This window comes from Rhodococcus sp. NPDC054953, assembly GCF_053609225.1.
This window is the reverse complement of the sequence record NZ_JBSGXD010000007.1, coordinates 6,226-57,462: the sequence shown is the minus strand read 5'-3', so window position 1 is coordinate 57,462 and position 51,237 is coordinate 6,226. Positions and strand designations below refer to the sequence as shown.

The window sequence follows — 51,237 nt, the reverse complement described above, 5'->3', positions numbered from 1 at the left end:
CCTCGCCCCCACGCCTAGCCAGCCAACACCACAACAGAGAGCCGTGCCACCCCCCCCCCCGAAACACACACCCGCATCCCCCGCCCCAGCGCCCCCCCCCCCCACTGCCGGGGAGCTCGAGAAATCAGCCGCGGTTGAGCAGCTTGCGCATCGCGACGGCGGCACCCTTGACCATCTTGTCGCGGGGGAAGCCGCTGCGCTTCTGCGCGGCCTCGTAGTTGCCGCCCGCCACCCACACCGGGCCGTCGGCAAGGTGCTCAAGACCCTCACGGGCCGCGTCCTCCGGCTCCTGCACGATCATGCCGGGGATGTCGAAGTTCAGCCCGGCGCGGACCATCGCCGGGGTCCGGGTGACGCCGAGGATGAACTCGACGACGTGCACGCCGTGCGGCTCAAGCTCGAGCCACAGCGACTCGGCGAACACCCGGCTGAAGGCCTTCGACGCCGCGTAGATGCTCTGGTGCTCGGAGCCCATGTAGCCGGCCAGCGAGCCGAGCAGCATGATGCCGCCGCGACCGCGCTCGCGCATCAGGCCACCGAAGTGGTGCGAGAGTTCGAGCTGCTTGAGAATGTTCAGCTCGATCACGCCGCGGAAGCCGTCCAGCTCGCCGGTGACGAACTCGTGGCCGTAGGAGTTCGCGCCCGCGTTGAAGATCAGCAGCCCGACCTCGACGTCGTCGGTGACGGCGCGGATCTGCGCGAGCGCGTCGCCCGCCAGCAGGTCCAGCGACAGGGTCCGGACCTCGACGCCGTGGGAGCGGACCTTCTCCGCGGTCTCCTCGAGCGGGCCCGGCTTGCGGGCGATCAGCACGAGATTGAAGCCGTCGGCGGCCAGCTGGTCCGCGAACGCCGCGCCGACGCCCTCGGAGCCGCCTGCGATGACGGCCCACGGGCCGTACTGGTTGATGTCGACCATGGAAGATCCTCTCGGACGGGCGCCGACGATGCGCCCGCGGTTGTCGGTGTGCCGGACGGTCAGTCCACGACCTGCGGCGCGGGGACCGGGTCCTCGTTGGTGATGGGCAGCCGGCCGTCGTTCGCGGCCTTGTCGATCGTCGCGGTCAGCGCCTCGCAGCGCATCACGGGAGCCCCGGGGCGGCCCTCACGCCCGGTCCACTCGTGGATCTCCCGGCAGGCGTCCTGCGCGGCCTCGTCCCACTGAATGGCAGTGTGCTCCCAGCTGTGCTTGAGGACCCGCACGCGGGCCCCGCACGCCTCACACGCCAGCGGCTGCATTCTCCAGCGCCTTCTTCTCGAGGTTCGCGTCGACCTCCTTGCGCCACGCGGCGACCGCCTTCGTGGTGTCCATCTCGTGCTCGAACCGCTCGACCATCTCCGGCTGCACGTCGGCGCGGTCCACGTAGAACTGCTCGTACCAGCGGCGCAGCTGGTAGACGGGGCCGTCCTCCTCGCACAGCAGCGGGTTCTCGATCCGGGTCTTGTTCTTCCAGATCGCGATGTCCTGCTCGAAGCCCTTCGCGATGAACGTGCCGAAGTTCTTCGCCATGTCGGTGGCGGCGGTGCCCTGGAACTTGTCGGACTTCTTGACGATGATGCCGTACATCAGCACGAACTTGTCCGGGGTGACCGGGTAGTGGCAGTTCAGCAGGACCGACTCGACGTTGTGGTCCTCGTACTCGTAGACCAGGTCATCGATCATGAACGACGGGCCGAAGTACGACGCCGCCGAGTTGCTGCCCTTCATCCGCGGGGTGCCTGCGGCGTGCGGGCGCTCGTCCTCACGCGCGGTGCCGCGCATGAACTGGCTCGCGACCTGGCCCTCGAAGACGTTCTTGAAGAACGTCGGGAACGAGTAGTGCACGTAGAAGAAGTGCGCCATGTCGACGATGTTGTCGACGATCTCGCGGCAGTTGATGTCGACCTCGGTGGTGAACCAGACCCAGTCCGACCACTCGTCGGACAGCGCGCCCTCGATGCGCGGGATGTACATGTCCTCGTCGGTCGGGGCCTTGCCCTCCGGGTCGTGCCAGACGAAGAGCATCCCGTCCTGGTCGAGGGTGTGCCACGACCGGGTGCGGGCCAGCGGGGGAACGCGGCGGGCGTAGGGGATCGAGGTGCACTTGCCCTTGCCGCCCCAGCGCCAGTCGTGGAACGGGCAGGCCACCGAGTCGCCCTTGATGGTGCCCTGGCTCAGGTCGCCGCCCATGTGCCTGCAGTATGCGTCGAGGATGCTGAGCTTGCCCTCGCTGTCGGCGAAGACGACGAGCTTGGTGCCGAACGCATGGACGCTGTGCGGCTTGCCGTCACGGAAGTCCTCGGCGAGTCCGAGGCAGTGCCAGCCCCGCGCGAACCTCGTAGGTGCGGCGCCCGCTTCGATCACGCGAACTTCGTCGGCAGACTGCGTGCTGGTCACGGTTCATCCTTCCGGTCGAGGTACCGCACGTGGCGGCACGATTCATGACCTCGGACGCTAACGACGCGGGTCACCGGGTTCGCCGAGTATCTCACTGGCCGGGACCTCCCGCAGTGCGCGACCATCGGCGCGCGAACGGCGAGCCGATAACATCGAACGAATGGACAACGAGGTACTCGGTCGGGTGCGGGAGTTGCTCCCCGCCATCGCGGAACGGGCACGCGGAACGGAGGAGTCTCGTCGGGTACCCGACGAGACGATCCGGGCGCTGGTCGACGCCGGGGTGTTCCGGATGCTTCAGCCGACCCGATACGGGGGACTCGAGTCCGATCCGGTGCACTTCTACGAGGCCGTGCGGGCGATCGCGGGGGCGTGCGGATCCACCGGGTGGGTCACCGGCGTCCTCGGGGTGCACCCGTGGCACCTCGCGCTGTTCGACGATGCCGCGCAGTCCGACGTGTGGGGCGCCGACCCCGACGTCCTCATCGCGTCGTCGTACGCCCCGGTCGGCACGATGGTCCGGGTCGACGGCGGCTACGAGATCATGGGGTGCTGGCGGTTCTCGTCCGGCGTCGATCACTGCGGGTGGGCGCTGCTCGGCGGGATGCTCGTCGACGACCGCGGCGACCCGATCGACAACACCACGATGCTGGTTCCGCGATCGGACTATCAGATCCGGGACGTCTGGGAGTCCGTCGGGTTGCGCGGCACCGGAAGCAACGAGATCTTCGTCGAGCGGGCGTTCGTTCCCGATCACCGGGTGATGCGCAACTACGAGTTCTCCCAGCTGCGCGGTCCGGGCCAGAAGGTGAACACCGGGCCGCTGTATCGAATCCCGTTCGCGACGGTGTTCTCGTCGGCGATCGCGGCCCCCGTCCTCGGCGTCGTCGCGGGCTGCTACGAGGAGTTCCTGGCCCGGATGCGGGACCGGGTGCGGCTCAGTCTCGGCGGCGGCCGGTTCGCGGAGGACGTGTTCGCGCAGGTGACCGTCGGGCGGGCGTCGTCGGACATCGACGCGTCGATCCTGCAGATGGACCGCAACGTGCGGGCCCTGATGGAGGTGGCTGCCGCGGGCGACCAGATCCAGATGCAACTGCGGCTGCGGGCCCGGCGCGACCAGGTGCGCGGCACCGAGCGGGCGCTCGCCGCCATCGACAAGCTGTTCAAGATGTCCGGCGGCAACTCGCTCGACACCGGCAACCCGCTCGAACGGGGCTGGCGGGACGCGCACGCGGGCGGGGTGCATGTCGCGAACGACACCGAACGCGCCCTCGCCCTCTACGGGCGCGGCGCGTTCGGGCTGCCGGTCGAGGACAACATGGTCTGACGCCCGGCGTCACCCCGGTCCCGCGCCGTCGGGGTCGGTGCGGAACCGCCGGGCCAGGTTCGGCTCGGTGGACGGCCCCGGCGACCAGGAGGCGATCCACGGCCCGGTGCCCTCACTCTGGTCGAGGACACCCGATTCGAGCCAGGCGTACTCGCCGCCGAGAACATTCGACGCGATCCGGTGGTCGAGGTCGTCGGTGTTCTCCCACAGTCCGGCGAACAGGCGGTCGATGCGCAGCCTCGCCTGCTGGCAGAACACGTCGGCCAGGTCGGCGGCGCCGGTGCCCGGGTCCCGCGCCCGCTCGGAGTCCGCGCGCACGCACGCCGCGGCCATCGCGAACAGCTCGGCGCCGATGTCGACGATCCGGCCGAGGAACACCTGATGCTTCTCCATGCCCGCCTGCCAGCGGGCCATCCCATAGAACGTTGACCTGGCCAGCTTGCGTGCGTTGCGTTCGACGAACCGCAGGTGCGTCGCCAGGGAATCGAAGTCGCCGTACGACGCGGGGAGCTGCCCCTTGCCGGACACCAGGTGCGGCAACCACTTGGCGTAGAAGCCGCTCGCCCCGAGGGCAGCCTTGGCCTTGTGCTGCAGGTCGGCCCCCGGATCGGCGAGGTCACCCGCCGCGGTCAGGTGCGCGTCGACGGCCTCCCGCGCGATCAGCAGCCGCATGATCTCGCTCGACCCCTCGAAGATCCGGTTGATCCGCAGGTCCCGCAGCAACTGCTCGGCCGGGACCGCCCGTTCACCGCGGGCGGCGAGGGACTCCGCGGTCTCGTAGCCGCGGCCGCCCCGGATCTGGATCAGTTCGTCGGCGATCCGGCACGCCATCTCGCTGGCCCACAGCTTCGCCAGCGCCGCCTCGATCCGAATGTCGTTGCGGCCCTCGTCGGCCATCTGACCCGACAGTTCCAGCGTCGCCTCCAACGCATACGTGGTGGCCGCGATGAACGAGATCTTGCCGGCGACCGCGCCGTGCTCACCGACCGGTCTGCCCCACTGCACCCGCTCCGCGGACCACTCCCGTGCGATCTTGAGCGACCACTTCCCGGCCGCCGTGCACATCGCGGGCAGCGCGAGGCGCCCGGCGTTCAGTGTGGTCAGGGCAATCTTCAGGCCGTCACCCTCGCGGCCGATCAGGTTCTCGGCTGGTACCCGCACCCGGTGCATCCGGGTGACCCCGTTCTCGATGCCGCGCAGCCCCATGAACGCGTTGCGGCGTTCGACGGTGATGCCGGGGGCGTCGGCCTCGACGACGAACGCGCTGATGCCGCCGGGGTGCCGCCCCTCGGTTCGCGGTACCCGCGCCATCACCACCAGCAGTTCGGCGACCACACCGTTCGTGGTCCACAGCTTCACGCCGTCGAGGAGGTAGGCGGTGCCGTCCTCGGTGGGGGTGGCCGTCGACGCCATCCGCGCCGGGTCCGACCCGACATCCGGTTCGGTGAGCAGGAACGCGGAGACCGCGCCTTTCGCGCAGCGCGGCAGGAACTTTCGCTTCTGCTCGTCGGTGCCTGCCAGCTTGAGTGGCTCGGGGACGCCGATCGACTGGTGCGCGGACAGCAGCGCGCCGAGGCTGGGATGCACCGACCCGACGAGCATCAGCACCCGGTTATAGGCGACCTGCGACAGGCCTAGTCCGCCGTACTCCTCCGGGATCTTCAGCCCGAAGCAGCCGAGGTCGGCGAGCCCGCGCACGTACTCGTCGGGGATCGCCGCGTCGCGTTCGATCACGCTGCCGTCCAGCCCGGCGCAGTAGTCGCGCAGTGTCCCGAGAAACCGCTCGGTCCGCGCCGCGTCCTCGGGTGTGGGGCGGGGAAACGGGTGCACCAGGTCGAGCCGGAACCGGCCGAGGAACAGTTCCTTCGCGAACGAGGGCTTCTCCCAGCCGCTTTCGCGGGCCTCCTCGGCGACCGCGCGTGCCTGTTCCTCGCTGACCTGGGTCGGTGACACCATGATCCGCCTCCTCGACGAGAGCGATCGGCAACCTACTGGCGAGTATCCGCCTCGATCCGGGTTTTCGGAACCCATGCCGGAACGACGCGGGGGTGTCCGGTCGGCCGCGCCGGGGGCTACAGCTTCGAGTAGTCCGTGCTCAACCACCGCTGCGGACGCATGCGGACCAGGATCGACCGCGGGGTGAGGTTCTGTGCGGCGTACGCGGTGCCCTCCTCCTCGCCGAGATACCGCACCGCGATCGCGGTGGCCTGATCCGCGGTGATCGGCGCAATCGAGGTGATCGGGCCCTCGGCGCTGACGTACTTGTACGGCACCTGCTCGAGCTGCGCGGTGAGGGTGAACCGCCCGGCCGCCCGAAACAGCGGCTCCTTGATCGTGTCGGTCTCGGTCCAAATCAGGACCTCCCCGCCCGGCTCGTACCCGTACCAGACCGGCACGGCCAACGGTGCCCGGTCCGGCCGCTCGACCGCGACCACCCCGACATGAATGTCCGCGAGGAACGCCTCGCGCTCGGCACTGCTCATCGTCGGCATCGATCGATCCTCTCGGGTCGGAACCTCCGGTGTCACCAACAGTAGGGGATCCGGCGGGGGCGGACGGGCTCGACGATCGGGCCGGTGGGCCCGGCGCCGCCGCGCGTGTCGACAAGCGGGTCGGGAGCGGTCACAGTGGAGACCGGGAGCGCGCTACACCGAGGAGGCCGGTCATGGCGTTCTATCGACGGCTCGGCAGCATTCCCCCGAAGCGGCACACCCAGCACCGCGGCGAGGACGGCAGTCTGCGCTTCGAGGAACTGATGGGCGAGGAGGGCTTCGCCTCCGACTCGGCGCTGCTGTATCACCGCGCGGTCCCGTCGGCGATCGTGGATGCGACCGTGTGGGGGCTGCCCGACCAGGCAACGACGCCGAATCATCCGCTCAGGCCGCGCCATCTCAGGCTGCACGAGCTGTTCCCCGAGCGGGGGTGGGCCGAGACCGATACCGTCACCGGTCGGAGGCTGATCCTCGGCAACGCCGATGTCCGGCTCTCGTACGCCGTCGCGGCGGCCGAATCGCCGCTGTACCGCAACACGATCGGCGACGAGTTGGTGTACGTCGAGGCGGGGGAGGCGCTCGTCGAGACCGCCTTCGGTGCGCTGCCCGCACGCCAGGGCGACTACGTGCTGCTGCCGATGTCGACCACCCACCGCTGGCGGCCGGTGGGGGCGGAACCGTTGCGGGTGTATGCGATCGAGGCCAACGGCCACATTGCGCCGCCGAAGCGGTACCTGTCGCGATTCGGGCAGTTCCTGGAGACCGCCCCCTACTGCGAACGCGACCTGCACGGTCCCAGCGCGCCGCTGCTCGTCGAGGGCACCGACGTCGAGGTCCTCGTCAAGCACCGGACCTCCCGCGGCATTGTCGGCACCCGGATGGTGCACGCGACGCACCCGTTCGATGTCGTCGGCTGGGACGGCTGCCTCTACCCGTACACCTTCAACATCGCCGACCACGAACCCGTCACCGGTCGCGTGCACCAGCCGCCGCCCGCGCATCAGGCGTTCGAGGGTGCCGGCTTCGTGATCTGCAACTTTGTTCCCCGCAAGGTCGACTACCACCCGCTGTCGATCCCGGTGCCGTACTACCACTCGAACGTGGACTCCGACGAGGTCCTGTTCTACTGCGGTGGCGACTACGAGGCGAGGAAGGGCTCCGGCATCGGGCCGGGCTCGGTCTCCGTGCACCCCGGCGGGCACACCCACGGACCCCAGCCGGGCGCGTACGAACGCAGCATCGGCGTCGACTTCTTCGACGAGCTCGCCGTCATGGTCGACACCTTCCGGCCACTCGAACTCGGTGCGGGGGCGCTGGCCTGCGAGGACCCGGGGTACGCCTGGTCCTGGGCCGGACGGGGTCCGGCGTCGCCGCCGTCGTCGGGCAGGGGGCAGGCGCGATGAGGATGATCCCGCCGCTGCTGGCCGGGCTGTGCGACGACGCCGCGCTGTTTCCGCCCGGCGCCGTGCCCCTCGCCGTTGCGGTGCCCGCCCACTTCGCCCACACCGACAGCGCGTACGCGGATCTGGTGGGGCCGTTTGTCCTTCCGGCGACCAGGCTCGCCGAACTGGCCGCCGTGCTCGGCGGCCGGGTCCTGCCGGTGAGCCTGACCGTCCCCGGTGGCACCGACGCCGCCGCGGCGGCACTGGGTCGGCTGCGCGCGATCGACGCCGTGCACCTGGTTGGCCTCGAGATCGCCGTGCCGGACGGGCAGCTCGTCCCCGCACTTCTCCGTGCGGTGAGCAAAATCTGCGGTGCCGCACCGGGAGTGGCGGTCCATGTTGAGGTGCCCCGGGACCGGCGCCGCGACGAGGTGCTCACCGGTCTCGCCGACCTCGGGGCCCGCGCGAAGGTCCGCACCGGAGGTGTCGTGGCCGACGCGTATCCGGACGAGGCCGAGCTCGCGGCGGTGATCGCGGCCGCCGGGTCCCTCGGGGTGCCGTTCAAGGCGACCGCGGGTCTGCATCGCGCGGTCCGGAACACCGACGCCGACACCGGATTCGAGCAGCACGGGTTCCTGAACCTGATGCTCGCCACCCGCCTCGCCGCGGACGGTGCGGACCCGGACACCGTCGCCGCGGCGCTCGCGGACCGCGACGGACCCGGCATGGCGGACACCCTCGCCGGGTTGACGGAGGCGGAGTCCGCCGCGGTGCGCCGCCGATTCGTCTCGTTCGGCACCTGCAGCATCGCGGCTCCGCTCGCCGACCTCACCGCGCTCGGCCTGGTGCATCCCCTCGGCCTCCCGGCCGCCGACGAACGAGCCCCGGCATGACCGTCATCCCGATCCCCGACGGCTCCCCGTTCGGCGTCGACAACCTGCCCTACGGAGTCTTCTCGACCGCGGGGACGGAGCCGCGGGTCGGCGTGCGGGTGGGTGACCACGTTGTCGACCTGGCGGCGGTGCTCGGCGACGCGGTGTTCGCCAACCCGACGCTCAACCCGTTCATGGCCCAGGGGAGTGCCCGGTGGGCCGAGGTCCGGGACACGATTGCCGTCCTGGTCTGCGGTGAGGTCGCGGACGATGCGGTGCTGCCCGTCGGCGACGTGACGATGCACCTGCCGATCGCGGTCGCCGACTACGTCGACTTCTACGCATCCGAACAGCACGCGACCAACCTCGGGCGACTGTTCCGCCCGGACAGCCCCGACCCGCTGATGCCGAACTGGAAGCACCTCCCGGTCGGCTACCACGGCCGGGCGTCCACCGTCGTCGTGTCGGGTACCGACATCGTCCGGCCACGCGGCCAGCGCAAGGCGCCAGCCGACAACGCGCCGACGTTCGGCCCCTCGCTGAGCCTCGACATCGAGGCCGAGGTGGGGTTCCTGGTGGGGGTCGGCTCCCCGATGGGGGCCTCGATCACGCCGGATCGGTTCGCCGAACACTGCTTCGGCGCGGTGATCCTCGACGACTGGTCGGCCCGCGACATCCAGGCGTGGGAGTACGTGCCGCTCGGCCCGAATCTGGGCAAGAGCTTCGCCACCTCGATCTCCGCATGGGTGGTTCCGCTGGCGGCTCTCGAGGCCGCCAGGGTCGCCACCCCGGTGCAGGATCCGGTGCCGCTCCCGTACCTGCGGGGCGGTGAGAAGTGGGGACTGGGCATCGATCTGGTGGTCGAGTGGAACGGTGACGTGGTCAGCCGCCCGCCGTACGCGCAGATGTACTGGTCGCCCGCGCAGATGCTGGCGCACCTCACGGCGAACGGTGCCGCCGCCAGCACCGGCGACCTGGTCGGCTCCGGCACCGTCTCCGGCGCGGAGCGGAACCAGTGCGGTTCCTTCATCGAATTGACCTGGGGCGGAACAGAACCCGTGACGGTGTCCGGCGAGAAGCGCACCTATCTGCTGGACGGCGACGAGGTGACGATCACCGCGACCGCGCCGGGCGCGAGCGGCGGACGCATCGGCTTCGGTGAGGTGCGCGGCCGGATCCTGCCCGCACGCTGATCAACCCCACCCCCGCCACCCCGAGTAAACGGACGCATTCGGTCGATCCGATCTGATTCGACCGAATGATCCGTTCGCTCGGGCCGGGCGGCGGGGAGGGGCTCGACGAGCGCGGCGTCCTACGCCATGTGATTGGCGGCGCGGTAGCCGAACACCATTGCGGTGCCGAGCGGAACACCCGGGCCCGGGTACACCTTGCCCGCGACCGAGGCGGCGGTGTTGCCCGCCGCGTACAGGCCGGCGACGGCGGTGCCGTCGGCGCGCAGCACGCGACCGTCGATGTCGGTGACCAGGCCGCCCTTGCAGCCGAGGTCGGACAACACGATCCGGGCCGCATAGAACGGGCCGGTCTCGACCGCGGTCAGTGCCCGGTTCGGGTTGCCGTTCGGGCCGCAGAAGAACAGGTCGTAGGGGTCCTCGCCGCGGTGGAACGACTCGTCGACGCCGCGCTTGGCGTAATCGTTGAACTCCTCGACGCTCGCGCGCACGGCGTCCGCGGGCAGCCCGGCCTTGGCGGCGAGCTCCTCCAGGGTGTCCGCCTGCACCCAGGTGCCCGCCTCGAGGTGCTGTGCCGGCGGGGTGTTCGGGATGGAGATGCCGGGCAGTCCGCCGCCCTCCCTCGAGTCGAAGATCATCCACGACGGGATGGCGTGACCGGCGTCGTTGTGGGCGAGCATGGCCCGACCGAAGCGGTCGTAGGGCAGCGACTCGTTCAGGTACCGGTTGCCGTTCGCGTCGACGACGATGCCGCCGCGGATGCCGACCAGGAAGGCTGCGGTGCCGTCCGGCTGTTCGACACCCGGGCAGAACCAGGCCTGATCCATCAGCGAGGTCGCGCCGCCCGCGGCAGCCCCGGCGGCGATCGCGTCACCGGTGTTCGCCCCGATCGGGCCCATCGACCATTCCGCCTTGCCGGGGGTGCCGTGTTCGGCGCGGGCCTGCGCGTTGCCCTCGATGCCGCCGGCGGCCATCAGCACACCGCGGGTGGCCTTGATGCGGACCTCCGCGTCGCCGGACCGGGCGACGACGCCGACGACGCGGCCGTCCTCGACGACCAGCTCGGTCAGCGCGGTGCCGGTGCGCAGGTCCGCGTTGCCGGTGCCGTCGATCGCGGCGAGCAGGCGCCCGATCAGGGCGCGGCCACCGATCATCTTGCCGGGGGCGTGGCCCTTGCCAGCCCGGTCCGGGTTCAGCTCGGGGCGCACCTTGGCGGCCAGTTCGCCGATGTCCGCCGGGTCGAGGTCGAGCGGGTTGATCGAGCGGCCGGTGTCGAGGCGGCCCTCGGCCCGGTAGTAGTCCGGGAACGCGCGGAACTCGAACTCGATGTTGGGGTCGCGTTCGAGCAGCTCGACGACGGCGGGCGCGGTGTCGACGTACGCGTCCTGTCGCTCGGCCTCGGCGACGCCGAGCAGGGTGCGCAGGAAGGTCCGGGCGTTCTCGGTGGAGTCCTCGAGCCCCGCGCGCTCCTGAACCTGGGTGCCGGGCAGCCAGATGGCCGCGCCGGAGTAGGAGGAGGTGCCGCCGAACAGGTCGGTCTTCTCCAGCACCACGGTGCGCAGGCCACGCGCGGCCGCGGTGTATGCCCCGGTCAGGGCGCCGCCACCGGACCCGACCACCACCACGTCGTATTCGTCCGTCCAGTCCTGCATGTCTCCTGCTTCCTCCATCGCATCGGGTGTGGTCACAGGCAATCGCAGCGGGCCGAGCGGGGGTGCGGCGGCTCCCACTGAGCGGAACGGGAGTCCGGCAACCCGCGACAGCTGCCAGGATCTACCCTCAGATCGTCGGAAGTGGAAGAAGTGGGGGACGAGGATGCCGAGGCTTGCGGAGGCACGCGACGCGGCTGAGCCGAGCTCGGTGGAACAGCGGGCGCGACACGGCCGGATCCTGAAGGTCGCCGCCCAGTTGGGTGCCGAGAAGGACCTCGAGCGGGTGCAGATGCAGGAGGTCGCGAAGCTCGCAGGCGTCGCGATCGGCACCCTGTACCGCTACTTCCCCTCGAAGACGCACCTGTTCGTCGCCGTCATGGTCGACCAGATCCAGCGGATGGGTGATCAGCTGTCCCGGCGGTCGCGCGCCCACCTGGCGGCGCCCGACGCCGTCTACGACGCGCTGCTGCACGCGACGCGGGCGCTGCTGCGCACCCCGCTCCTCGCGACCGCGATGATCCAGTCCGCCGCGACCTCGAACGCCGCGACCATTCCCGACGTCGCGAAGATCGACCAGCACTTCGACCGGCTGCTGCTCGACGCCGCCGGGATCGAGGAACAGACCATCCGGGACGCGACCGTGCTGCGGCTGGTGGTCGCGCTGTGGTTCGGGCTGATCCAGGCCGCGCTCAACAGCCGCACCTCGATCCCCGAGATCGAATCGGACCTGCGGACCGCGTGTGACCTGCTGCTCGCGGACCTGTCCGGTCGGATGGTCTGAGCCCGATCCCGTTCGGTGGGACTCTCACCGCCCCGCCCCCCGACGAGAAATAGAATACGTTTCAGAAATCGTATTCGTCAGGGAGCACACATGAGCAACGTCGTCATCGTCGAGGCCGCGCGGACGCCGATCGGCCGGCGTCGCGGGCAGCTGGCCGGGGTGCACCCCACGGTTCTGCTCGGGGCAGCACAGAAGGCGGTCCTCGACCGCGCCGGACTGCCCGCCGAGCAGGTCGGCCAGGTCGTCGGTGGCCTCGTCACGCAGGTCGGTGAGCAGTCCAACAACGTCACTCGCAACGCCTGGCTGCACGCGGGACTGCCCTATGCCACGGCTGCGACCACCATCGACTGCGCCTGCGGGTCCTCCCAGCAGGCCGTGCACATCATCGCCGGCCTGATCGCGTCCGGTCAGATCGATGCCGGCATCGGGTGCGGCGTCGAGGTGATGAGCCGGGTGTTCCTTGGGCAGGCGCTCGCCCCCGGCACCGGGATGCCTTACCCGGACGACTGGTCCCTCGACCTGCCCGACCAGTTCGTCGCGGCCGAACGGATCGCCGACAAGCGGGGCATCACGCGCGGCGACGTCGACGCGCTCGGTCTGCGTTCGCAGCAGCGCGCCGCGCAGGCGTGGGCGGAGGGCCGCTTCGACCGCGAGATCGTGCCCGTCGAGGCGCCGCAGGTGACCAAGGAGGGCGAGCCGACCGGTGAGACCCTCACCGTCACCCGCGACGGCGGCCTGCGGGAGACCACCGCCGAGGCCCTCGCTGGCCTCAAGCCCGTCGCCGAGGGTGGCATCCACACCGCGGGCAACTCGTCGCAGATCAGCGACGGTGCCGCGGCGGTGCTGCTGATGAGCGAGGAGAAGGCGTCCGCGCTCGGCCTGCGTCCGCGCGCCCGCATCGTGTCCTCGGGCATGGTCGGCTCCGATCCGTACTACCACCTCGACGGCCCCATCGACTCCACCCGCCACGTGCTCGCCAAGTCCGGGATGTCGCTCGCCGACATCGACCTGGTCGAGATCAACGAGGCGTTCGCGTCGGTCGTGCTGTCCTGGGCGCAGACCCTCGACGCCGACATGGACAAGGTCAACGTCAACGGCGGCGCCATCGCCCTCGGACACCCGGTCGGCTCCACCGGCGCCCGGCTGATCACCACCGCGCTGCACGAGCTGGAGCGGTCCGACAAGTCCACCGCGCTGATCACCATGTGCGCCGGCGGCGCGCTCTCCACCGCCACCATCATCGAGCGCATCTAGGCGCCTCCGGCGCCCGTGAGTCCTTTTGGCCCTCATCCGGGCCAAAAGGACTCACGGGCGCGAAGCGCCACTCCTAACTTCTGAAACCCGAGGACGACTTTCATGACCATTGGACTGAGTGACGAGGACCGCGAGCTCCGCGACTCCGTGCGCGGCTGGGCCGCCCGATACGCCACCCCGGCCGTGATCCGCGAGGCCGATGAGGCGAAGGCGGAGGCCCGTCCGGAGTACTGGGCCTCGCTCGCCGAGCTCGGCATGCTGGGCCTGCACCTGCCGGAGGAGGTTGGCGGCGCCGGGTTCACCCTGCTCGAAACCGCAATCGTCGCTGAGGAACTCGGCCGCGCGATGGTGCCCGGCCCGTTCCTGCCGACCGTCGTCGTCTCCGCGGTCCTGAACGCGGCAGGTCACACCGCCGAACTCGAGGGTCTGGTCGACGGCTCCACGTTCGGTGCCGTCGCGCTCCAGCCCGGAACCCTCGCGCTGGCCCAGGCGGAGGGCGCGACCACCCTGTCGGGCACGTCGAGCCTGGTTCTCGGCGGTCAGGTTGGCGACCTGTTCCTGCTCGCCGCGACCGACGCCGCCGGTGACCGCGTGTTCGTCGTCGTCCCGCGAGACCGGCTCACCGTCACCGACCTGCCCAGCCACGACGTGATCCGCCGCAACGCCGAGGTCACGGTCGACGGCCTTGCGCTGGCCGACGGCGAGGTGCTGGCGCTCGATGCGCAGCGCGTCCTGGACATCGCGGCGACCCTGTTCGCGGCCGAGGCATCCGGGCTTGCCGACTGGGCCACCACCACCGCGGCCGACTACGCCCGCGTGCGTAAGCAGTTCGGTCGGGTCATCGGCCAGTTCCAGGGCGTCAAGCACAAGGTCGCGCGGATGTTCGGTCGAACCGAGCAGGCCCGTGTCACCGCGTGGGACGCCGCCCGAGCGCTCGGCGAGGAGGTTCCCGCCGAGGAGGCGTCGCTCGCGGCGGCGGTCACCGCATCGGTCGCCCTCGACGCCGCCTTCCAGGTGTCGAAGGACTGCATCCAGGTACTCGGCGGCATCGGCTACACCTGGGAGCACGACGCGCACCTGTACCTGCGCCGCGCCCAGTCCCTGCGAATCCTGCTCGGCTCCACCGGATCCTGGCAGCAGCGGGTCGCGGAGCTGACCCTTGCCGGGGCGCGCCGGGTGCTCACCGTCGAGCTGCCCGCCGAGGCCGAGCGGATCCGCGCCGACGTCCGGGCCGAGCTCGAGCCCGCGAAGGCCAAGACCGGCGCCGACCGCACCACCTACCTGGCCGAGAAGGGCTACACGTCCCCGCACCTGCCCGCACCGTGGGGCAAGAGCGCGGATGCCGTCACCCAACTCGTGATCGCCGAGGAGCTGGCGGCGGCCGACGTGAAGCCGCACGACATGATCATCGGCAACTGGGTGATCCCGACGCTGATCGCGCACGGCAACGCCGAGCAGCTCGACCGGTTTGTGCCGGGATCGCTGCGCGGCGACATCGTCTGGTGCCAGCTGTTCTCCGAGCCCGGCGCAGGCTCCGACCTGGCCAGCCTGTCCACCAAGGCCACCAAGGTCGAGGGCGGCTGGAAGCTCAACGGCCAGAAGGTGTGGACGTCGATGGCACGCGACGCGCACTGGGGCATCTGCCTGGCCCGCACCGACGCCGACGTCCCCAAGCACAAGGGCCTGTCGTACTTCCTGGTCGACATCCGGAACTCGGAAGGCCTCGACATCCGCCCGCTGCGGGAGATCACCGGCGAGGCGCTGTTCAACGAGGTGTTCATCGACGACCTGTTCGTCCCCGACGACTGCCTGGTCGGTGAGCCCGGTGACGGCTGGAAGCTGGCTCGTACCACCCTCGCCAACGAGCGGGTGTCGATGACCGGTGGGTCCTCGCTCGGCGACGGCGGCGAGGCGCTCGTCGCGCTGGCCGACACCCTGCCCGGAGGCATCGACGCCCATCAGCTCACCGTGCTCGGTCAGATCCTCTGCGACGCGCAGTCCGGTGGGATCATGGGTCTGCGGACGACGCTCCGGTCGCTGGCGGGATCGCAGCCCGGCGCCGAGTCGTCCGTCGCGAAGCTCCTCGGCGTCGAGCACATCCAGCAGACGTGGGAGGTCGCGATGGAGTGGGCGGGGCCGTCGTCCCTGCTCGGTGATCAGGAACGCACCTCGGCCACGCAGATGTTCCTCAATTCCCAGTGCATGTCCATCGCCGGTGGTACGACGAATGTTCAGTTGAACATCATCGGCGAGCGGATCCTCGGACTGCCTCGCGATCCCGAACCAGGAAAGTAGGCACTGCAGCCCCATGAACCGCACCTTCGTCGTCGGCGTCGGCATGACCAAGTTCGAGAAGATCGAGTCCCGTGACTGGGAGTACCCGGACATGGTCACCGAGGCCGTGAGCAAGGCGCTCACGGACGCGGGCATCGACTACTCGCAGGTCCAGCGCGCCGCGGCGGGGTACGTGTTCGGCCCGTCGGCGGCGGGGCAGCGGGCGCTGTACGAGACGGGGCTGACCGGTATCCCGGTCGTCAACGTCAACAACAACTGCGCGACGGGGTCGACGGCCCTGCTGATGGCCCGCGAGTGGGTCCAGGCGGGGTTCGTCGACTGCGCGCTGGCCGTCGGCTTCGAGAAGATGACGAAGTCGTCGATGGCGGGCACCGGCGAGCTGCCGAAGGTCACCACCCTCGATGACCATCTGAGGGTGATGACCACTAAGCACGGCTGGGGCAAGGGCCCGATGACCGCGCAGCTGTTCGGCAACGCCGCACTCGAGCATATGGAGCGCTACGGCACCACCGCCGAGCAGATCGCGGCCGTCGCGGTCAAGAACCACAAGCACTCGGTGAACAACCCGTACGCGCAGTTCCAGGACGAGTACACCCTTGAGCAGGTGCTGGGCGACAAGATGATTCACGCCCCGCTGACCCGGTCGCAGTGCTCGCCCACCTCCGACGGGGCCGGTGCCGCGATCGTCGTCAGCGAGAAGTTCGTCCGCGAACACGGCCTCGAGGGCCAGGCAGTGGAGATCGTCGCGCAGGCGCTCACCACGGATACCGCCGAGGCGTTCGCGGACCAGTCGATGATCGACGTCGTCGGCGCGCCGATGACCCGGGCCGCGGCCGAGCAGGTGTTCGCCGAGTCCGGGCTGAGCATCGACGACGTCGACGTCATCGAACTGCACGACTGCTTCGCGATCAACGAGATCATCACCTACGAGGGCCTCGGCCTGTGCGCACCCGGTGAGGGCGGCAAGCTCGTCGAGTCCGGCGCCACCACCTACGGCGGCCGCTGGGTCGTCAACCCGTCCGGTGGGCTGATCTCCAAGGGTCACCCGCTCGGCGCCACCGGTCTCGCACAGTGCGCGGAACTGAACTGGCAGCTGCGCGGGCAGGCCGATGCACGTCAGGTGGACGGTGCTTCCGTTGCCCTGCAACACAATCTGGGTCTCGGTGGCGCGTGCGTCGTCACGCTCTACCGGTCCGGAACCATTTCCAAGGAGTCATAGACACATGCCGATCGACGTGAGCGCCGCCCTGGCGGCCGCCCCCACCGTCCGCGAGGCCAGCTGGACCGAGCGCGACGTGATCCTGTACCACCTGGGTCTCGGGGCGGGCGTCAACTCGCTGGACCCGGCCGAACTGGGTTGGGTGTACGAGAAGGGTCTGAAGGTGCTGCCGACCTTCGCGATGGTCGCCGGGCAGGGCGTCTCGGCGGGCACCCTGAAGCCGGCCGGGATGAACCTGCCCGGCATCGACATCGACCTGCGCAAAATCCTGCATGCGGGGCAGGCGCTCACGTTGCACGCCCCGATTCCGACGTCGGGGACCGCGACCATCTCGTCGCGTGTTGCCGACGTCTGGGACAAGGGCAAGGCCGCCGTCATCGTGCTCGAGCAGGCGGCCGCCGACTCGGACGGAAACCCGTTGTGGACCACCGCGATGCAGATCTGGGCCCGTGGTGAGGGTGGCTTCGGCGGCGAGGCCGGACCCGAGCTGGCCGCGGGCGTGCCGGAGCGGGCTGCGGACACGGTGCTGGTCTCGCCGACGAGCACCGCGCAGGCGCTGGTGTACCGGCTCAGCGGAGACCTGAACCCGCTGCACGCGGACCCCGAGTTCGCGAAGATGGCCGGATTCGATCAGCCGATTCTGCACGGCCTCGCGTCGTACGGTGTCGTGTGCAAGGCCGTCGTCGACGGTGTCCTCGACGGGGATCCGGCACGGGTGCAGTCGTTCTCGGTGCGGTTCGCCGGATCCCTGTACCCGGGGGAGACCATCGAAACCGCCGTCTGGCGGGACGGTGACACACTCACCCTGCAGGCCACCTGCCCCGAACGGGACGGGCAGCCGGTGCTCACCCACGCCACGATGGAGGTTCGCTCGTGATGGAATCCGGGGACCACCCCACCGCTGCGACCCATCCGCACCGGACGGTGCTGACGTCGGCGCCGCAGGACGCGCCGGTGGACCGCGCGACCGCCGCGGCCCGCCGCGTCATCGACGCGATGATCCGCACGGACCGCGGCAACGCGAACCTGGACCGGGTCGCGGAGGAACTGAACAGCATCGCCGACCATCTCGAGGAGCACGCCCCCGAGGTCGCCGACCGGATGGTCGACATGTGGAGCGGTGAGGGCGTCACCCGCCACGACCCGATCACCGGTCCGGAGAACGCAATTGCGCCGCCACTGGTGATCGAGGGACTCGAGGACGGGTCGGTGCAGGGCGTCGTGACGCTGACGCTGCCCTACCAGGGGCCTCCCGGATGCGTGCACGGCGGCGTCTCCGCGATGCTCCTCGACCACGTCCTCGGCGTCGCGAACGCGTGGGGCGGCACGGCGGGGATGACCGCGCAGCTGAACACGCGGTACCACAAGCCGACACCCCTGTTCGAGCCGCTGACCATCACCGGCAAGCAGATCTCGATGGAGGGACGCAAGATTCGTACCATCGGTGACATCAAGAACGCGGCCGGAGAGGTCTGCGTCTCCGTCGACGCACTGTTCATCCACGCGGGCGTCCCGCGCCCGCGGTAGCGGGTTCACGTATTCACGGGGTGAGGGGAACCTTCGGCCGGTCCAACCGGCTGAAGGTTCCCCTCACCCGTATCTGGAGGTCGAGAGATGGGAGCAGGAATGGGCAAGCTGGACGGGCGCGTGGCGATCGTCACCGGAGCGGGGATGGGTATCGGTCGCGGGGTCGCGGGCGCACTCGCGCGTGAGGGCGCGAGCATTGTCGTCGCCGAGATCGACGAGACCGCGGGCGCGGACACCGCGCGATGGCTGACCGAGGAGTGGGGTGTCGGGGCGAGTTTCGTCCGCACCGACGTCACCGATCGCGAGCAGGTGCACGCGATGGTCGACGTCGCCACCGAGCAGTTTGGCCGGCTCGACATCCTCGTCAACAATGCCTGGCGCCCACTCGGTTACGCGCGGTTCGAGAAGACCGCGGACGAGAACATGCGCGCCGGGTTCGATATGGGTGTCATGTCGGCGTTCTGGGCGATGCAGCACGCCTACCCGGCGCTGGCCGAGCACGGCACCGGACGCGTCGTGAACATGTGCAGCCTCAATGGCGTCAACGCCCACATGTACTCCGTGTACTACAACGCCGCGAAGGAGGCGTTGCGCAGCATGACCCGCACCGCCGCACGCGAGTGGGCGCCGAAACAGATCTGCTGCAACGTCATCTGCCCGGGCGCGCAGAGCGCAGCCTACAAGAGGGTCGCCGAGGCCAACCCGCAGATGGCCGCCGCGCAGGAAGCAGCCAACCCGATGGGACGCATCGGCGATCCACTCGACGACATCGGCACCGTCGCCGCGTTCCTGGCGAGCGACGACTCCCGCTATCTCACCGGCAACACCCTGTTCGTCGACGGCGGCAGCCACATCAACGGCGTTCAGTGGGCGCCCAACGTGGATTGACGGCGGCTGCGCCACCTGTGCGCGCGGCGGCATTCCCGCCGGATCCCTCGTTGCTTTCGCCATCGAATCGAATCCAACTGTTAGACACAATGTTTCCGCGGCGACGACAGATTTCGCGAATCGCTGCTCAGGGCGTGCGAGGCGTGCATGATGGCTGCGGTCTCGTGCGGAGATCGGCACGGGCCGCCCCGACACCCTTGAGGAACGGACACGCTGTGGACACGTCACGCAAGAACATCGCCCGAGTGGCCGTGATCGCCGGAATGGCGACCGCGGCATTGGTCGCCACCCCCGCCGTCGGCTCCGCCGCGGTCACCGGGAACGCGGCCGTCACGACCGGCGGCAACACCATCACCGTCAAGTTCACCGACATCGCCTCGCCGAGCCTGGTCGGGTGCGTGGTGCGGGCGGACAACGCGAGCGGCACCGAGATCACCGTCAACCCCGTCCTGATCGTGGGAAATCCGGGTACCGGCCTGTACGTCTCGCAGCCGCTGTCCAGCGGCGACTACACCGTCCACGCCTCCTGCCTCGACGCCGACGGGGCGACGACGCTCACCCCGGAGGGCGGGGTACCCGTGTCGCTGGGGATCAGCTTCGGCAGCCTCACTCTCGACACCGGCAGCCTGGGGGCACTCTTCAGCAGCTGACGCCGCGGTGCTGCCCGTCGTCCGGGACGGGCAGCACCGTCACGTCGACCTCTCCACTCGGGCGCGCAGCGCATCGAGCAGGTCGCGGCCCCCGCGGGCCCCGCGCGGGCCGGCCGCCTCCGGTGCGATCATCCGGCCCGCATCCGAGCGGGTCCACTCCCGCACCGCCCAGCGCTCCGCGATGGCCCAGCGGGCGCCGCGCCGCTCCATCAGGTCCACGAACCGGGCGCCGCTGGTGAAGTCACCGCGCGTCGCGTGCCCCCAGTGCACGTTCGTCGCGTACGCCTCGCTGAGTGCGGTGTCGCCGTACAGTTCCACCAGGTGATTGCCAACGTGGTGCATCGTGCCGCCGAGCTGCGTCAGCTTCGGCTGCACCCAGGCGATGTACTCGTCGACCGTGCCGTCGAATCCGGTGTGGTGGTCGATGCCGTCCGGGTGGTAGCAACTGCGGACCAGGTCGAAGTCGAGGCGGTCGATGCCGCGGCAGTACCGCAGGACCACCTCGCGAATCTCTTGCTTGTCGCACATTTCCCGCAGAGCGCGCGCCGTGTCCGTCACCGGGTTCCCTCCTTCACTCCGACCATCCAGTCGAGCAGGCTCGCGAGGCCGTCGGTCGCGGTGCCGAACGACGCCGGCCGGAACACGGCGACCGTTGCCCCGGCCCGGTGCCAGCCCCGGACCTGTTCAGCCGTGGCGTCGAGGTCGACGGCCCCGGCCGCGGTCCGTACCGGAGCCACCGACACCTGGACCCGTGCCGTACCCGGATCCCGGCCATGGTCCGCGAAGCATTCCCGCAGCTGGGCAACGGATTCGGGGAACGATTCCATGTCGGTGGGGTTGACGGTCCAGCCGTCCGCCACTCGGGCGATCCGGTCGAAGTTCCGCCTACTGGGACCGAACCCAAACAGCACCGGGACCCGGGCCTGCACCGGGACCGGGTACGCGTGGAAATCCTCGAACGAGTAGTCGCGCCCGGTGAAGGTCGCGGGCGGCGCCCACAGTGCCCGGCACGCGGCGACAGTCTCCTCCAGCCTGCCGAATCGGGCGTTGAACGGCACACCGACAGCGGCGTACTCGGCCTCCTGCCACCCGACCCCGAGTCCGATCGTGACCCGGCCTTCCGACAGGCCGTCGAGCGTGGCGAGCTGCTTGGCCAGCAGCACAGGTGGGCGGACGGTGCCGACGAGCACGGACACCCCGAGCCGGGTCCGCCGGGTCACCGCCGCGACGGCCGACAGCAGCGCGAGGGGCTCGGGCCACGGGTGGTCGAGGGCGAACGGGAATCCGTGGCCGGTGACCCGCTCGGCGTGCGCGGCCCCGTTGAACCCGAGATGGTCTCCGGTGGAGATCAGATCGATTCCGGCTCGATCCGCATCCGCGGCCAGGTCCACCACCGGTCGGACCCGACCGTCGTAGAACGCCTCGGCACCGAGCAGGTTGAGGCCGATCTCCAGCGGTGCCACGTGTGTCCGTCCTTGTCGAGCGGTCGAGGGGTCGGCCCGCGGATCAGGTCAGGGTACGCCGGGCGTGCTCGGTCAGGTTTCCCGTGTGGTCGATGCAGCACAGCCGCTGGGTGAATCGCCAGCCGCCGTCCACGCACTCGAACCGATCGAAGTAGCGTCCGGTAAGGATCGGCTGCAGCGGAAGGTCCGTGGTGCCCTGCAGCACCGTCACATACGACACGGCGGACGCCTCGGAGTTGTTCTCCGCCACGGTGACCCGGACGTTGGTGGTGACGTGTTTGGTGCGCGGCGACGGCGGCGCACCGTGCATCCGGACGAACGACTCGATCGCGTGGTGCACTGCGGCCCGGTCCCGCTCGATGGGATCACCGGCCGGGACGCCGTCGCCGTCGCACCGGCCGTAGCGCGCGTCGGCGAACAGGGCGGCCACCGACTCGAGCTCCCCGCGGTCGATCAGATGCGAGTAGGCGAAGATCAGGTCCCGCACCGCCTCGGTCGCCGCGAGACGCTCGATCGTGTGCCGCAGGTCCACCGCTAGAACTTCACCTGCGCGCGGGACACCTTCCCGGTCGCGTTGCGCGGCAACGGTTCCGTGGTGAGCCGCCACCGCGTCGGCACCTTGAAGTAGGACAGGCGATCGGCGACGAACTGGCGCAGCTCCTCCTCGCTCACGGTCGCGCCCGCGCGGACAACGACGATCGCGGCGACCTCCTGCCCGAGGTCCTCGTGTGCCTCGCCGACGACCGCGCACTCGGCGACGTCGGGATGCTCGTCGAGGACCTGCTCGATCTCGGTCGGGTAGATGTTCTCGCCGCCACGCAGGATCAGGTCGGAGCGCCTGCCGGTCAGGCGGAGTCGGCCGCCGTCCAGTCGGCCGAAATCGCCGGTGTGCAGCCAGCCGCCAGCCCGGATCGACGCGGCGGTGGCCTCCGGGTTGTCCCAGTAGCCGAGCATCACGTAGGGGCTGCGGACGCAGACCTCGCCCTCCTCGCCCTCCGGCAGCACCTCGCCGAGGGGGTCACGGATCTCCAGGGCCACCCCGAAGACCGGCTTGCCGAGGGTGCCGGGGAACTGCTGGACGTCGATCGGGGTTGCGACCGCGATGCCGGTCGAGCACTCCGTCATTCCGTAGCTGTCGACCAGGGAGTTCGTCGCGAACGGCACCTCCTCGCGCAGCCGCTGCTTGAACGCGATCGACGAGGGGGCCGACGCGAGCGAGAACGCGGTCAGCGAGGAGGTGTCGTAGCGGCGGACGTTGCCGTGCTCGATCATCCGGGCCGCCATGGTGGGGACCGCCCCCCAGTTGGTGACCTTCTCCCGCTCGACGAGGCCGAGCGCCCGGTCCACGTCGAACGCGCCCTGGTACATGATCACCGCGCTGCCGGACACCAGCTTCGGCACGATGATGTTGTGCAGGCTCGCGATGTGGAACAGCGGCGAGGTCAGCAGGTACCGCAGCTCGCTCGGCGTGTTCGGGTCGTACTCGCGGCCAGCGAACGCGTCGATCTGGGCGTCGCTGAACCGGTGATAGTCGGAGACCGCGATCAGGTTCCGCTGGGAGTGCAGCGCGCCCTTCGGCTTGCCGCTGGTGCCGCTGGTGAACAGGATGACCGCCGGGTCGTCCTCGCCGACGTCGGCGGTGCGCAGGTCCGCCCCCCGATGGGCGTCGATCAGCCGCGGGACGTCCTCCTCCATGGTCAGCACCGGAACGTCGATGTCGGTCTCGGCGACCAGCGCGGCCCGCTTGGCGTCGACGATGAGCACCTTCGGCGTGGTCAGGGTGACGCCGTACTCGATCTCGCGCGGCACCCACCAGGCGTTCATGCCGACCGTGATCGCGCCGAGCGACTGCGTCGCCCAGAATGCGATCACCCACTCCACCGTGTTCGCGGCGAGGATCGCGACCCGGTCGCCGACGCCGACGCCGTAGTCGTCGGCGAGCACCGTCGCGAACGCCGCCACCTGCTCGGCGTGCTCACGGAACGACAGGCGGCGATCCGCGGTGACGAGGTAGTCGCGGTCGCCCCAGGCGAGCGAGCCGGTCAGCAGCTCGTGCACCGCGTGCTTGCGCTCCCGCATCACCGGCATCCGCGAACCCCGCACGTCCTCCTCGACCAGCTCGAAGGGAGCTCCGGGTCCCGTCAGTCGGGACACGACGGCCGCGAGGTACGCCTGGGGATCGGTGGATGTGGTCATCTGATCGGGACCTCTCTGTACTCGAATTGCAGGGAAGGATCACACGGGCGGAGGGTTCGGCGGACGGCATTTCCACTGACCGGGACTGGCTCGGTTCGGCACTCGGGGCCTCGTTAGCGTCGCTCCGACAACGTTGTACGAGGAACAGCATCCAAGCCTAGCCAAGCGCGGATCCGGGACGGAACCTCCTCGTGCAACCACGGCAGCAAGGGCGCCTTGGCCTCTACGGTGGGATCCGCCGTCGTCGGCCGCGGACCCTCGCGCTCGCACCGATGCGCGCGACATGACCGCCGTGGTGCAGGACTCGAACACAGGAGTGAAGTTGGAACGCGCGACGATCGCCGAGATGCTGCTCGACCGCCTCGGGGACGAGCACCTGGGCACCCGGACCCGAGACCGGGACTGGACCTGGGACGAGACCGTCCGCGAGAGCGCCGCCCGCGGCGCCCTTGCCGCGTCGCTGCGGCGCGAGGGCCCGTTCCACATCGGGGTGCTGCTCGAGAACGTTCCCGAGTTCCTGTTCTGGCTCGGCGGCGCCGCGCTGAGTGGGGCGGCGATCGTCGGGATCAACCCGACCCGCCGCGGCGCGGAACTCGAGGCGGAGATCCGCTACGTGGACTGCCAGCTCATCGTCACCGACGCCGACGGCATGGCCAAGCTCAAGGGGCTGGACCTGGGGTTGACCGACGACCGGTTCGTCCTGGTCGACGACCCGGCCTACCCGGCGACCATCGACGCGCACCGCGTCGCGCGGCCGGTGGCGGACCCGTCGGTCGACGAGTCGACGCTGATGCTGCTGCTGTTCACCTCAGGGACCACCGGCATGTCGAAGGCGGTGCGCTGCAGCCAGGGCAGGCTCGCGCGGCTCGCGTACGCGAACAGTGCCAAGTACGGGCACGTCCGCGAGGACGTCGACTACTGCTGCATGCCGCTGTTCCACGGCAACGCCCTGATGGCGCTGTGGGCGCCCGCGCTGGCCAATGGCGCCACCGTGTGCCTGCCCGCCGCCCGCAAGTTCTCCGCGTCCGGGTTCCTGCCCGACGTGAAGTACTTCGGCGCGACCTTCTTCACCTACGTCGGCAAGGCGCTGTCCTACCTGATGGCGACGCCGGAAAAGTCCGACGACATCGACAACACCCTGGTCCGCGGGTTCGGCACCGAGGCGTCGCCGGAGGACCAGGTGGAGTTCGTTCGCCGCTTCGGCGCGCGGCTGATGGAGGGTTACGGCTCCTCCGAGGGCGCCGGATCGGTCACCCTCGACCCGGAGGCGCCCGAGGGCGCGCTGGGCCGTCCCGCCCACGACGAGATCGCCGTCGTCAACCCGGACACCCGGGTCGAGTGCGCCCGCGCGCAACTCGACGAGCACGGCCGGGTCCTGAACCCGGACGAGGCGATCGGCGAGATGATCGACAAGGGCGGCGCGAAGCGGTTCGAGGGTTACTACAAGAACGAGCAGGCCGTCGCGGACCGGATCAAGCACGGCTGGTACTGGACCGGCGACCTCGGCTACATCGACGAGGCCGGGTTCATCTATTTCGCGGGCCGCAAGGGCGACTGGATCCGAGTCGACGGCGAGAACACGTCCGCGCTGATGATCGAGCGGATCATCCGCAGGCACCCGAAGGTCGTCGCGACCGGCGTGTACGCGATCCCGGACCCGCAGTCGGGCGACCAGGTGATGGCCGCGATCGAGGTGGCGGACCTGTCCGACTTCGACCCGACGGAGTTCGCGTCGTTCCTCGGCGCGCAGGACGATCTGGGCACCAAGTCCGCCCCCCGGTTTGTTCGGGTGTCAACCAACCTCCCGGTCACCGGATCGAACAAGGTGCTCAAGCGGGAGCTGCAGGCGCAGTTGTGGCGCTGCGACGAACCGGTGTACCGCTGGGAGGGACGAGGCGAACCGGTGTACGTCCCGATGGCTGAGGATGGAAAGCGTGATCTGGAAGCGCAATTCGAGGCGTCCGGCCGGCAACGGTTCCTCGGAGCCTGACCCCCGGCCGTCCGCCGGTGCCGCGCCTCGCGCGTGGCCAAGCGGGCGCCGGGTCGCCCTGGTGGCGGGTGTCCCGCACGGCATCGGCGCGGACGTGGCTCTGGCGTTTGCCCGCGACGGCTTCGACGTGGCGCTGGCGATCGGTGACGGGGCAGGGGACCGGGCGGAGGCGGAGCGGATCGCGGCCGCGGTCCGCTCGTCCGGTGTCGCTGCGTTGATCGTCCCGATGGACCCGAGCGACGGCGCCAGCGTGCTGGCCGCCGCGGACCGGATCCTCGAGGCATGGGGCCGGGTGGACGTGCTGGTCAACAACGCCCGTACCCGCGCATCCGGCCACTACCGGCACCAGTTGGCGCTGATCCAGCGGCTGCTGCCCACAATGGTCGACCGCGCTGCCGGGGTCGTGATCAACCTGCTGTCCAGCCCGGACCCGGCGGCGCAGGATGCCAACGACGCCGCATCGCAGGACGCGTTCCGGCGTATGACGAACACGGTGAACGCGCAGTACCGCGGCCGGGGGGTGCGCGCGTTCAACCTCGGGCCCGACGAACTGCTCGCCGATCCCGGCCACGGGGTCGACACCCTGCCCGCGGAACTGGTTGCGGCGTCCGCCGTCTGGTTGGCGACCGATGCGGAGGCGGATCGGTTCCTGCACAAGGACGTGTGGGTGCCCAAGCGGGTGGGTACGCTCGCGGCGTGAGCGGCCACATCGGGTGCGCCGCCAATGAACCCGATGGAGGCGGTGCGTGGTGAAACTCGGAGTGGTGATCCCGGTCGAGCTCGGGATGGCAGCCGATCCCGAGCGGGTGCTCGAATTCGCCCGCACGGCAGAACGGTTGGGTTTCGACGAGATCTCCGCGGTCGAACACGCGGTGGTGATTGCGAACACCGCGAGCGACTACCCGTACTCCCCGACGGGCAAGTCCCACCTGCCGGACGACTGCCCTCTTCCCGACCCGCTCGAACTGCTCTCGTTCGTCGCCGGTGCCACCACCCGACTCGGTCTGGCCACCGGAGTTCTGGTGGCGCCCAACCATAATCCGGTCGTCCTCGCCAAGCGGCTGGCCACCCTCGACCGGCTCTCCGGCGGGCGGACGCGGATCTGCCTCGGTGTCGGATGGATGCGCGAGGAGATCGAGGCCTGCGGCGGCGACTTCACCCGCCGGGGGAGGTCCACCGACGAGGCGATCGCCGTGATGCGGGCCCTGTGGGCCGGAGGTGCCGACGGCGCGTCGTTCGCAGGCGAGTTTCATTCGTTCGCGGGCGCCTACTCGTTCCCGAAACCGTTGCACGACAACCGGGTTCCGTTGTACATCGGTGGCCACAGTGCGGCAGCAGCGCGCCGTGCGGGACGGCTCGGGGACGGCTTCCAGCCGCTGGGGCTCGGCGGCGACGACCTTGCTGGCGCGGTCGCGACGATGCGGGCGGCGGCGGCGGACGCGGGTCGTGACCCGTCCGAGGTCGCCCTCGTCCTCGGCGCGACGCTGCCGCGGATGGACGAGTCGAAGGTCGAGTGGGCGCGCTCGCTCGGCTCCGACCGGATCCTGCTGTCCGCGTCCCGTCACGCCACCACCCTTGAGGCCGTCCTCGACGAGATGGCCGCCTGCGCGGACCGCATGCGGCTCTCCTGACACCCGCAGGGGTCGTTGTCACCGTGGCTGACGGGGCGATTCCCGGTCTGACATGCGGGAACGTCCCGGCTCAGGTGTGCTCGGACACGAGCACCGCGCGGGTGCCCCGCTCCAGGGCCTGGAACACGTGGGCGACGTCGCCGGGGTAGGCGATGTAGTCGCCGGGGCCGAGTTCGACGGGGTCGTCGAGCAGCCCGACGAGCGCGCGCCCGGAACCGACGAGCACGTGCTCGACGGTGCCGGGCAGGTGCGGTTCGGATTCGCGCGGCGGCCCGGGCTCGACGTCGATGCGGTAGATGTCGCGACGCGCGTTCGGGGGGCAGGACGCGACGAGGGTTGCGCTGTAGTCGGTGCGTTCGGACCGCAGGATCGGCCCCTCATCCGCGCGGATCACCTGGACCCGCGGTCGCGGTGGGTCGATTAACTGGGCGAACTGAATGTCGAGGGCGACGCTGAGCGCCCACAGCGTTTCCACGCTGGGATTCCCCGTGCCCGACTCGAGCTGCGACAGCGTCGACTTCGCGATGCCCGCGCGCCGCGCCACCTCGGTCAGGGACAGTCCCGCGCGGTCGCGTTCGCGGCGCAGGGATGCCGCGATGACGTCGAGTGGTGCCTTCGCATCCGGAGCCATGCGTTCACTATATCGGCACGAGTGTTCGACTTGACGAACATGTGGACGAGTGTTCACCATAAAGATCATGCGTTCGATATGGCGAACACTCGATCCGGGGCTGAAGCGGGACATCGCGCTGGTGTCCCTGGCCGATGGCCTGGTCGGCGTCTCCTACGGGGCCATCGCCGTCGGGCTCGGGTTCGCGCCGTGGGTGCCGGTCCTGATGTCGGTGGTGGTCCTCGCGGGCGCCTCCGAGTTCCTGTTCGTGGGGATCGTCGCCGCGGGCGGCAGCCTGCTGGCGGCGCTCGCAGGCGGACTGCTGGTCAACGCCCGGCACCTGCCGTTCGGGCTCGCGGTCGGCGACGTCGCGGGCCGCGGCTGGCGACGCATCCTCGGCGCACACCTGCTCAACGACGAGAGCACCGTCTTCGCGCTCGGCCAATCCGATCCGGCCCGCAGGCATGCCGCCTACTGGCTGTGCGCGATCGGCATCGGGGTCTGCTGGCCGCTCGGCGCCCTGATCGGCGCGACCGCGGGCACCTTCATCGACGACATCGGCGCGTTCGGGCTGGACGCGATGTTCCCGACCGTGCTCCTCGCGCTGGTGTTCCCCGCGCTGCGGGACCGCGCGACCGCCGGGATCGCGCTGCTCGGGGCGGTCATCGCGGTCGCGGCCACACCGTTCCTGCCGACCGGGATCCCGGTCCTGCTGGCACTGCTGGCGCTGGTCGCCTCGATCTGGGCCACGCCGGGAACCCCCGGATCGCGGTCGTCCGACGCGGCGGACGCTCGATGACGGCGGGCCTGCCGCTGATCGTGGCCGTCCTCGTGCTCGGCGCGGGCACCTTCGCGTTCCGATTCGCCGGACCTGCCCTGCGCTCGCGCGGCATCGTCCCGGACCGGCTCGACACCGTCCTCGCCCTCGGCGCGATCGTGCTGTTGGCCGCCGTCGCGGCAACGCAGGCACTCACCGAGGACGGTGGGGCCGCGGGCATCGCGCGTCCGGCGGGCGTCCTCGTCGGGGGAGTGCTCGTCTGGCGGAGGGCGCCATTCGTCGTCGCCATCCTCGCCGCCGCCGCGACCGCCGCCCTCCTGCGCCTGCTCGGCGTCCCCTGACCACGGCAGGGGAGCGCGCCGGGGTCAGGGGACCGTGACGACGCGGTCCTCGGCGTAGTCGACGACCAGCTCACGGCGGGCGATCAGCCAGCGCCCGTCCACCCGCCGGTACCGGTCCAGGTAGCGGATCGCGATCGCGTTGTCGCGCATCCCGTCGCGGCCTCGATACAGGTGATGTGCCAGGCAGTACGCCCGCCCGGTCGCGGTGTCGCCGTCCACGTCCACCACGGACTGGTGCACGTCGTGGCGGGTGGCCTGCAGGTGCGCGGTGCCGTCCAGCACGGCAGCGACGATCGCGTCGACACCCGCCGCGACGACCTCCCCCGCGCCGCGGGTCAACGCGGGCGGCTGGACCAGGGCGGCGTCGACGGTGAACAGGGCGGCCAGGGCGGCCGCGTCCCGGTCGTCCACCGCCACCGCGTACCGCCCGGCCAGGTCCGATGGATCACTCATGACGACGAGTATGCGGGCCGCGGGCCGGCGTCGTGGTCGCAACCCGCTCAGCGGAACAGCGGCATGACCACCGGCCCTCGGGTGGCCTAGGGTCCGAGCTGAACAGATCGTTGGGAGGGGTCCGTGCCGTCACCACAGCGCGCCGCGTCCGGCAGGCTCGTTGTCCTCGCCCTCGCCTCCTGCGGCATCGTCGTCTCGCTGATGCAGACCATTGTGATGCCGCTGCTGCCCGAGTTCCCGAGGCTGCTCGACACCACGCCCGGCGGCGCGGCCTGGCTGGTGACCGCGAACCTGATCGCCGGTGCGGTCTGCGCCCCGGTGCTCGGCCGTCTCGGCGACATGTACGGCAAGCGCCGGCTGCTGCTCGTCGCGCTGGCGGTGATGGTCGCCGGGAGCCTGATCGGCGCGGTGTCCGACGCGTTCGCCGTCGTACTTGTCGCCCGCGCCCTGCAGGGCGCCGCGATGGGGGTGGTGCCGCTCGGCATCAGCATCATGCGCGACGAACTGCCGCCGGAACGGGTGGCGGGCGGAATCGCGCTGATGAGCTCCACCCTGGGGGCGGGCGGCGCGATCGGGCTTCCGCTCACCGGGGTGGTCGCCGAGCACTTCAGCTGGCATTGGCTCTTCGGTGGCGCCGCGGTGACCGGGTTGCTCGGGATGGCGGCGATCTGGCGGATCGTCCCCGAATCGCCGGTTCGGTCGGGCGGACGGTTCGACCTGGTTGGGGCGCTTGGACTGTCGGCGGCGCTGGTGTGCCTGCTGCTGGCGATCACCCAGGGCAACGGCTGGGGGTGGGGCAGCATCCCGGTCGTCGCCCTGTTCGCCGCCGCGGCGATCCTGTTCGCCGGGTGGGGATGGTACGAACTGCGACTCGCGCCGCCCGGCCGGGGCGAGGGCACCCGGCAGCCGCTGGTCGACCTGCGGGTCTCCGCGCGCAGGCAGGTCCTGCTGACGAATGTCGCGTCCGTCCTGGTCGGCTTCGCGATGTTCACCTCGTTCATGGTCAGCGCCCAGATCTTCCAGGCCCCTTCCGAGACCGGATACGGGTACGGCATGTCGCTGACGCTCAGTGGGGTCGCGCTGCTGCCCGGCGGCCTGATGATGATCGCGTTCTCGCCGGTGACCGCGCACCTCTCCCGCAGCCGGGGTCCGCGGATTACCTTCCTGATCGGTGCCGCGGTCCTGATGGTGGCGAACCTCGCCAGGGCCGTGACGCCGCCGCAGCTGGGCGTGGTCATCGCGGCGACCACCGTCACCTCGATCGGCGCGGCCCTCGCCTACGGGGCGATCCCGGCGATGATCATGCGCGCGGTCCCGGTCTCGGAGACCGCCGCCGCGAACAGTCTCAACGCCCTCGCCCGGTCCCTGGGCACCTCCACCTGCAGCGCGGTGGTGGCGGCCGTCACAACCGGATCGGTGATGCACATCGCGGGCGTCGAGTTCCCGACCAACGCCGCGTATGCGGTGGTGTTCGGGATAGGCGGTGCGGCAGCCCTGTTCGCGATCGTGATCGGCGTGTTCATTCCGCGTGACCGGGACGTCGCGGGCGGAGACCGGAGGCGCGACGATCTACCGCTCAGTGAGACTGACAACGACCAGGTCCGCATCACTCCGTAGCGTCCGACGTTCGCGGGATCGCGGGATGGGAGAGCCAAACGATGGAGTTGAGGGAGTCGGCGGCGCAGCAGGAGCTGCGGCGGGAACTGCGCGCGTACTTCGCGAACCTGCTGCCGGAGGAGAAGCGGCGCAAGGCGGGCGAGGAGGGCGTCGGCGGCCAGTACTTCCGTGAGGTCGTCAAGCTGCTCGGCAAGGACGGCTGGCTGGGCATCGGCTGGCCCAAGGAGTACGGCGGACAGGGCCGGTCCATCGAGGAACAGTTCGTGTTCTTCGACGAGGTGCAGCGCGCCGGGCTGCCGTTCCCGTTCGTCACCGTGAACACCGTCGGCCCGACGCTGATGAAGTACGGCACGCAGGAGATGAAGGACCGGTTCCTGCCGGGGATCCTCTCCGGCGACATCGTGTTCGCGATCGGCTACACCGAGCCGGAGGCGGGCACCGACCTCGCGTCCCTCAAGACCCGTGCGGTCCGCGACGGCGACGACTTCATCGTCGACGGCGCCAAGATCTTCACCTCCGGCGCCAACACCGCCGACTACGTGTGGCTGGCCGCCCGCACCGACCCGGACGCCCCCAAGCACAAGGGCATCTCGATTCTGGTGGTCCCCACCGACGACCCCGGCTTCTCGTGGTCGCCGATCAACACCGTCGGCGGCCTGATGGTCACCGCGACGTACTACAGCGGCATCCGGGTGCCCGCGTCCGATGTCATCGGTGACGTCAACGGCGGTTGGCAGCTGATTGCCGCGCAGCTCAACCACGAGCGCATCGGCCTTGCCGCGATCGGCGGCCGCACCTACGGCCTGTGGCACCAGGTGCTGGACTGGGCCAAAGACAACAGCGCCATCGAGATCCCTTGGGTGCAGCAGGAATTCGCGCGGACCCACGCCAAGCTTGAGGCGATGCGCCTGCTGAACTGGAAGATGACGGCCGCGGTCGCCGCGGACACCCTCTCCGGCGCGGACGCGGGTGCCACCAAGGCGTACGGCACCGAGACGCACATCGACGTCTACCGGTCGCTGCTCGCGATCCTGGGCGCCGCCGGACGCATCCGGCCCGAGTCGCCGGGCGCGCTGCTCGCCGGTCAGGTGGAGCAGATCTCCCGCCAGGGCATGGTCAACACGTTCGGCGGTGGCGTCAACGAGGTCCTGCGCGACATGGTCGGCACGATGGGCCTTGGCCTGGTCCGGGAGAAGAGGGTCAAGTGAGCGAATTCGCTACCAAGATCAAGGAATTCGAGGGTCAGATCCTGACCCCGACGACCTGGGGTCCGGACGCGGTCAACACCCCGATGATCCGGCACTGGGTCGAGACGATGGGCGACACCAACCCGATCTACCTTGATGACGAGGCCGCCCGCGCCACCGGCCGGGACGGCGCGGTCGCGCCCGCGCTGATGGCGCAGGTGTGGATCATGCGCACGTTCACCGACAAGATGGCGAACAACGATCCGTCGCAGGTGTGGACCGACATGATCGCCGCCTTCGACGAGGCCGGATTCAGCTCGGTCGTCGCAACCGACTCGGACTTCGAGTTCTTCGCCGAACTGCGCGCCGGCGACCGGGTATCGGTCACCGAGACCATCGAGGCGATCTCCGAGGAGAAGACGACCGGCCTGGGTACCGGACACTTCGTCACCACCCTCAAGACGTACTGCAACGGCGACGACGAGGTCGTCGCGACCCAGCGCTGGCGGACCCTGCGGTTCGCGCCGAGGCCGAAGAAGGCCGATGTGGGCCTGCGTCCGCGCCCGGCCCTCAACCACGACAACGCCTTCTGGTTCGAGGCCGCCAAGGAGCACCGCCTGGTCATCCAGCGCTGCACCGCCTGCGGCGTGCTGCGGCACCCCACCGGACCGATGTGCGGCGAGTGCCAGTCGCTTGAGTGGGACACCGTCGACGCCTCGGGCCGGGGCACCGTCTACAGCTTCGTCGTCAACCACCACCCGAAGATCCCCGGCTTCGAGTACCCGCTGATCGTGGCGACCATCGAACTCGACGAGGGCACCCGACTGATCGCGAACATGACCGGCATCACGCCGGACGAGGTCGAGATCGGCATGCCGGTGGAACTGGACTGGATCGACGCCGACCCGGATCTGACGCTGCCCGCGTTCCGGCCGGCCGCACGGGAGGAGCACTGATGGACTTCAACTTCAGCGAAGAGCAGGACGCGATTCGCACCCTCGCCGACGAGGTCTTCACCAGCAAGGCCGACATCGACCGGGTCAAGGCGATCGAGCTGAGCGACGAGCGCCTCGACCGCGACCTGTGGCGTGAGCTCGCGAACACCGGCCTGCTCGGTATCGCCCTGCCCGAGAACCTCGGCGGCGGCGGCATGGGCCTTGCCGAGCTGTACGTGCTGCTCGTGCAGCAGGGCAGGCACGTGGCACCGGTGCCGATCTGGCCTGCCACCCTCGCGGCGGCGGCGGTCGCCGAGTTCGGCACCCCCGAGCAGGCGTCGACGCTGGTTCCCGGTGTCGCCGAGGGCAGTTCGTTCCTTACCGTCGGTCTCGAGGAGTTCGGTCCGTACGTCGACGGCGACCCGCAGACCACCGCCACCGAGGCTGGCGGAGCGTGGACGCTGACCGGTGCGAAGGCCGTCGTCCCGATCACCCACGTTGCTGACCGCGCGATCGTCTCGGCCACCACCGAGTCCGGTGCCGCGCTGTTCGTCGTCGACCTCGCCGCTGCCGGTGTCGCGGTGGAGCAGACACAGTCGACCGACTGGGAGATCTGCGGCAACCTCACGTTCGAGGCGGCCCCGGCGGAGCTGCTCGGTCCCGCCGACGGCACCGCCGCGCAGTGGCTGCTCGACCGGGTCGAGTTGGCGCTCGCCGCGATCCAGTTGGGTGTCGGCGAGGGCGCCGTTGCGCAGGCCGTCGAGTACCTGAACGGCAGGCAGCAGTTCGGTCGTCCGCTCGCCACGTTCCAGGCCGTCAACCATCAGCTGGCCGACTGCTACATCGACCTGCAGGCGATGAGCGTGACGCTGTGGCAGGCCACCCAGAACCTCGTCGATGGGATCGACCCGGGCACGTCGGTGCTCGTCGCGAAGTGGTGGGCCACCGACGGCGGCCAGCGCATCGTGCACCGCACCACCCACGTCCACGGCGGCATGGGTGTCGACACCGACTACCCGGTGCACCGGCACCTGTTGTGGGGCAAGCAGATCGGCGCCACCCTCGGCGGCTCCGCCTCCGACCTCGCGCGTCTGGGCGCGCAGCTCGCCGCCGGTGTCGAGGTGGTCGCATGACCGCCGCCGTCACCGGACGCAGCTACGACGACATCACCGTCGGCGAGACGCTGCCCGAGCTGGCCATCCCGCTCACCCGCACCCTGATCGTCGCGACGGCCCTGGCCACCCGCGACTTCCAGGACGTGCACCACGATCCTGAGCTGGCGCAGCAGCGTGGCAGCAAGGACGTGTTCATGAACATCCTCACCAGCAACGGGCTGGCCGGACGGTTCGTGACGGACTGGGCGGGTCCGTTCGCGCAGGTGCGCCGCGTCAAGATCCGGCTCGGCGCACCGAACTACCCGGGCGACACCATGACCATGACCGGCGAGGTCGTCGGCAAGGAGAACGGCACCGTCGAGGTGAAGATCGTCGGCGCCAACAGCCTCGGCAACCACCTGGCAGGCACCGTCACCGTCGCCTACCCGGCCCACGAAGGGAAGGACGCCTGATGGCCGTCAGCCCGCTCTCCGGTGCCGCCGCGATCGTCGGCATCGGCGCCACCGAGTTCTCCAAGAACTCGGGCCGAAGCGAACTCCAACTCGCCTGCGAGGCCATCGTCGCCGCGCTCGCCGACGCGGGCATCGACCCGTCCGAGGTCGATGGCCTGTCCACCTACACGTCCGAGACCAACGGCGAGGCGATTGTCGCCCGCAACTGCGGCCTCGGCGAGCTGAAGTTCTTCTCCCGCGTGCACTACGGTGGCGGCGCAGCCTGCGGCACCGTGCAGCAGGCCGCGATGGCCGTGGCGACCGGCGTCGCTGACGTCGTCGTCGTGTACCGCGCGTTCAACGAACGCTCCGGCGTCCGTTACGGTCTCGGCCAGCATGACCGCCCGATGGACTCCACCGCGGACCGCGCCGCGTACGCGTGGATGACGCCGCAGGGCCTGTCCACTCCGGCGCAGTGGGTCGGCATGTTCGCGCGCCGATACATGCACCAGTACGGCGCAACCAGTGAGGACTTCGGTCGGGTCGCCGTCGTCGCCCGCAAGCACGCGGCGAACAACCCGAAGGCGTGGTTCTACGGCAAGCCGATCACGCTCGAGGACCACCAGAACTCGCGCTGGATCTCCGAGCCGCTGCACCTGCTCGACTGCTGCCAGGAGACCGACGGCGGCCAGGCTCTCGTCATCGTCTCCGCGGAACGCGCCAAGACCCTGACGAACACGCCCGTTGTCATCAAGGGCGCGGCGCAGGGCTCCGGCAAGGACCAGCACATGATGACCAGCTACTACCGTCCCGACATCACCGGCATCCCGGAGATGGGCCTGGTCGGCCGCCAGCTGTACGCGCAGTCCGGGCTCACCCCGGAGGACATCGGTGCCGCGGTTCTCTACGACCACTTCACTCCGTTGGTGCTGCCGCAGCTCGAGGAGCTCGGTTTCTGCGGCGTCGGCGAGGCCAAGGACTTCATCCGCGAGGGCAACCTGGAGATCGGTGGCCGGCTGCCGTCGAACACGCACGGCGGCCAGATCGGTGAGGCGTACCTGCACGGCGTCAACGGCATCGCCGAGGCCGTGCGTGTCCTGCGCGGCACCTCCACCAACCAGCCGGGCAGCGTCGAGAACATGATCGTCACGGCGGGAACCGCGGTTCCCACGTCGGGCCTTATTCTCGGCGTGGCCTGACAGAACACTCGGAAGGACTACAGGAGAATGACGGCAGTGGAGCAGAAGCCGGCCGGTGCCTGGAAGGGTGTCGATCTCGGCACCCGCACGGTGAGCTACGACGAGCGCGACGCGATCCTCTACGCGCTCGCCGTCGGTGCGAAGGCCACCGACCTGGACCTCGTGATGGAGGACCGGCTGCGGGTGCTGCCGACGTTCGCCCTGACCCTCGCCCAGTGGGCACCCGACGAGCTCGGCTCGCGGGGTGCGTTCGACACCAAGACGGCGTTGCACGGATCGCAGGAACTGACCGTCCGCAAGCCGCTGCCCCGCTCGGGCGAGGTGACGCTGTCCGCCCGCGTCGGTGAGGTCTGGGACAAGGGTGCCGCCGCGGTGTTCGAAGTGGTCGTCGAGAGCGAGTACTTCGTCGCCACCTGGTCGCTGTTCGCTCCCGGCGCAGGAGGATTCGGCGGCGAACGGGGCCCGTCCAAGCTGGCCGGACCGCAGGGTGATCCGAACCTCACCGTTGACCTGGTGACCGCCGCCAACCAGACGGCCCTGTACCGGTTGCTCGGCGACATGCACCACATCCACATCGACCCGGCGGCCGCCGCGGTGATCGGGCAGCCCCGGCCGATCATGCACGGACTGTGCACCCTCGCCGCCGGAACCCTGCCGCTGGCCAAGGAACTCGGTGTGCACCCGGCCGACCTGACCGGGCTGTCCGGACGCTTCGCTGCCCCCGCCTTCCCCGGCGACACCCTGGTGGTGCGTGCCTGGCGGGCAGGCGACGGTGTCGACTTCGAGGTCGGCGGCGCGGTCACCGGCGCCCACGCCGAATTCGGAGGATGGTGACATGGCAGTGCACAACCCCGCCGATTTCACCGGCAAGAAGATCCTGATCACCGGCGGCACCAAGGGCATCGGTCGGGTCACCGCCGAGACCTTCCTCGCCGCCGGGGCCGAGGTCACCGTCTGCGCACGCAGCGAATCCGAGTCCCCGATCGAGAGTGGCGGACGCCGAGCGCATTTCCTGTCCGTCGACGTCCGTGACGCCGACGCGGTCAAGGAGATGGTTGGCACGGCCGCCGCCGCGATGGGTGGCCTGGACGTGCTGATCAACAACGCGGGCGGCTCCCCGGACGCGGATGCCGCGACCGTGTCCACCCGGTTCGTCGACAAGATTGTCGCACTGAACCTGCTGGGCCCCTTCTACGTTGCGCAGGCCGCGAACGCGATCATGCAGCAGCAGGAGGCGGGCGGCGCGATCGTCAACATCGGATCGGTGTCCGCGCACGACCCGCAGCCCGGCACCGCCGCCTACTCCGCGGCCAAGGCCGGACTGCTGATGCTCACGAAGGCCCTCGCGCTGGAATGGGCGCCGAAGGTGCGGGTCAACCACATCACCACCGGCCTGATCCGCACCGAGGCCGCGGCCTCGGTGTACGGGGAGGATGGCGGCGCCGCGGTGACCCGGACCCTGCCGATCGGCCGGATGGCCGTGCCGTCCGACATCGCGGGCGCCTGCCTGTTCCTGGCCGGGTCGCTGTCGTCGTACGTCAACGGCGCCGACATCGCCGTCCACGGCGGCGGCGAGTACCCGGCGCGCTACCTCGCCACCCACCCCGAAATCGGCTGACGCCGTACACGATCGGAGACGAAGAGCAATGGGAATTCTGGACGGGAAGGTGGCCATCGTCACCGGTGCCGGGCAGGGCATCGGCCGGGGCATCTCGCTCGCCCTGGCGAAGGAGGGTGCGGCCATCGCGGTCACCGGGCGCACCGAGTCCAAGCTGCACAACACCGTGGCGGAGATCGAGGCACTCGGCGGGCGGGCGGTCCCGGTGCGCTGTGACGTCTCGGTCGCCGAGGACATCGTCGCCGCCGTCGCGACGACCGTCGCGGACCTCGGTGCGGTGGACATCCTGGTCAACAACGCCAACGACTCCAAGCCCGGCCCCCTCCTCGACGTCGTCGACGAGAAGTTCGAGAAGGCGTTCGCGTCCGGGCCGCTGGCGACCCTGCGGTTCATGCGCGCCTGCCATCCGCACATGGTCGCGCGTGGCGGCGGCTCGGTGATCAACATGGTCACCTCGGCGGCGGTGCGCTGGGATGCCAGCAACTACGGCGTGTACGGCGCGATCAAGGAGGGCACCCGGGTGCTCACCCGGGCCGCCGCCGCCGAGTGGGGCCGCGACGGCATCCGGGTGAACAATGTTGCCCCGCACGCCGTGACGCCCGCGTTGGAATGGTGGATGGAGAAGAACCCGGAAGAGGCGGCCGCGTTCGTCGCGGGCATCCCGCTCGGCCGGGTCGGCGACCCCGAGGCCGACATCGGCCGGGCCGTCGTCTTCCTCTGCTCGGAGGACTCGCGCTACCTCACCGGCTCCACCATGCCGCTCGACGGCGGCCAGTCCCGCTGGGGCTGACCCCGAAGGCGGGTCCGCCGCAACAGTCGTCCCACGAAAACCCCTGTGCGCAGGGGTTTTCGTGCGTTCGCAGGGAAACTGAGCGGACAACCCCGCTGTGCGTGCGGCACCCGCACTGTGCACAGGTGGGTTCGGGGCGAGGGAGCCGGGTGTCGGTTGAGCAGATGATTCGGGTGCCCGTGGTGCCGGGGCTCGCCGGCACCACTGGTAGGCATGGGAGGTGACCGCTCTCCCCAGACCCCGACGTATCCGCTGCGACATCGCCTGGGCGGCCGGACTGGTCGCCGTCGTCGGCCTCACCGGCTGCGGTGCGTCTGAGTCGCCGACGATGACCGCGACCACCGCCGCCCTCGGCTCCACCACCGCGGTGACCCGCCCGACGACGCCCACCGCCGCACCGACCACGACGACGACGGCGCGTGCGACATCCGCTGCCGCGGCCGCCGGGCCGGGATCGGGAGGCAGCGGTGACGCCGTGGCCGCGCTCGCGCTGCTCGACACGCTCGCGGTCAAGGGACGCGCACCCAAGACCGGGTACGAGCGGGACCTGTTCGGGCAGGCCTGGTCCGACGACGTGAGCGTCGCGGGCGGACATAACGGCTGCGACACCCGCAACGACATCCTGCGCCGCGACCTCATCGAGGTCGAACTGAAGCCGGGTACTCGCGGGTGCGTGGTCCTGACCGGGGTGCTGCCGGACCGGTACACGGCAACCACGATCCCGTTCACCCGCGGATCGGACACCTCGTCCGCCGTCCAGATCGACCATGTCGTCGCGCTGTCCGACGCCTGGCAGAAGGGCGCCCAGCAGCTCGACGCGCCGACCCTGCGGAACCTCGCGAATGACCCCCGCAACCTGCAGGCCGTCGACGGGCCGACCAATCAGCGCAAGGGTGACGGTGACGCCGCGACCTGGCTGCCGCCGAATCGGGAGTATCGGTGCACGTATGTCGCGCGGCAGATCGAGGTGAAGGCCGCCTACGGGCTGTGGGTGACCACCGCCGAACGGGACGCGATGGCCCGGGTGCTCGCGGATTGCGGTGCGGCGCAGCCCGAGGTGGCTCCCGCGGCCGCGGCCGGGGGTGATGACCGCCCGCCGGTGGAACCCGCCCCCGCGCCTGCTGCGCAGGCGCCGGTCCCGCTGGTCGGCGCCGCTCCCGCCCCGCCCCGGCCCGATGCGGGCGCCACCGTCAGCTACGCGAACTGCGGGGAGGTGCGCGCGGCAGGCGCGGCGCCGATCCGCGTCGGGGAGCCGGGGTACAGCGGCCGACTCGACCGCGACGGCGACGGCATCGCCTGCGAGTAGCGCGCCCGGGCCGGCTACCCGAGCCGCGCGTCCCCGGCCGCGACCCGCAACTCCTTCGACGTCGCAACGGCTGCGCCCCGATCGAGCTTGTCGACCGCACGGAACGCGAACCGCGCCTCGCCCGCGTCGACCTCGAGCACCCCGTACCCGTGGGACACCATGTCGGCGTGCGCGAGGTGCGGGTTCCTCGCCCGGCGGGCGGACTCCTCGGCGCGCGCCCCGCCGACGTCGCTGCTTCCGGTCGCGCCGCCGTCCCCGGTGTTGGCGGAGGTGACCGACGGGACGACGAACTCGACCCCGGCGCGCCGCGTGCCGGGGGCGTTGACCTGCGCGCCGGTCGCGGTGCCCGGCGCGAACCCGGTGTCCCACAGCTCGCCCGCCCAGCCGTCGTGGTCGTCGCCGGTCACCAGGACCAGGTTGTCGACCGATTGTGCTGCGGTGGAGAGGATCTCGGCGCGTTCGGCGCCGTAGCCGTCCCAGGTGTCCATGTAGGCGCGGGCACCGTCGTCGGCCACCGCCATGCCCATCATCATGTTGGCGTTCGCGACCACCTTCCATCGCGCGTCGGAGGTGGTGAGCCCGTCGAGCAGCCACTGCTTCTGGGCTGCCCCGAGCATGCTCCGTCCCGGCGTGTCGGCCTCGGTGCAGACGGCGAACTCGGCGTCGTCGCAGGCCTGCCGGTCCCGGTACTGGCGGGTGTCCGGCGCGAAGAGTTCCACCGTCCGGCCCACCCGCAGCGAGCGGTAGGTGCGGGTCGGGTCGCCGGCGAACCGCGGCACCGGCATGTGCTCGAACCACGACTGCCACGCCCACTGCTTCTTCTGCTGGAAGCCGATCGCGCCGTCGATGTCCGAGACGACCGGGAACGTCCAGCCGTCCGTGCTGTAGTTGTTGCGGAACTCGTGGTCGTCCCAGAGCGGGACGAACGCGTGGCTGCTGTGCATCAGCCGCAGGTCGGCGTCGGTGCGGTACTGGCGGTACTTGTCCCGCATGCCGTCGATGGTCTGGGGGAACGCATTGGTTGCGACCCCGCGGACGCCCGGCTTGGTGAACTCGTACACGTAGTCCCCGAGGCACACGACGAAGTCGAGGTCCTCCGCGGCCAGATGTCGGTGCGCCGCGTAGTAGCCCTCCTCGAAGCCCTGGCAGGTGAACCAGCCGATCCGGGCCGGTTCGTTGGAGTCGGCGGGCCGCAGGGTCCGGAACCGGCCGACCGGTGACTCGCCGCCGTCGCCGCGGAACTGGTAGTACCAGGTTTCGCCCGGCGCGAGGCCGGTCACGTCGAAATGGACTGTGCCGTCGGCATCCCCGCGTACCGGTACCCGCTCGGCGATGGTCGGCGAGGTCAGGTCCTCACGCGACGAGACGATCACCGCCAGTTCGCCGTCCGCCGCACGGCCGCCGATGCTGCCGGTGCCCGCGCTGCCGGTGCCGATGCTGCCGGTGCCCGCGCTGCCAGCACCGACCCGCGTCCACAGCGTCGCGCCGTCGGTGCGCGGCACCCCGGCCATCACCCCGTTGCCGAACTCCGGATTGCGGATCAGGCCCGCGCCGGTGTCCGGGGCCTGACGCAGCAGCGGCGCCGCGTGCGCGGCGGTGGGCAGCAGCGCGCCGCCACCGAGCGCGGACAGGCCGACCAGAAACGCACGGCGGGAAACGTTGGACGTTGGGAAGGACACGGGCCACCTCGGATGCGCCGGGACGAAAGAGTCCAGATGACCCTAGACGTCAATGGCGCGGCGCCGCCCGTTTTCCCGGTGTTCACCGGCAGGGGGTTGCGGCGGCGGGCCCTCTCAGTTTCCTACCAGTTTCGCCGCGTACATTCCGCCGGGTGCGAACCCGATTCCTCCCCAGGCACTGGCCGCTCGGCCTGGCCGCGCTGATCGTCGCGGCGGGCATCCTCGCGGTGTTCGGACCCGCCGACATGGAGGCCAACCCGGTCATCGGCTGGTCGACGTCGCTGTACCGCAGCGTCGACTCCGTCACCGCGGCCTGGCCCGCGGGCGCGGGCACCGTCAGCGACCTGGTCGCGGAGGCGGGATTGTTCGCCCTCGCCGGAATGCTCGCGCTGTCCCTGTGGTGGGGGCGCGGCGACACGCACACCCTCGCGGTCGGGTTGGCGGCCGGGGCGGGGGCCGCCGGTTCGGCGCTCGCCACCCTCGCCGTCAAGGCGGTCGTCACCGAGGAGCGTCCCTGCACCGCCCTGCCCGGGGTGCACGCCCTGTCCGAGTGCCCTCCGCTCGGCGACTGGTCGTTCCCGAGCAACCATTCCGGAATCTCGGCGGCCCTGGCAACGGCGGTGGTCCTCGCCGGGTACGCGGCCCGGCGAATGTGGATGGCGGCCCTCGCCGCGGTCACCGCGGTGATCGTCGGGCTGTCCCGGGTCGTCAGCGGCGTGCACTATCCACACGATGTCGCCGCGGGCCTGGTGTTCGGCTCCTGCATCGCCCTCGCGTTCGCGGTCGCGCTGACCCCGGTCGCTGCCGTTGTCGTGCGGCGGGTCGGGCTCGGCACGTCGGGACGGGAACCCGCGCACTACTGACCCGGCCGCAGCGCCGCGTCCGCACCGGTCGGCGGCCGCGGCCACGCCGTCATGCTCCCATATCCGCACCACGGCCCACCCGGCGGCGGCCAGTCGCATGCCGGTGCCGCGGCCGCGGATGCCTGAAAGTTTGGAGACCCGAACTTCTTGATATGGTGAGGCGAATAGTTGCCGATGTGGGCGGGAGACCAGTCGCGGTGAGCGTGCGCACCCTCGAACCGAGCGGACCGTCGACCAGGAGATGGGCGGGCCTCGGCCGGCTGATCGCGCTGGCCGGACCGGCCTTCGTCGCCGCGATCGCCTACGTGGACCCCGGCAACGTTGCCGCGAATCTCACCGCAGGCGCCAAGTACGGCTACCTGCTCGTGTGGGTGCTGGTGCTCGCCAACGCGATGGCCGTGCTCGTGCAGTACCTGTCCGCGAAGCTCGGGCTGGTCACCGGCCGGTCGCTCCCCGAGCTGCTCGGCGACCGGCTCCGGCCGACCCAACGCAAGGCGTTCTGGGTGCAGGCCGAGCTCGCCGCGGTCGCGACGGACCTCGCCGAGGTGATCGGCGGCGCGATCGCCCTGCACCTGCTGTTCGGGCTGCCGCTGTGGCTTGGCGGACTGATCACCGGCGCCGTGTCGATGGCCATCCTCGCGACCCAGGCCCGCGGCCAGCGGACCTTCGAGTTCGTCGTCATCGGCCTGCTCGCGATCATCACCCTCGGCTTCGTCAGCGGTCTCGCCTTCACCGACGTGTCCCCGCGCGAGGCGCTCGGCGGCCTCGCGCCCCGGTTCGACGGGGCCGAAACGGTGCTGCTCGCGGCGAGCATGCTTGGCGCAACCGTGATGCCGCATGCGATCTACGTCCACTCCGCGCTCGCCAGGGACCGGCACGGGCGCGGGATCCGGCCCGCGCTGTTGCCGCGCCTGCTGAAGGCCACCAAGCTGGATGTCGGGGCGGCCCTCGTCGTCGCGGGCACCGTCAACATCGCGATGCTGCTGCTGGCCGCGTCGGCGCTGCGCGGCGTCGAGGGCACCGACACCATCGAGGGCGCCCACGCCGCGATCACCTCCGCGCTCGGGCCGACGGTGGCGGTGGTGTTCGCGATCGGGCTGCTCGCGTCCGGCCTGGCGTCCACCTCGGTCGGCTGCGCCGCGGGCGCCGAGATCATGGCCGGGCTGCTGCACTACCGGATCCCGATGCTGCTGCGCCGGATCCTGGTCCTGATTCCCGCGCTCGTCATCCTCGCGATCGGCGCCGACCCGACGACGTCCCTGGTGATCAGTCAGGTCGTGCTCAGCTTCTGCATCCCGTTCGCACTGATCCCTCTGGTGCGGATGACCTCCGAACGCGCCCTGATGGGTGACCACGTCAACCGCCGCGGAACCGTGATCGCGGCCTGGTCGGCAACCGCGGTGATCGTTGCCCTCAACATCGCGCTGCTGGTGCTCACCGTCCTCGGCTGACGTCCGAACGCCCCGAAATCCTCGCGTTCCACTGCGAGTCCCGGCGGGTGCGCGCACACTGGTGGGTGCTCGTCTTCCTACGGACCGGGCGTCAGGCCCGGTGCCGGTGTATCTCCCGGAGGGTCGGACGATGGCCAAGAAGTGTGCAGTCCTGTTCGCGATGGTGGCGGCGCTGTTCGGATTCCTCGGTGTCGGCGTCTCGGCCGCGGCATCACCGGCGCCGCTGGGCGGCGGATCGGGGATCATCGTCGGGGACGAGGCGCTGTGCACGCTCACGGCGATCGGGCGCGACAGCGCGGACCGTCTGGTCGGCATCACGGCCGGCCATTGTGGTGAACCCGGGTATTCCATCGTGCCGGAGCACCGTCAGGACGCGGGAACGGTCGGCCGGATCGTCGGGAAGAACAGGTCACTCGACTACGCGGTTATCGAGTTCGACCCGGCCAAGGTCGCACCCGTCAATCGGGTGGGGAACGTGACGATCACGACCGTCGGTGCGCCAGCGGCCTTCCCGGATGTGGTGTGCAAGCAGGGTTTGCGGACCGGCAACACCTGCGGCGTCGTGTGGGGGGATCTGCTGGCGAGCAACGAGACCTGGACGCAGATGTGCGTCATCGAGGGTGACTCGGGAAGCCCGGTCGTGCGCGGTACTACATTGGTCGGCATGGTGAACGCCTACGTGGGGGTCGCATGTCTCGGCCCCGAACTCGGAACCGATATCGATGCCGTCCTGGCCGACCTGAACGCGCACGGCGGTGTCGGCGCGGGCTTCCGGCCCATCTGATCGCGGATGGCCCCTCGCACACGGCCCGGTGATCACCTCACCGGGCAGGATCTGACCGACCTGGCCGCGGCGGTGTCCGCCGGTAAACGCGCCACCGTCTACCTCAACGAGGCGACCCCGAGCCTCGGCCTTGCCGCGGGCTGCTCCGCGAAGGTGGTGTCCGTCGACGGCACCACCGTGCTGATCCGGCCGAAGGGTGTGAACGACGAACTGCCGTTCGAGGCAGACGAATTGCGCCTGACCCGGGCGCCAGCGAAGCAGGCGGCCAAGGCGGCTCCGAAGCCGGCGGCGGCGCCGGGCCGAACCCGGTCGGCGTCCGCGCGATCCGCCTTGGACCGGTCGGCCGCTGGCGCACCGACACCCTCGGCACCACCACGCACCTCCACCCCGCCCGCCCCGACGACCGCGAAGGCTGCCGTGACCGCACCGAATACCGATGTCCCGCAGGCCTCATCGCCCACGCCTGCACCCAAGCGGCCCCGGCGGGCGAAGGAACCGGCTGGCGTCAGCGTGACGCTGCACGCCGCGGCGGGCGGCGAATGGACGGTCACGGTCACGCACGGCGCGAAGCGGCCGGGGAAGGCGGCGCCGGTCGCCGCCGACGCGGTCGAGCGGGCCGTTCGCGAGCTCGGTGACCCGACCGCGCAGGACGCCGTCGAGTCGGTGATCACCGCAGCACGGGATGCCGCGGCCAAGCGGGTCGAGGAACTGAGCAGGCAGCTCGAGGAGGCGCGGACCGCGCTGGAGTCGCTCGGCACGTAGGGCCCGCGGCGAGGTCACCGGCGCAGCGCGTACGCCCGCAGTCGGTTGTAGCCGCGGACCCGGAGGGTCCGCAGCGACCGCAGCTGGACGTCGTCGGCCGCGCCGAGGGCCTCGGCCATCCTCTCGTCGACGAGCACCGTTCCCGGGCGCGCGGCGCTGGTGAGCCGGGCGGCGATGTTCACGACCGACCCGTGCACGTCGCCGAAGCGCACCAGCACCTCGCCGCGCGCGAGGCCGACCCGCAGGCTCGGCAGTTCCTCGGTGCTCGACGCCGCGTCCTGCAGTGCCAACGCAATCCGCGCACCGTCGGCGGGATCCTCGACCGCGAACAGCACCTCGTCACCGACGTTCTTGATCACCCAGCCGCGGTTCTGACCGATCACGTTCGTGACGGTGGATTCGAAGAACTCGAGCAGATCGGTCAGTTCGGTGATGTCGAGGCGCCGGGTCAGGCTCGTGTAGCCGACCATGTCCGCGAATCCGATCGTCAGCGTCCGGGTGTCGATGTCCTCACGTCGACTGTCGAGGAACCGTGCCGCGTGGGACGCGAGGTGCCGACGCCACGCGTACGACTGCAGCCTCTCCAGGGTCGGCAGCATCTGCTCCGCGACGAGGGTTGCCTCCGCCGCCACCGCGTGCACGTCGACGACTTCCTCGGGTTCGTGGTCGCGGATCCGCGCGACGATGTGCCCGTTGAGCAGGCCGAGCTGCCACTCCGCGAGTCGTGCGAACGACTGGCCGAGCGCGCGCGTCACCGGTACCTCCAAATCCGGATCGATGATGCCCCGGTCGACGAGGGAGGTGATCGACTGCAGCGCAGCGACGTCGGCATCGGTGAACATCGGCACATCCGGATTGGTGGCGTGCGCGAATCCCATTGCCACCCACAGGCGTTGCGCTCTCTCCAAGGGGATCCCGGCGAGCTCGGCGACCTGGTCGCGGGTGTACTTGATCTCCCCGCCGAGCAGATTGCGCTCCACCTCGGCCTGGATCATCGCGAACTCGAGGGCCTGCCGCCGTTCGCTCGACCGCTCAGCCACACACCGCTCCGTTCGACGCCGACCCGACGAGCTTCGCGTACTTGGCCAGTACCCCTCGGGTATACCGGGGCGGCAGCGGTTCCCAACCGTGTGCGCGCCGCGTCAACTCGGATTCGTCGATCAGCACGTCAAGGCGGCCGGTCGCGACGTCGAGACGGATCGTGTCGCCGTCCCGGACGAAGGCGATCGGTCCGCCGTCCACCGCCTCGGGCGCGACATGACCGACGCAGAGCCCGGTGGTGCCGCCGGAGAACCGCCCGTCGGTCAGCAGCAGCACGTCCTTGCCGAGCCCGGCGCCCTTGATCGCGGCGGTGATCGCGAGCATCTCCCGCATCCCCGGTCCGCCCTTCGGCCCCTCGTAGCGGATCACGACCGCGTCGCCCGCGGTGATCGTGCCGTCCTCGAGGGCGTCGAGCGCCGCCCGTTCGCGGTCGAAAACCCGTGCGGTACCGGTGAAGACGTCGGATTCGAAGCCGGCGGATTTGACCACCGCCCCGCCCGGCGCCAACGACCCGGACAGGATCGTGATGCCACCGGTCGGGTGAATCGGCGTGCTCATCGACCGCAGCACCTTGCCGTCGGGATCGGGCGGGGCGATGTCGGCGAGGTTCTCGGCGACAGTGCGGCCGGTCACCGTCAGGCAGTCGCCGTGCAGCAGCCCGGCGTCGAGCAGGGCCTTCATGACGACCGGGACGCCGCCGATGCGGTCGATGTCCTTCATCACGTACGCCCCGAACGGCTTGACGTCCGCCAGGTGTGGGACCCGCGCACCGACCCGCGTGAAGTCGTCCAGGGTCAGCGGAACCCCGGCCTCGTTCGCGATGGCGAGCAGGTGCAGCACCGCATTCGTGGAACCGCCGAACGCCATCACCACCGCAATCGCGTTCTCGAACGCCTCCGCGGTCAGGATGTCCGACGGCGTGATGCCGCGGCGCAGCAGCTCGACCACCGCCTGCCCGCTGCGGCGGGCGTAGCCGTCCCGCCTGCGGTCGGTGGCGGGCGGGGACGCCGAACCGGGGAGCGACATGCCAAGCGCCTCCGCGGCACTCGCCATCGTGTTTGCGGTGTACATGCCGCCGCACGCGCCCTCGCCGGGGCAGATTGCCCGCTCGATCGCATCGACGTCCGCGCGGCTCATCAGCCCGCGCACACACGCCCCGACCGCCTCGAACGCGTCGATGATCGTGACGTCCTTCTCGGTGCCGTCGGAGAGGGTCGCGGTCCCCGGCAGGATCGACCCGGCATACAGGAACACCGACGCCAGGTTCAGTCGCGCGGCGGCCATCAGCATCCCGGGCAGCGACTTGTCGCACCCCGCAAGCAGCACCGACCCGTCGAGACGCTCCGCCTCCATGACGGTTTCGACGCTGTCCGCGATCACCTCCCGGGACACCAACGAGAAGTGCATGCCCTCGTGGCCCATCGAGATGCCGTCGGAGACCGAGATGGTGCCGAACTCGAGGGGATACCCGCCCGCGGCGTGCACCCCGTCCTTGACGGCCTGCGCCAGCCGGTCCAGGGACAGGTTGCACGGGGTGATCTCGTTCCACGACGACGCGACACCGATCTGCGACTTGCCCCAGTCGTCGTCGCCCATGCCGACGGCCCGGAGCATCCCGCGCGCCGCGGTCTTCTCCAAGCCGTCGGTCACGTCCCTGCTGCGGGGTTTGATGTCGGGTTCGCTTGTCATCGCATACCTCCCGAAGTGCGCCCGGTCGCGGAGGGCCGCGGGTCGCGGCCGGTCAACGCGAGAAGCCGGTCCTGGGGCGACGCGTCCGCCGGTATCGGCACCGGTGTCGTGAACAGACCGCTGGCGGCGAGCAGGTCCCGCTGCTCGTCGAGGACATCCCACACCGCGGCGACGAGACCCGGATCCAGTTCCTCATCGGCGCCGACCGCGCGGGCCAGATCCCACGCGTGGATGGTGATGTCGGAAACCTGTTCGCGCAGATAGTGCTCCACCGTCGCCGTCGCGTAGGACAGGTGCACGGGCGCGGCCGGTGGTGCCGCGTTCCACGCGGCGATCGCCAACCCGGAGTGCAGTTGCCATTCTCGGCGCAGGTCCTCGCCGAGCGGCCGAATCCGGGACTCCGCCTGCTCGACGGTCAGACCCCCGAGAAGTGGCGGCACCCACTGCTGTTCGGTGACGACATGCCGGACCAGATCGGTGACGTCCCAGTCGGTGTCGGGGGTCGGGACGGACCACTCGGTGACCGCGGTGATGCGGGTGGAGAACTCGTGGTGGGCTCGCCGCAGCAGCGCGAGCCACTCCAGTGCCACGGCCGCCCTACCGTTGGGTGGGGTCGGGTCGTAGGACGCTGAACACCCCGCCGGTCGGATCAGCGAGCACGGCGATGCGACCAGCGCCGGCGACGTCGAACGGTGCGACGAGCACCGATCCGCCTGCGGTGGAGGCTGTTTCGGCAGCGATATCCGGGTCGTCGACGGCGAAGTAGACCTGCCAGTGCGCGGGGGCCTGCGCCAGGCTCGGTCGTGTGCACCCACCGATGTCCTCGCCGCCGGCGTGCAACACGAGGTACGACCCGCCCGGCATCGGCGTCGCGGTGTGCGTCATCCCCACCACGCTGCCGTAGAAGGCGAGCGCGGCCTCCGGTTCGGGGGTGACCAGCTCGGACCAGACGAGCGTCCCCGACTCCTTGTCCAGCGTGGCGCCGAGGTGCTGCCCGGACTCCCACAGGCCGATCACCGCCCCGGTCGGATCCGTCAGGAACGCCATTCGGCCCGCGTCCCCGACGTCGTCGGGCCCCATCAGGACCTGCCCGCCTGCGCTGACGGCCCTCGCGGTCGCCGCGGCGACATCCCCGGCGGCGAGGTAGGTGTTCCAGTGCGATGGCGTGCCGTCCGGGACGCCGGGTGGGTGCCCGCCGATCGCACCGACGGTGTGGCCGCGCAGGTGGGCCATCGAATAGACACCGCCGCCGGGATTGGGCATGTCCTCGAACTCCCACCCCAGCAGTCCGGTGTAGAAGTGCTTCGCGGTGGCCGGGTCGGCGGCGGACAGGTCGACCCAGCACGGGACGCCCTCCGGGTAGCGGGAACGTGTGGGCATCGGCGACGTCCTTTCGCGGTGGAAATTCGGTCCGGCTGGCCCGCCCGCACGAACGCCGGGCGCGCACCACCGTCCACGTTTCCAGCCCGCGGCCGGTTTGGAAAGGGGCAGTCGCGGCTCAGGCGTCGTCACGGCCGGTCGGTTTCGGGCCGCCGCGGGTCGAGGGTCGGTGCCGCGACGTCGCAGTGCGGGCGGCACTCGATCGAATCGGGTGCCGTCACGACGGTGCCCTGCCGCGGCAGGAGCACCGCTGCCAGGACGGCTCCCGCCAGCATCAGCCCCGCGCAGGCCAGCATCGCAACCCCGAATCCGTTCGAGAACGCCCGCACATCGGTGGTGCCGGTGATCCCCGCGAGCCCGGGAAGTGCCGCAACGGCGAGCAATTGCGCGGTGCGGGCGACGGCGTTGTTGACTCCCGACGCGATCCCGGAGCGTTCGGTGGGCACCGAGTTCAGCACCGCACCGGTGAGCGGCGCCACCAGCGTGGACAATCCGAGCCCGAACACCGTGACCGCGGGCAGGACGTCGGCGAGATACGAAGCGTCGGGGCCGATTCGGAGCATCAGCACGAGCCCGGCCGCACCGATGAGGGGACCGACTGTCATCGGCAGCCGCGGACCATGGTGCTGCGCCCAGCGGCCGGTCCGAGCGGACAACGCCAGCATCAGGACGGTGATCGGCAGCGTCGCGAGCCCAGCCGCGATCGGCGAGTAGCCGACGACGATCTGCAGCTGCAGGACGAGCAGGAAGAACACCCCGCCCAGCGCGGCATACACCGTCAGCGTGACGAGGTTCGCTGCGGTGAACACCCGGGATCGGAACAGGGACGGCGGGACCAGCGGCTCGGAGCCGCGCAGTTCCGCGGCAACGAACGCGGCGAACGCGGCACCGCCGACGATCAGCGGGGCGGCATGCCCGGCGATCAGGCCGTAGGTGAGGAAGACGAGCGCGAGGACGCCCAGCGCGGCACCGGGAAGGTCGAGTCGTTCGGACGGGTCGGGGTCGCGGCTCTCGGGGACGTGCCGTACGGACACCCACACCACCGCCGCGGCGAGGGGGACGTTCAGCCAGAACACCGCCCGCCACGACGCGACCTCGACCAGCCATCCGCCGAGCAGTGGACCGGCCGCCGACGCGACACCACCGAGCCCCGACCACAACCCGATCGCGGTGCCGCGGTCGTCGGGTGCGATCGCCCCGGACAGCAGCGCGAGGCTGCCCGGGGTGAGCAGCGCCGCGCCGACCCCCTGCACGATCCGCGCCGCGACCAGCAGTTCGATGGTCGGGGCGAGGGCGCACACCACCGACGCCGCGGTGAACCAGACCGTTCCCCAGACGAAGACCCGGCGTCGACCGAGCCGGTCACCGAGGGCACCTGTCAGCAGGATCAGCGACGCCAGGGTCAGGGTGTATCCGCTGACCACCCACTGCAGGTCGGCGACGGAGGCGCCGAGATCCTCGCCGATCCGGGGGAGGGCGAGGTTCACCACCGTCGCGTCGAGCATCGCCACCGACGAGCCCAGCACCGTCGCGAGGATCACCGCCCGCCCGGTGCGCGTCCTCAGCGGGACCGTCATGGGTAGTGACGGTACGCCGCGACATTGACCTCACCCGGATTCAAAACCGCTGCCTGCGACGACGGGTGGGATCAGGCGTCGGCGTGCCGAATCGGGCGGTGCGGTCCGGTTACATACATCCCGCTCGCCCACTCACCCATCTCAAGGAGAAGTTCAATGGCAGTCGCACGTGCAACCCGCGCCGGATCGTCCGAGGATGACATCGCCCTCATCAAGCAGATCCAGCCGATCGTGTCCGGTGCTGGCACGATCATCGGCGGTCTCGGCGCGGTCCTCACCGTAGGTGCCGCCCTGGCCTCGCTCAGCTGACCCCCGCGGCTGCGCCGCCCGTGTGTGGGTTTTCCCCCCGTCGGGGGGGAAAGCACAAACAAGTTTGGGGTTTCGCGGCGCTCTCCCCACCTTCCCCAGCGGCGAACCTCCCCCCTCCCCCCCTCCAATGCCTCCCCAG

Annotated in this window: 50 protein-coding genes; 32 read left to right on the top strand and 18 right to left on the bottom strand. The window is 70.5% G+C overall.

The window, feature by feature from the left end:
* Positions 1 to 124: 124 nt before the first annotated feature.
* From ACWF62_RS07265 to ACWF62_RS07255, 3 genes are read right to left on the bottom strand one after another with little or no spacing between them, the layout of a single operon-like run.
* Positions 125 to 916, bottom strand: a complete 792-nt coding sequence (locus ACWF62_RS07265; protein ID WP_378509369.1) for an SDR family NAD(P)-dependent oxidoreductase — start codon at positions 914 to 916, stop codon at positions 125 to 127.
* A gap of 59 nt (positions 917 to 975) precedes the next feature.
* A complete protein-coding gene (locus ACWF62_RS07260; protein WP_378509368.1) occupies positions 976 to 1,236 on the bottom strand; it encodes a hypothetical protein in 261 nt (86 codons plus the stop codon).
* Complete coding sequence (locus ACWF62_RS07255; RefSeq protein WP_378509367.1) at positions 1,217 to 2,374, bottom strand: Rieske 2Fe-2S domain-containing protein; 1,158 nt, start codon at positions 2,372 to 2,374, stop codon at positions 1,217 to 1,219. Before ACWF62_RS07255 ends, ACWF62_RS07260 begins: the two co-directional genes overlap by 20 nt.
* 160 nt (positions 2,375 to 2,534) lie before the next feature.
* Between ACWF62_RS07255 and hsaA the strand changes: the two genes are divergently transcribed.
* The gene (gene hsaA / locus ACWF62_RS07250; RefSeq protein ID WP_378509366.1) at positions 2,535 to 3,701 is read left to right on the top strand and encodes a 3-hydroxy-9,10-secoandrosta-1,3,5(10)-triene-9,17-dione monooxygenase oxygenase subunit; all 1,167 of its coding nucleotides are present in this window, start codon (positions 2,535 to 2,537) and stop codon (positions 3,699 to 3,701) included.
* A 9-nt stretch (positions 3,702 to 3,710) separates the two neighbouring features.
* Here hsaA and ACWF62_RS07245 read toward each other — a convergent pair whose 3' ends face one another.
* Together ACWF62_RS07245 and ACWF62_RS07240 are read right to left on the bottom strand one after the other, a co-directional pair.
* The gene (locus tag ACWF62_RS07245) at positions 3,711 to 5,657 is read right to left on the bottom strand and encodes an acyl-CoA dehydrogenase family protein (RefSeq protein ID WP_378569594.1); all 1,947 of its coding nucleotides are present in this window, start codon (positions 5,655 to 5,657) and stop codon (positions 3,711 to 3,713) included.
* Positions 5,658 to 5,773: 116 nt separating this feature from the next.
* A complete protein-coding gene (locus ACWF62_RS07240) occupies positions 5,774 to 6,193 on the bottom strand; it encodes a pyridoxamine 5'-phosphate oxidase family protein (RefSeq protein WP_378509364.1) in 420 nt (139 codons plus the stop codon).
* 173 nt (positions 6,194 to 6,366) lie between these two features.
* On the opposite strand from ACWF62_RS07240, the gene ACWF62_RS07235 reads away from it, so the two are divergent.
* Genes ACWF62_RS07235 through fahA form a run of 3 tightly spaced genes read left to right on the top strand, consistent with a single transcriptional unit; the run spans position 6,367 to position 9,640 of the window.
* On the top strand, positions 6,367 to 7,596 hold the full coding sequence (locus ACWF62_RS07235; protein ID WP_452629728.1) for a homogentisate 1,2-dioxygenase domain-containing protein: 1,230 nt from the start codon (positions 6,367 to 6,369) through the stop codon (positions 7,594 to 7,596).
* Positions 7,593 to 8,468 (top strand): hypothetical protein, encoded by an 876-nt coding sequence (locus tag ACWF62_RS07230; protein WP_452629727.1) that lies wholly within the window; start codon positions 7,593 to 7,595, stop codon positions 8,466 to 8,468. Before ACWF62_RS07235 ends, ACWF62_RS07230 begins: the two co-directional genes overlap by 4 nt.
* A complete protein-coding gene (gene fahA, locus ACWF62_RS07225; RefSeq protein WP_378569596.1) occupies positions 8,465 to 9,640 on the top strand; it encodes a fumarylacetoacetase in 1,176 nt (391 codons plus the stop codon). Before ACWF62_RS07230 ends, fahA begins: the two co-directional genes overlap by 4 nt.
* 119 nt (positions 9,641 to 9,759) lie before the next feature.
* Here fahA and ACWF62_RS07220 read toward each other — a convergent pair whose 3' ends face one another.
* Positions 9,760 to 11,289, bottom strand: a complete 1,530-nt coding sequence (locus ACWF62_RS07220) for an FAD-dependent oxidoreductase (RefSeq protein WP_452629726.1) — start codon at positions 11,287 to 11,289, stop codon at positions 9,760 to 9,762.
* Between the two features lie 163 nt (positions 11,290 to 11,452).
* On the opposite strand from ACWF62_RS07220, the gene ACWF62_RS07215 reads away from it, so the two are divergent.
* The 8 genes from ACWF62_RS07215 to ACWF62_RS07180 all read left to right on the top strand — a co-directional run bounded on the left by ACWF62_RS07215 (position 11,453) and on the right by ACWF62_RS07180 (position 19,903).
* Positions 11,453 to 12,070 (top strand): TetR family transcriptional regulator, encoded by a 618-nt coding sequence (locus ACWF62_RS07215; RefSeq protein ID WP_378509359.1) that lies wholly within the window; start codon positions 11,453 to 11,455, stop codon positions 12,068 to 12,070.
* 90 nt (positions 12,071 to 12,160) lie between these two features.
* Positions 12,161 to 13,324 (top strand): steroid 3-ketoacyl-CoA thiolase, encoded by a 1,164-nt coding sequence (locus tag ACWF62_RS07210; protein WP_378569598.1) that lies wholly within the window; start codon positions 12,161 to 12,163, stop codon positions 13,322 to 13,324.
* Positions 13,325 to 13,426: 102 nt separating this feature from the next.
* On the top strand, positions 13,427 to 15,619 hold the full coding sequence (locus ACWF62_RS07205; RefSeq protein WP_452629724.1) for an acyl-CoA dehydrogenase: 2,193 nt from the start codon (positions 13,427 to 13,429) through the stop codon (positions 15,617 to 15,619).
* Between the two features lie 13 nt (positions 15,620 to 15,632).
* Positions 15,633 to 16,838: a lipid-transfer protein gene (locus ACWF62_RS07200; RefSeq protein WP_378509356.1), complete on the top strand. Its 1,206-nt coding sequence runs from the start codon at positions 15,633 to 15,635 to the stop codon at positions 16,836 to 16,838.
* 4 nt (positions 16,839 to 16,842) lie between these two features.
* On the top strand, positions 16,843 to 17,715 hold the full coding sequence (locus ACWF62_RS07195) for a MaoC/PaaZ C-terminal domain-containing protein (RefSeq protein ID WP_378509355.1): 873 nt from the start codon (positions 16,843 to 16,845) through the stop codon (positions 17,713 to 17,715).
* Entirely contained in the window at positions 17,715 to 18,365 is a 651-nt protein-coding gene (locus tag ACWF62_RS07190) for a PaaI family thioesterase (RefSeq protein WP_378509388.1), read from the top strand. The genes ACWF62_RS07195 and ACWF62_RS07190 overlap by 1 nt, the downstream gene beginning before the upstream one ends.
* A 99-nt stretch (positions 18,366 to 18,464) precedes the next feature.
* Positions 18,465 to 19,253, top strand: coding sequence for an SDR family NAD(P)-dependent oxidoreductase (locus ACWF62_RS07185; protein WP_378509264.1), 789 nt, complete (start codon positions 18,465 to 18,467; stop codon positions 19,251 to 19,253).
* A 215-nt stretch (positions 19,254 to 19,468) separates the two neighbouring features.
* Positions 19,469 to 19,903: a hypothetical protein gene (locus ACWF62_RS07180; protein ID WP_378509189.1), complete on the top strand. Its 435-nt coding sequence runs from the start codon at positions 19,469 to 19,471 to the stop codon at positions 19,901 to 19,903.
* A gap of 39 nt (positions 19,904 to 19,942) precedes the next feature.
* Here ACWF62_RS07180 and ACWF62_RS07175 read toward each other — a convergent pair whose 3' ends face one another.
* Genes ACWF62_RS07175 through ACWF62_RS07160 form a run of 4 tightly spaced genes read right to left on the bottom strand, consistent with a single transcriptional unit; the run spans position 19,943 to position 23,562 of the window.
* Positions 19,943 to 20,431 (bottom strand): nuclear transport factor 2 family protein, encoded by a 489-nt coding sequence (locus ACWF62_RS07175; RefSeq protein WP_378569624.1) that lies wholly within the window; start codon positions 20,429 to 20,431, stop codon positions 19,943 to 19,945.
* A gap of 26 nt (positions 20,432 to 20,457) precedes the next feature.
* Positions 20,458 to 21,366 carry a TIGR03619 family F420-dependent LLM class oxidoreductase gene (locus ACWF62_RS07170; RefSeq protein ID WP_452629723.1) on the bottom strand — a complete coding sequence of 303 codons (909 nt, stop codon included), beginning with the start codon at positions 21,364 to 21,366 and terminating at the stop codon, positions 20,458 to 20,460.
* A 43-nt stretch (positions 21,367 to 21,409) separates the two neighbouring features.
* Complete coding sequence (locus ACWF62_RS07165; protein ID WP_378569601.1) at positions 21,410 to 21,898, bottom strand: nuclear transport factor 2 family protein; 489 nt, start codon at positions 21,896 to 21,898, stop codon at positions 21,410 to 21,412.
* 2 nt (positions 21,899 to 21,900) lie between these two features.
* Positions 21,901 to 23,562: a class I adenylate-forming enzyme family protein gene (locus ACWF62_RS07160; protein WP_452629722.1), complete on the bottom strand. Its 1,662-nt coding sequence runs from the start codon at positions 23,560 to 23,562 to the stop codon at positions 21,901 to 21,903.
* Positions 23,563 to 23,878: 316 nt separating this feature from the next.
* On the opposite strand from ACWF62_RS07160, the gene ACWF62_RS07155 reads away from it, so the two are divergent.
* The 3 genes from ACWF62_RS07155 to ACWF62_RS07145 all read left to right on the top strand — a co-directional run bounded on the left by ACWF62_RS07155 (position 23,879) and on the right by ACWF62_RS07145 (position 27,183).
* Positions 23,879 to 25,552 carry an AMP-binding protein gene (locus ACWF62_RS07155; protein ID WP_452629791.1) on the top strand — a complete coding sequence of 558 codons (1,674 nt, stop codon included), beginning with the start codon at positions 23,879 to 23,881 and terminating at the stop codon, positions 25,550 to 25,552.
* 61 nt (positions 25,553 to 25,613) lie between these two features.
* Entirely contained in the window at positions 25,614 to 26,252 is a 639-nt protein-coding gene (locus ACWF62_RS07150; RefSeq protein WP_378569603.1) for an SDR family NAD(P)-dependent oxidoreductase, read from the top strand.
* A gap of 49 nt (positions 26,253 to 26,301) precedes the next feature.
* The gene (locus ACWF62_RS07145) at positions 26,302 to 27,183 is read left to right on the top strand and encodes an LLM class F420-dependent oxidoreductase (protein WP_378569626.1); all 882 of its coding nucleotides are present in this window, start codon (positions 26,302 to 26,304) and stop codon (positions 27,181 to 27,183) included.
* 70 nt (positions 27,184 to 27,253) lie between these two features.
* Here the strand turns inward: ACWF62_RS07145 and ACWF62_RS07140 are convergent, their stop codons facing one another.
* The gene (locus tag ACWF62_RS07140; RefSeq protein WP_378509194.1) at positions 27,254 to 27,814 is read right to left on the bottom strand and encodes a helix-turn-helix domain-containing protein; all 561 of its coding nucleotides are present in this window, start codon (positions 27,812 to 27,814) and stop codon (positions 27,254 to 27,256) included.
* Between the two features lie 67 nt (positions 27,815 to 27,881).
* Between ACWF62_RS07140 and ACWF62_RS07135 the strand changes: the two genes are divergently transcribed.
* Positions 27,882 to 28,592, top strand: coding sequence for an AzlC family ABC transporter permease (locus ACWF62_RS07135; protein ID WP_378509195.1), 711 nt, complete (start codon positions 27,882 to 27,884; stop codon positions 28,590 to 28,592).
* Complete coding sequence (locus ACWF62_RS07130; protein ID WP_378509196.1) at positions 28,589 to 28,912, top strand: AzlD domain-containing protein; 324 nt, start codon at positions 28,589 to 28,591, stop codon at positions 28,910 to 28,912. The genes ACWF62_RS07135 and ACWF62_RS07130 overlap by 4 nt, the downstream gene beginning before the upstream one ends.
* A gap of 24 nt (positions 28,913 to 28,936) precedes the next feature.
* On the opposite strand, the gene ACWF62_RS07125 is transcribed toward ACWF62_RS07130, so the two are convergent.
* On the bottom strand, positions 28,937 to 29,365 hold the full coding sequence (locus tag ACWF62_RS07125) for a nuclear transport factor 2 family protein (protein WP_452629721.1): 429 nt from the start codon (positions 29,363 to 29,365) through the stop codon (positions 28,937 to 28,939).
* A gap of 123 nt (positions 29,366 to 29,488) precedes the next feature.
* Here ACWF62_RS07125 and ACWF62_RS07120 point away from each other — a divergent pair, with 123 nt between their 5' ends.
* The 10 genes from ACWF62_RS07120 (at position 29,489) to ACWF62_RS07075 (ending at position 39,563) form a co-directional block, all read left to right on the top strand.
* A complete protein-coding gene (locus ACWF62_RS07120) occupies positions 29,489 to 30,982 on the top strand; it encodes an MFS transporter (RefSeq protein ID WP_452629720.1) in 1,494 nt (497 codons plus the stop codon).
* A 41-nt stretch (positions 30,983 to 31,023) separates the two neighbouring features.
* On the top strand, positions 31,024 to 32,190 hold the full coding sequence (locus ACWF62_RS07115; RefSeq protein WP_452629719.1) for an acyl-CoA dehydrogenase family protein: 1,167 nt from the start codon (positions 31,024 to 31,026) through the stop codon (positions 32,188 to 32,190).
* Positions 32,187 to 33,125, top strand: a complete 939-nt coding sequence (locus ACWF62_RS07110) for a bifunctional MaoC family dehydratase N-terminal/OB-fold nucleic acid binding domain-containing protein (RefSeq protein WP_378509200.1) — start codon at positions 32,187 to 32,189, stop codon at positions 33,123 to 33,125. The genes ACWF62_RS07115 and ACWF62_RS07110 overlap by 4 nt, the downstream gene beginning before the upstream one ends.
* Positions 33,125 to 34,237: an acyl-CoA dehydrogenase family protein gene (locus tag ACWF62_RS07105; protein ID WP_378509201.1), complete on the top strand. Its 1,113-nt coding sequence runs from the start codon at positions 33,125 to 33,127 to the stop codon at positions 34,235 to 34,237. Before ACWF62_RS07110 ends, ACWF62_RS07105 begins: the two co-directional genes overlap by 1 nt.
* Positions 34,234 to 34,671: a MaoC family dehydratase gene (locus ACWF62_RS07100; protein WP_378509202.1), complete on the top strand. Its 438-nt coding sequence runs from the start codon at positions 34,234 to 34,236 to the stop codon at positions 34,669 to 34,671. The genes ACWF62_RS07105 and ACWF62_RS07100 overlap by 4 nt, the downstream gene beginning before the upstream one ends.
* Positions 34,671 to 35,849: a lipid-transfer protein gene (locus ACWF62_RS07095; RefSeq protein ID WP_378509203.1), complete on the top strand. Its 1,179-nt coding sequence runs from the start codon at positions 34,671 to 34,673 to the stop codon at positions 35,847 to 35,849. The genes ACWF62_RS07100 and ACWF62_RS07095 overlap by 1 nt, the downstream gene beginning before the upstream one ends.
* Positions 35,850 to 35,876: 27 nt before the next feature.
* On the top strand, positions 35,877 to 36,683 hold the full coding sequence (locus tag ACWF62_RS07090; RefSeq protein ID WP_452629717.1) for a MaoC/PaaZ C-terminal domain-containing protein: 807 nt from the start codon (positions 35,877 to 35,879) through the stop codon (positions 36,681 to 36,683).
* A gap of 1 nt (position 36,684) precedes the next feature.
* Positions 36,685 to 37,467, top strand: coding sequence for an SDR family oxidoreductase (locus ACWF62_RS07085; protein ID WP_378509205.1), 783 nt, complete (start codon positions 36,685 to 36,687; stop codon positions 37,465 to 37,467).
* Positions 37,468 to 37,495: 28 nt separating this feature from the next.
* Positions 37,496 to 38,257: an SDR family NAD(P)-dependent oxidoreductase gene (locus ACWF62_RS07080; protein WP_378509206.1), complete on the top strand. Its 762-nt coding sequence runs from the start codon at positions 37,496 to 37,498 to the stop codon at positions 38,255 to 38,257.
* Between the two features lie 220 nt (positions 38,258 to 38,477).
* Complete coding sequence (locus ACWF62_RS07075) at positions 38,478 to 39,563, top strand: GmrSD restriction endonuclease domain-containing protein (RefSeq protein WP_452629716.1); 1,086 nt, start codon at positions 38,478 to 38,480, stop codon at positions 39,561 to 39,563.
* A 14-nt stretch (positions 39,564 to 39,577) separates the two neighbouring features.
* Here ACWF62_RS07075 and ACWF62_RS07070 read toward each other — a convergent pair whose 3' ends face one another.
* Complete coding sequence (locus tag ACWF62_RS07070) at positions 39,578 to 41,242, bottom strand: alkaline phosphatase D family protein (RefSeq protein WP_378509208.1); 1,665 nt, start codon at positions 41,240 to 41,242, stop codon at positions 39,578 to 39,580.
* Positions 41,243 to 41,394: 152 nt separating this feature from the next.
* On the opposite strand from ACWF62_RS07070, the gene ACWF62_RS07065 reads away from it, so the two are divergent.
* From ACWF62_RS07065 to ACWF62_RS07050, 4 genes are all read left to right on the top strand, one after another.
* Positions 41,395 to 42,105, top strand: a complete 711-nt coding sequence (locus tag ACWF62_RS07065; RefSeq protein WP_378509209.1) for a phosphatase PAP2 family protein — start codon at positions 41,395 to 41,397, stop codon at positions 42,103 to 42,105.
* Positions 42,106 to 42,302: 197 nt separating this feature from the next.
* On the top strand, positions 42,303 to 43,556 hold the full coding sequence (locus ACWF62_RS07060) for an Nramp family divalent metal transporter (RefSeq protein ID WP_378509210.1): 1,254 nt from the start codon (positions 42,303 to 42,305) through the stop codon (positions 43,554 to 43,556).
* Positions 43,557 to 43,686: 130 nt separating this feature from the next.
* Entirely contained in the window at positions 43,687 to 44,340 is a 654-nt protein-coding gene (locus ACWF62_RS07055; RefSeq protein ID WP_378509211.1) for a S1 family peptidase, read from the top strand.
* 6 nt (positions 44,341 to 44,346) lie between these two features.
* Positions 44,347 to 45,102 carry a DUF6319 family protein gene (locus ACWF62_RS07050; protein ID WP_378569612.1) on the top strand — a complete coding sequence of 252 codons (756 nt, stop codon included), beginning with the start codon at positions 44,347 to 44,349 and terminating at the stop codon, positions 45,100 to 45,102.
* Positions 45,103 to 45,116: 14 nt separating this feature from the next.
* Here the strand turns inward: ACWF62_RS07050 and ACWF62_RS07045 are convergent, their stop codons facing one another.
* The 5 genes from ACWF62_RS07045 to ACWF62_RS07025 all read right to left on the bottom strand — a co-directional run bounded on the left by ACWF62_RS07045 (position 45,117) and on the right by ACWF62_RS07025 (position 50,789).
* Positions 45,117 to 46,142: an adenylate/guanylate cyclase domain-containing protein gene (locus tag ACWF62_RS07045; RefSeq protein WP_452629715.1), complete on the bottom strand. Its 1,026-nt coding sequence runs from the start codon at positions 46,140 to 46,142 to the stop codon at positions 45,117 to 45,119.
* A complete protein-coding gene (gene ilvD, locus ACWF62_RS07040; protein WP_378509214.1) occupies positions 46,135 to 47,832 on the bottom strand; it encodes a dihydroxy-acid dehydratase in 1,698 nt (565 codons plus the stop codon). The genes ACWF62_RS07045 and ilvD overlap by 8 nt, the downstream gene beginning before the upstream one ends.
* Entirely contained in the window at positions 47,829 to 48,422 is a 594-nt protein-coding gene (locus tag ACWF62_RS07035) for a TIGR03086 family metal-binding protein (protein WP_452629714.1), read from the bottom strand. Before ACWF62_RS07035 ends, ilvD begins: the two co-directional genes overlap by 4 nt.
* Before the next feature lie 7 nt (positions 48,423 to 48,429).
* Entirely contained in the window at positions 48,430 to 49,212 is a 783-nt protein-coding gene (locus ACWF62_RS07030) for a VOC family protein (protein ID WP_452629713.1), read from the bottom strand.
* 128 nt (positions 49,213 to 49,340) lie between these two features.
* A complete protein-coding gene (locus ACWF62_RS07025) occupies positions 49,341 to 50,789 on the bottom strand; it encodes an MFS transporter (protein WP_452629712.1) in 1,449 nt (482 codons plus the stop codon).
* Between the two features lie 156 nt (positions 50,790 to 50,945).
* Here ACWF62_RS07025 and ACWF62_RS07020 point away from each other — a divergent pair, with 156 nt between their 5' ends.
* Complete coding sequence (locus tag ACWF62_RS07020) at positions 50,946 to 51,098, top strand: hypothetical protein (RefSeq protein WP_378509218.1); 153 nt, start codon at positions 50,946 to 50,948, stop codon at positions 51,096 to 51,098.
* Positions 51,099 to 51,237 lie beyond the last annotated feature (139 nt).

What these genes read in the sequence shown, in the direction of transcription:
- ACWF62_RS07030 (WP_452629713.1), bottom strand. Translation starts at nt 49,212, where the DNA reads ATGCCCACACGTTCCCGCTACCCGGAGGGCGTCCCGTGCTGGGTCGAC.
- ACWF62_RS07095 (WP_378509203.1), top strand. Translation starts at nt 34,671, where the DNA reads ATGGCCGTCAGCCCGCTCTCCGGTGCCGCCGCGATCGTCGGCATCGGC.
- ACWF62_RS07260 (WP_378509368.1), bottom strand. Translation starts at nt 1,236, where the DNA reads ATGCAGCCGCTGGCGTGTGAGGCGTGCGGGGCCCGCGTGCGGGTCCTC.
- ACWF62_RS07230 (WP_452629727.1), top strand. Translation starts at nt 7,593, where the DNA reads ATGAGGATGATCCCGCCGCTGCTGGCCGGGCTGTGCGACGACGCCGCG.
- ACWF62_RS07080 (WP_378509206.1), top strand. Translation starts at nt 37,496, where the DNA reads ATGGGAATTCTGGACGGGAAGGTGGCCATCGTCACCGGTGCCGGGCAG.
- ACWF62_RS07220 (WP_452629726.1), bottom strand. Translation starts at nt 11,289, where the DNA reads ATGCAGGACTGGACGGACGAATACGACGTGGTGGTGGTCGGGTCCGGT.
- ACWF62_RS07105 (WP_378509201.1), top strand. Translation starts at nt 33,125, where the DNA reads ATGGACTTCAACTTCAGCGAAGAGCAGGACGCGATTCGCACCCTCGCC.
- ACWF62_RS07240 (WP_378509364.1), bottom strand. Translation starts at nt 6,193, where the DNA reads ATGCCGACGATGAGCAGTGCCGAGCGCGAGGCGTTCCTCGCGGACATT.
- ACWF62_RS07085 (WP_378509205.1), top strand. Translation starts at nt 36,685, where the DNA reads ATGGCAGTGCACAACCCCGCCGATTTCACCGGCAAGAAGATCCTGATC.
- ACWF62_RS07235 (WP_452629728.1), top strand. Translation starts at nt 6,367, where the DNA reads ATGGCGTTCTATCGACGGCTCGGCAGCATTCCCCCGAAGCGGCACACC.
- fahA (WP_378569596.1), top strand. Translation starts at nt 8,465, where the DNA reads ATGACCGTCATCCCGATCCCCGACGGCTCCCCGTTCGGCGTCGACAAC.
- ACWF62_RS07245 (WP_378569594.1), bottom strand. Translation starts at nt 5,657, where the DNA reads ATGGTGTCACCGACCCAGGTCAGCGAGGAACAGGCACGCGCGGTCGCC.
- ACWF62_RS07100 (WP_378509202.1), top strand. Translation starts at nt 34,234, where the DNA reads ATGACCGCCGCCGTCACCGGACGCAGCTACGACGACATCACCGTCGGC.
- ACWF62_RS07050 (WP_378569612.1), top strand. Translation starts at nt 44,347, where the DNA reads ATGGCCCCTCGCACACGGCCCGGTGATCACCTCACCGGGCAGGATCTG.
- ACWF62_RS07020 (WP_378509218.1), top strand. Translation starts at nt 50,946, where the DNA reads ATGGCAGTCGCACGTGCAACCCGCGCCGGATCGTCCGAGGATGACATC.
- ACWF62_RS07135 (WP_378509195.1), top strand. Translation starts at nt 27,882, where the DNA reads ATGCGTTCGATATGGCGAACACTCGATCCGGGGCTGAAGCGGGACATC.
- ACWF62_RS07195 (WP_378509355.1), top strand. Translation starts at nt 16,843, where the DNA reads ATGCCGATCGACGTGAGCGCCGCCCTGGCGGCCGCCCCCACCGTCCGC.
- ACWF62_RS07130 (WP_378509196.1), top strand. Translation starts at nt 28,589, where the DNA reads ATGACGGCGGGCCTGCCGCTGATCGTGGCCGTCCTCGTGCTCGGCGCG.
- ACWF62_RS07190 (WP_378509388.1), top strand. Translation starts at nt 17,715, where the DNA reads ATGGAATCCGGGGACCACCCCACCGCTGCGACCCATCCGCACCGGACG.
- ACWF62_RS07140 (WP_378509194.1), bottom strand. Translation starts at nt 27,814, where the DNA reads ATGGCTCCGGATGCGAAGGCACCACTCGACGTCATCGCGGCATCCCTG.
- ACWF62_RS07185 (WP_378509264.1), top strand. Translation starts at nt 18,465, where the DNA reads ATGGGCAAGCTGGACGGGCGCGTGGCGATCGTCACCGGAGCGGGGATG.
- ACWF62_RS07210 (WP_378569598.1), top strand. Translation starts at nt 12,161, where the DNA reads ATGAGCAACGTCGTCATCGTCGAGGCCGCGCGGACGCCGATCGGCCGG.
- hsaA (WP_378509366.1), top strand. Translation starts at nt 2,535, where the DNA reads ATGGACAACGAGGTACTCGGTCGGGTGCGGGAGTTGCTCCCCGCCATC.
- ACWF62_RS07200 (WP_378509356.1), top strand. Translation starts at nt 15,633, where the DNA reads ATGAACCGCACCTTCGTCGTCGGCGTCGGCATGACCAAGTTCGAGAAG.
- ACWF62_RS07115 (WP_452629719.1), top strand. Translation starts at nt 31,024, where the DNA reads ATGGAGTTGAGGGAGTCGGCGGCGCAGCAGGAGCTGCGGCGGGAACTG.
- ACWF62_RS07160 (WP_452629722.1), bottom strand. Translation starts at nt 23,562, where the DNA reads ATGACCACATCCACCGATCCCCAGGCGTACCTCGCGGCCGTCGTGTCC.
- ACWF62_RS07055 (WP_378509211.1), top strand. Translation starts at nt 43,687, where the DNA reads ATGGCCAAGAAGTGTGCAGTCCTGTTCGCGATGGTGGCGGCGCTGTTC.
- ACWF62_RS07265 (WP_378509369.1), bottom strand. Translation starts at nt 916, where the DNA reads ATGGTCGACATCAACCAGTACGGCCCGTGGGCCGTCATCGCAGGCGGC.
- ACWF62_RS07090 (WP_452629717.1), top strand. Translation starts at nt 35,877, where the DNA reads ATGACGGCAGTGGAGCAGAAGCCGGCCGGTGCCTGGAAGGGTGTCGAT.
- ilvD (WP_378509214.1), bottom strand. Translation starts at nt 47,832, where the DNA reads ATGACAAGCGAACCCGACATCAAACCCCGCAGCAGGGACGTGACCGAC.
- ACWF62_RS07205 (WP_452629724.1), top strand. Translation starts at nt 13,427, where the DNA reads ATGACCATTGGACTGAGTGACGAGGACCGCGAGCTCCGCGACTCCGTG.
- ACWF62_RS07125 (WP_452629721.1), bottom strand. Translation starts at nt 29,365, where the DNA reads ATGAGTGATCCATCGGACCTGGCCGGGCGGTACGCGGTGGCGGTGGAC.
- ACWF62_RS07215 (WP_378509359.1), top strand. Translation starts at nt 11,453, where the DNA reads ATGCCGAGGCTTGCGGAGGCACGCGACGCGGCTGAGCCGAGCTCGGTG.
- ACWF62_RS07025 (WP_452629712.1), bottom strand. Translation starts at nt 50,789, where the DNA reads ATGACGGTCCCGCTGAGGACGCGCACCGGGCGGGCGGTGATCCTCGCG.
- ACWF62_RS07175 (WP_378569624.1), bottom strand. Translation starts at nt 20,431, where the DNA reads ATGTGCGACAAGCAAGAGATTCGCGAGGTGGTCCTGCGGTACTGCCGC.